This is a genomic window from Streptomyces sp. NPDC045678 (assembly GCF_056432085.1).
In genome coordinates this window covers 287,350-345,020 of record NZ_JBWKJS010000005.1, presented here as the reverse complement: position 1 = coordinate 345,020, position 57,671 = coordinate 287,350, and the positions used below count along the sequence as shown (strand labels likewise).

General features: G+C 71.5%; 48 protein-coding genes, 1 tRNA gene and 1 pseudogene (2 of these 50 only partly in view). 24 read left to right on the top strand and 26 right to left on the bottom strand.

The window, feature by feature from the left end; genetic code table 11:
- The 5 genes from AC07DO_RS19640 to AC07DO_RS19620 all read left to right on the top strand — a co-directional run.
- On the top strand, positions 1-622 hold the 3' portion of the coding sequence (locus AC07DO_RS19640; protein ID WP_479061153.1) for a TIGR03619 family F420-dependent LLM class oxidoreductase. The gene continues 284 nt to the left of window position 1, outside the view; the window shows 622 of its 906 coding nt (coding positions 285-906); its start codon lies off the left edge, out of view; its stop codon occupies positions 620-622.
- A 14-nt stretch (positions 623-636) separates the two neighbouring features.
- Positions 637-1,422: an SDR family NAD(P)-dependent oxidoreductase gene (locus AC07DO_RS19635; RefSeq protein WP_479061151.1), complete on the top strand. Its 786-nt coding sequence runs from the start codon at positions 637-639 to the stop codon at positions 1,420-1,422.
- A 152-nt stretch (positions 1,423-1,574) separates the two neighbouring features.
- Positions 1,575-2,705 (top strand): LLM class flavin-dependent oxidoreductase, encoded by a 1,131-nt coding sequence (locus tag AC07DO_RS19630; RefSeq protein ID WP_479061149.1) that lies wholly within the window; start codon positions 1,575-1,577, stop codon positions 2,703-2,705.
- A gap of 411 nt (positions 2,706-3,116) precedes the next feature.
- The gene (locus AC07DO_RS19625) at positions 3,117-4,856 is read left to right on the top strand and encodes an N-acyl-D-amino-acid deacylase family protein (RefSeq protein ID WP_479061147.1); all 1,740 of its coding nucleotides are present in this window, start codon (positions 3,117-3,119) and stop codon (positions 4,854-4,856) included.
- Positions 4,853-6,331 (top strand): aldehyde dehydrogenase family protein, encoded by a 1,479-nt coding sequence (locus AC07DO_RS19620; RefSeq protein ID WP_479061145.1) that lies wholly within the window; start codon positions 4,853-4,855, stop codon positions 6,329-6,331. The genes AC07DO_RS19625 and AC07DO_RS19620 overlap by 4 nt, the downstream gene beginning before the upstream one ends.
- Positions 6,332-6,409: 78 nt before the next feature.
- Here the strand turns inward: AC07DO_RS19620 and AC07DO_RS19615 are convergent, their stop codons facing one another.
- Positions 6,410-7,951 carry a CehA/McbA family metallohydrolase gene (locus tag AC07DO_RS19615; protein ID WP_479061143.1) on the bottom strand — a complete coding sequence of 514 codons (1,542 nt, stop codon included), beginning with the start codon at positions 7,949-7,951 and terminating at the stop codon, positions 6,410-6,412.
- A 134-nt stretch (positions 7,952-8,085) separates the two neighbouring features.
- Positions 8,086-8,538, bottom strand: coding sequence for an ankyrin repeat domain-containing protein (locus AC07DO_RS19610; RefSeq protein ID WP_479061142.1), 453 nt, complete (start codon positions 8,536-8,538; stop codon positions 8,086-8,088).
- 103 nt (positions 8,539-8,641) lie between these two features.
- Here AC07DO_RS19610 and AC07DO_RS19605 point away from each other — a divergent pair, with 103 nt between their 5' ends.
- Entirely contained in the window at positions 8,642-9,505 is an 864-nt protein-coding gene (locus AC07DO_RS19605; protein ID WP_479061140.1) for a TIGR03619 family F420-dependent LLM class oxidoreductase, read from the top strand.
- A gap of 112 nt (positions 9,506-9,617) precedes the next feature.
- Positions 9,618-12,212, top strand: a complete 2,595-nt coding sequence (locus AC07DO_RS19600; RefSeq protein WP_479061138.1) for a bifunctional FO biosynthesis protein CofGH — start codon at positions 9,618-9,620, stop codon at positions 12,210-12,212.
- A 93-nt stretch (positions 12,213-12,305) separates the two neighbouring features.
- Here AC07DO_RS19600 and AC07DO_RS19595 read toward each other — a convergent pair whose 3' ends face one another.
- Positions 12,306-13,715, bottom strand: coding sequence for an FG-GAP-like repeat-containing protein (locus AC07DO_RS19595; protein ID WP_479061136.1), 1,410 nt, complete (start codon positions 13,713-13,715; stop codon positions 12,306-12,308).
- A gap of 190 nt (positions 13,716-13,905) precedes the next feature.
- Here AC07DO_RS19595 and AC07DO_RS19590 point away from each other — a divergent pair, with 190 nt between their 5' ends.
- The 3 genes from AC07DO_RS19590 to AC07DO_RS19580 all read left to right on the top strand — a co-directional run bounded on the left by AC07DO_RS19590 (position 13,906) and on the right by AC07DO_RS19580 (position 18,245).
- Positions 13,906-16,311, top strand: a complete 2,406-nt coding sequence (locus AC07DO_RS19590; protein ID WP_479061134.1) for a tetratricopeptide repeat protein — start codon at positions 13,906-13,908, stop codon at positions 16,309-16,311.
- A gap of 222 nt (positions 16,312-16,533) precedes the next feature.
- Positions 16,534-16,983: a hypothetical protein gene (locus AC07DO_RS19585; protein ID WP_479061133.1), complete on the top strand. Its 450-nt coding sequence runs from the start codon at positions 16,534-16,536 to the stop codon at positions 16,981-16,983.
- A gap of 143 nt (positions 16,984-17,126) precedes the next feature.
- On the top strand, positions 17,127-18,245 hold the full coding sequence (locus AC07DO_RS19580; protein WP_479061131.1) for an ADP-ribosylglycohydrolase family protein: 1,119 nt from the start codon (positions 17,127-17,129) through the stop codon (positions 18,243-18,245).
- 10 nt (positions 18,246-18,255) lie between these two features.
- Here AC07DO_RS19580 and AC07DO_RS19575 read toward each other — a convergent pair whose 3' ends face one another.
- Positions 18,256-18,693, bottom strand: a complete 438-nt coding sequence (locus AC07DO_RS19575) for a MarR family winged helix-turn-helix transcriptional regulator (RefSeq protein WP_479061129.1) — start codon at positions 18,691-18,693, stop codon at positions 18,256-18,258.
- 139 nt (positions 18,694-18,832) lie between these two features.
- Between AC07DO_RS19575 and AC07DO_RS19570 the strand changes: the two genes are divergently transcribed.
- Complete coding sequence (locus AC07DO_RS19570; RefSeq protein WP_479061127.1) at positions 18,833-20,320, top strand: MFS transporter; 1,488 nt, start codon at positions 18,833-18,835, stop codon at positions 20,318-20,320.
- Positions 20,321-20,387: 67 nt separating this feature from the next.
- Here AC07DO_RS19570 and AC07DO_RS19565 read toward each other — a convergent pair whose 3' ends face one another.
- Positions 20,388-21,947, bottom strand: coding sequence for a sodium:solute symporter family protein (locus AC07DO_RS19565; protein WP_479061125.1), 1,560 nt, complete (start codon positions 21,945-21,947; stop codon positions 20,388-20,390).
- Between the two features lie 244 nt (positions 21,948-22,191).
- Positions 22,192-22,986: an SDR family oxidoreductase gene (locus tag AC07DO_RS19560; protein ID WP_479061123.1), complete on the bottom strand. Its 795-nt coding sequence runs from the start codon at positions 22,984-22,986 to the stop codon at positions 22,192-22,194.
- An 80-nt stretch (positions 22,987-23,066) separates the two neighbouring features.
- Here AC07DO_RS19560 and AC07DO_RS19555 point away from each other — a divergent pair, with 80 nt between their 5' ends.
- The gene (locus tag AC07DO_RS19555; protein ID WP_479061121.1) at positions 23,067-23,954 is read left to right on the top strand and encodes a hypothetical protein; all 888 of its coding nucleotides are present in this window, start codon (positions 23,067-23,069) and stop codon (positions 23,952-23,954) included.
- Positions 23,955-24,082: 128 nt separating this feature from the next.
- Here the strand turns inward: AC07DO_RS19555 and AC07DO_RS19550 are convergent, their stop codons facing one another.
- The 3 genes from AC07DO_RS19550 to AC07DO_RS19540 all read right to left on the bottom strand — a co-directional run bounded on the left by AC07DO_RS19550 (position 24,083) and on the right by AC07DO_RS19540 (position 26,506).
- Positions 24,083-24,292, bottom strand: coding sequence for a DUF397 domain-containing protein (locus AC07DO_RS19550; RefSeq protein ID WP_479061119.1), 210 nt, complete (start codon positions 24,290-24,292; stop codon positions 24,083-24,085).
- A gap of 230 nt (positions 24,293-24,522) precedes the next feature.
- Positions 24,523-25,380 (bottom strand): helix-turn-helix domain-containing protein, encoded by an 858-nt coding sequence (locus AC07DO_RS19545; RefSeq protein WP_479061117.1) that lies wholly within the window; start codon positions 25,378-25,380, stop codon positions 24,523-24,525.
- Between the two features lie 361 nt (positions 25,381-25,741).
- Entirely contained in the window at positions 25,742-26,506 is a 765-nt protein-coding gene (locus tag AC07DO_RS19540; RefSeq protein WP_479061115.1) for a GOLPH3/VPS74 family protein, read from the bottom strand.
- A 220-nt stretch (positions 26,507-26,726) separates the two neighbouring features.
- Between AC07DO_RS19540 and AC07DO_RS19535 the strand changes: the two genes are divergently transcribed.
- Both AC07DO_RS19535 and AC07DO_RS19530 read left to right on the top strand, forming a co-directional pair.
- Positions 26,727-29,120 carry a D-alanyl-D-alanine carboxypeptidase gene (locus AC07DO_RS19535; RefSeq protein WP_479061113.1) on the top strand — a complete coding sequence of 798 codons (2,394 nt, stop codon included), beginning with the start codon at positions 26,727-26,729 and terminating at the stop codon, positions 29,118-29,120.
- A 113-nt stretch (positions 29,121-29,233) separates the two neighbouring features.
- Positions 29,234-31,081, top strand: a complete 1,848-nt coding sequence (locus tag AC07DO_RS19530) for an MFS transporter (RefSeq protein WP_479061111.1) — start codon at positions 29,234-29,236, stop codon at positions 31,079-31,081.
- Between the two features lie 21 nt (positions 31,082-31,102).
- On the opposite strand, the gene AC07DO_RS19525 is transcribed toward AC07DO_RS19530, so the two are convergent.
- From AC07DO_RS19525 to AC07DO_RS19490, 8 genes are all read right to left on the bottom strand, one after another.
- Positions 31,103-32,365, bottom strand: coding sequence for an alpha-glucoside ABC transporter substrate-binding protein (locus AC07DO_RS19525; protein ID WP_479061109.1), 1,263 nt, complete (start codon positions 32,363-32,365; stop codon positions 31,103-31,105).
- Entirely contained in the window at positions 32,362-33,540 is a 1,179-nt protein-coding gene (locus tag AC07DO_RS19520) for a hypothetical protein (RefSeq protein ID WP_479061107.1), read from the bottom strand. Before AC07DO_RS19520 ends, AC07DO_RS19525 begins: the two co-directional genes overlap by 4 nt.
- A complete protein-coding gene (locus AC07DO_RS19515) occupies positions 33,537-35,018 on the bottom strand; it encodes a VWA domain-containing protein (RefSeq protein ID WP_479061105.1) in 1,482 nt (493 codons plus the stop codon). Before AC07DO_RS19515 ends, AC07DO_RS19520 begins: the two co-directional genes overlap by 4 nt.
- Positions 34,967-37,375: a tetratricopeptide repeat protein gene (locus AC07DO_RS19510; RefSeq protein WP_479061103.1), complete on the bottom strand. Its 2,409-nt coding sequence runs from the start codon at positions 37,373-37,375 to the stop codon at positions 34,967-34,969. The genes AC07DO_RS19515 and AC07DO_RS19510 overlap by 52 nt, the downstream gene beginning before the upstream one ends.
- Entirely contained in the window at positions 37,372-39,129 is a 1,758-nt protein-coding gene (locus AC07DO_RS19505; protein ID WP_479061102.1) for a trypsin-like peptidase domain-containing protein, read from the bottom strand. Before AC07DO_RS19505 ends, AC07DO_RS19510 begins: the two co-directional genes overlap by 4 nt.
- Positions 39,130-39,328: 199 nt before the next feature.
- Entirely contained in the window at positions 39,329-41,218 is a 1,890-nt protein-coding gene (locus AC07DO_RS19500; RefSeq protein WP_479061100.1) for a transglycosylase domain-containing protein, read from the bottom strand.
- Positions 41,219-41,380: 162 nt separating this feature from the next.
- Positions 41,381-42,061 (bottom strand): snapalysin, encoded by a 681-nt coding sequence (gene snpA, locus AC07DO_RS19495; protein ID WP_479061099.1) that lies wholly within the window; start codon positions 42,059-42,061, stop codon positions 41,381-41,383.
- A gap of 204 nt (positions 42,062-42,265) precedes the next feature.
- Positions 42,266-43,516: an MFS transporter gene (locus AC07DO_RS19490; protein WP_479061097.1), complete on the bottom strand. Its 1,251-nt coding sequence runs from the start codon at positions 43,514-43,516 to the stop codon at positions 42,266-42,268.
- 238 nt (positions 43,517-43,754) lie between these two features.
- Here AC07DO_RS19490 and AC07DO_RS19485 point away from each other — a divergent pair, with 238 nt between their 5' ends.
- Positions 43,755-44,189: a PPOX class F420-dependent oxidoreductase gene (locus AC07DO_RS19485; protein WP_479061096.1), complete on the top strand. Its 435-nt coding sequence runs from the start codon at positions 43,755-43,757 to the stop codon at positions 44,187-44,189.
- A 31-nt stretch (positions 44,190-44,220) separates the two neighbouring features.
- Here AC07DO_RS19485 and AC07DO_RS19480 read toward each other — a convergent pair whose 3' ends face one another.
- The gene (locus AC07DO_RS19480; protein ID WP_479061094.1) at positions 44,221-45,576 is read right to left on the bottom strand and encodes a cytochrome P450; all 1,356 of its coding nucleotides are present in this window, start codon (positions 45,574-45,576) and stop codon (positions 44,221-44,223) included.
- Between the two features lie 165 nt (positions 45,577-45,741).
- Here AC07DO_RS19480 and AC07DO_RS19475 point away from each other — a divergent pair, with 165 nt between their 5' ends.
- The 6 genes from AC07DO_RS19475 (at position 45,742) to AC07DO_RS19450 (ending at position 50,572) form a co-directional block, all read left to right on the top strand.
- Positions 45,742-46,617: a hypothetical protein gene (locus AC07DO_RS19475; RefSeq protein ID WP_479061092.1), complete on the top strand. Its 876-nt coding sequence runs from the start codon at positions 45,742-45,744 to the stop codon at positions 46,615-46,617.
- Between the two features lie 151 nt (positions 46,618-46,768).
- Positions 46,769-47,254: a response regulator gene (locus AC07DO_RS19470; protein WP_479061090.1), complete on the top strand. Its 486-nt coding sequence runs from the start codon at positions 46,769-46,771 to the stop codon at positions 47,252-47,254.
- Positions 47,255-47,366: 112 nt separating this feature from the next.
- Positions 47,367-48,581, top strand: a complete 1,215-nt coding sequence (locus AC07DO_RS19465) for a helix-turn-helix domain-containing protein (protein WP_479061088.1) — start codon at positions 47,367-47,369, stop codon at positions 48,579-48,581.
- A 125-nt stretch (positions 48,582-48,706) separates the two neighbouring features.
- Entirely contained in the window at positions 48,707-49,231 is a 525-nt protein-coding gene (locus tag AC07DO_RS19460; RefSeq protein WP_479061085.1) for a hypothetical protein, read from the top strand.
- The gene (locus AC07DO_RS19455) at positions 49,228-49,737 is read left to right on the top strand and encodes a hypothetical protein (protein ID WP_479061083.1); all 510 of its coding nucleotides are present in this window, start codon (positions 49,228-49,230) and stop codon (positions 49,735-49,737) included. The genes AC07DO_RS19460 and AC07DO_RS19455 overlap by 4 nt, the downstream gene beginning before the upstream one ends.
- Positions 49,738-49,954: 217 nt before the next feature.
- Complete coding sequence (locus AC07DO_RS19450; RefSeq protein WP_479061081.1) at positions 49,955-50,572, top strand: DUF4232 domain-containing protein; 618 nt, start codon at positions 49,955-49,957, stop codon at positions 50,570-50,572.
- A 24-nt stretch (positions 50,573-50,596) separates the two neighbouring features.
- Here AC07DO_RS19450 and AC07DO_RS19445 read toward each other — a convergent pair whose 3' ends face one another.
- From AC07DO_RS19445 to AC07DO_RS19425, 5 genes are read right to left on the bottom strand one after another with little or no spacing between them, the layout of a single operon-like run.
- Complete coding sequence (locus AC07DO_RS19445; protein WP_479061079.1) at positions 50,597-51,034, bottom strand: DUF488 domain-containing protein; 438 nt, start codon at positions 51,032-51,034, stop codon at positions 50,597-50,599.
- A complete protein-coding gene (locus tag AC07DO_RS19440) occupies positions 51,031-51,633 on the bottom strand; it encodes a DUF488 domain-containing protein (protein ID WP_479061077.1) in 603 nt (200 codons plus the stop codon). The genes AC07DO_RS19445 and AC07DO_RS19440 overlap by 4 nt, the downstream gene beginning before the upstream one ends.
- 8 nt (positions 51,634-51,641) lie before the next feature.
- On the bottom strand, positions 51,642-52,334 hold the full coding sequence (locus AC07DO_RS19435) for a dual OB domain-containing protein (RefSeq protein ID WP_479061075.1): 693 nt from the start codon (positions 52,332-52,334) through the stop codon (positions 51,642-51,644).
- Between the two features lie 7 nt (positions 52,335-52,341).
- The gene (locus AC07DO_RS19430) at positions 52,342-52,923 is read right to left on the bottom strand and encodes an HD domain-containing protein (protein WP_479061073.1); all 582 of its coding nucleotides are present in this window, start codon (positions 52,921-52,923) and stop codon (positions 52,342-52,344) included.
- Between the two features lie 11 nt (positions 52,924-52,934).
- On the bottom strand, positions 52,935-54,053 hold the full coding sequence (locus AC07DO_RS19425) for a helix-turn-helix domain-containing protein (RefSeq protein ID WP_479061071.1): 1,119 nt from the start codon (positions 54,051-54,053) through the stop codon (positions 52,935-52,937).
- A gap of 303 nt (positions 54,054-54,356) precedes the next feature.
- Here AC07DO_RS19425 and AC07DO_RS19420 point away from each other — a divergent pair, with 303 nt between their 5' ends.
- Positions 54,357-54,701, top strand: a complete 345-nt coding sequence (locus tag AC07DO_RS19420; RefSeq protein ID WP_479061069.1) for a hypothetical protein — start codon at positions 54,357-54,359, stop codon at positions 54,699-54,701.
- Between the two features lie 652 nt (positions 54,702-55,353).
- Here the strand turns inward: AC07DO_RS19420 and AC07DO_RS19415 are convergent.
- Entirely contained in the window at positions 55,354-55,692 is a 339-nt protein-coding gene (locus tag AC07DO_RS19415; RefSeq protein WP_479061628.1) for a hypothetical protein, read from the bottom strand.
- On the opposite strand from AC07DO_RS19415, the pseudogene AC07DO_RS19410 reads away from it, so the two are divergent.
- Both AC07DO_RS19410 and AC07DO_RS19405 read left to right on the top strand, forming a co-directional pair.
- A pseudogene (locus AC07DO_RS19410) lies at positions 55,588-56,033 on the top strand (hypothetical protein). The gene AC07DO_RS19415 and the pseudogene AC07DO_RS19410 sit on opposite strands and share 105 nt — an antisense overlap.
- Before the next feature lie 72 nt (positions 56,034-56,105).
- The gene (locus AC07DO_RS19405) at positions 56,106-56,762 is read left to right on the top strand and encodes a class I SAM-dependent methyltransferase (protein WP_479061068.1); all 657 of its coding nucleotides are present in this window, start codon (positions 56,106-56,108) and stop codon (positions 56,760-56,762) included.
- A gap of 220 nt (positions 56,763-56,982) precedes the next feature.
- On the opposite strand, the gene AC07DO_RS19400 is transcribed toward AC07DO_RS19405, so the two are convergent.
- Together AC07DO_RS19400 and AC07DO_RS19395 are read right to left on the bottom strand one after the other, a co-directional pair.
- Positions 56,983-57,055: transfer RNA gene (locus AC07DO_RS19400), tRNA-Arg, on the bottom strand.
- 174 nt (positions 57,056-57,229) lie between these two features.
- On the bottom strand, positions 57,230-57,671 hold the 3' portion of the coding sequence (locus AC07DO_RS19395) for a cupin domain-containing protein (RefSeq protein ID WP_479061067.1). The gene runs 95 nt beyond the window's last position; 442 of the gene's 537 nt are visible here — the last part of the coding sequence; its start codon lies beyond the right edge, outside the window — the gene reads right to left on this strand; it ends in the stop codon at positions 57,230-57,232.

Genomic DNA, 57,671 nt, shown 5'->3' with positions numbered 1-57,671 from the left:
CAAGCAGTACGCCACCCTCGACCGCCTCAGCGGAGGAAGGCTGATCCTCGGGGTCGGGGCAGGGCACGTGCAGGAGGAGTTCGAGGCGCTCGGCGTCGACTTCGCGCGGCGCGGGCCGATCCTCGACGAGGCGATCGACGCGCTGAAGGCGGCTCTGGGCCCGGAGGAGTATCCCGAGTACCGAGGGGACACCTTCGCCTTCAAGGACCTTGGGCAGTCGCCGCGCCCCGTCCAGGCCCGCGTACCCCTCTGGGTGGGCGGGTCGTCCCCCGCTGCCGTACGCCGCGCGGCGACACGCGCCGACGGGTGGCTCCCCCAGGGCGACCCGCGCGACAAGCTGCCCGCGCAGATCGCGAGGCTCAAGCGCCTGCGCGAGGAAGCGGGGGTCGCGGAGCCCGTCACCGTGGGCGCGATCACCGAGCCGCTGTATGTCGGGGAACCCGGCCGGCCCGTCGGTCGCCGCACACTCACGGGGAAGCCGGACGCCCTCGCGGAGTCCCTGCGCGCGTACGCCGCGATGGGCGTCGACCAGATCCAGGTCCGCTTCCGCAGCCGGAGCCGTACCGAACTCACCGACCAGATGGCGACCTTCGCCGCCGACGTAGCTCCGCACCTCAATTGACCTAGGAGTTCCCCATGGGCAAGCTGGACGGCCGCGTCGTCATCGTGACCGGCGCCGCGCGCGGACAGGGCGAGCAGGAGGCGCGCCTCTTCGTGGAGGAGGGGGCCCGCGTCGTCGTCGCCGACGTACTGGACGAGCAGGGGGAGTCCCTCGCGAAGGAGCTGGGGGAGGAGTCCGCGGCGTACGTCCATCTCGACGTCGGGGTCGAGGAGGACTGGCGCGCCGCGACGGCCGCCGCCAAGGACGCTTTCGGGAAGGTCGACGGGCTCGTCAACAACGCCGGGATCCTCCGCTTCAACGAACTGCTCAGCACCCCGCTGGAGGAGTTCGAGCAGATCATCCGCGTCAACCAGATCGGCTGCTTCCTCGGCATCCGCACCGTCGCGCCCGAGATAGGCGCGGCCGGCGGCGGCACGATCGTGAACACCGCTTCCTACACGGCCCTCACGGGCATGGCGTACGTGGGCGCGTACGCGGCGACCAAGCACGCCGTCCTCGGCCTCACCCGCGTCGCCGCCCTGGAGCTCGCGGGCCGCAACATCCGGGTGAACGCCGTGTGCCCGGGCGCGGTTGACACCCCCATGACCAACCCCGCGCAGCTCGACCCGGGCGCCGACCCCGAGGCGGCGAGGGAGGCGGTCGCGGGGCTGTACGAGAAGCTCGTGCCGCTCGGGCGGATCGGGCAGCCGCAGGAGGTGGCCGCGCTGGCGCTGTTCCTGACCGGGGACGACTCGGCGTACATCACGGGGCAGCCGTTCGTCATCGACGGGGGATGGCTGGCGGGTGTCAGCGTCGTGTGATCCCGTCGCCCCCGCCCCCGCCCCCGCCCCCGAGCCTCCGCTGACGCTGCGTCAGCTATTGACGCTCCGGCGGGGCGGTGGAACAGTCGACCCCATCGCAATCTGACGGGGCGTCAGAAACCGTCAGACCTCACGAGGACGGTGAACCTCCCTTGGAATTCGGTCTCTTTGTACAGGGATACGTGCCCGCCCAGCGGGCCAAGGTCGACCCCGAAGCGGAGCACAAGGCGCTCATCGAGGAGACCGAGTACGTCATCGAGGCGGACAAGTCCGGGTTCAAGTACGCCTGGGCGTCCGAGCACCACTTCCTGGAGGAGTACTCACACCTCTCCGCCAACGACGTCTACCTCGGATACCTCGCCCACGCCACCGACCGCATCCACCTCGGCTCGGGCATCTTCAACCCGCTCGCGCCCGTCAACCACCCCGTGAAGGTGGCGGAGAAGGTGACGATGCTGGACCATCTCTCCCGGGGGCGGTTCGAGTTCGGCACGGGCCGCGGTGCCGGTTCGCACGAGATCCTCGGGTTCATGCCGGGCATCACGGACATGAACCACACCAAGGAGATCTGGGAAGAGACCATCGCCGAGTTCCCCAAGATGTGGCTGCAGGACGAGTACGTGGGGTTCCAGGGCAAGCACTGGTCGCTGCCGCCCCGGAAGATCCTGCCGAAGCCGTACGGGGCGTCGCACCCGGCCATGTGGTACGCCGCCGGTTCCCCCTCCTCGTACGCCATGGCGGGGAAGAAGGGGCTCGGGGTCCTCGGCTTCAGCGTGCAGAAGGTCTCCGACATGGAGTGGGTCGTCGAGTCGTACAAGACGGCGGTCGAGGAGGCGCAGCCGATCGGGGACTTCGTCAACGACAACGTCATGGTGACGTCGACGGCGATCTGCGCGGAGACGCACAAGAAGGCGGTCGAGATCGCGGTCGGCGGCGGCCTCAACTACCTTCAGTCGCTGCTCTTCCGCTACCACGACACGTTCCCCCGGCCCGAGGGCATTCCCGAGTGGCCCGAGCTGCTCCCCGAGTACACCGAGGAGCTCATCGAGCTGCTCATCGCCGAGGAGCTGATGATCTGCGGCGACCCGGACGAGGTGCTCACGCAGTGCAAGCGGTGGGAGCAGGCCGGGGCGGACCAGCTCAGCTTCGGGCTGCCGATCGGGATCTCGCCCGAGGACACGAAGAACACGATCAGGCTGATCGGTGAGCATGTGATTCCGAAGATCGACACGGATCCCGTGCACCGGACCACGCGGTTCCGGCAGGCGGCCGGCGGAGCGTAGTCCCTCTGAGTCACCCCGGCTTCCCTCTCCCGGACGGGAAGCCGGGGTCCTGCCGGACGGGGGGCGGTGTCACGGGGTTGCTGTCACGGGGGCGCGCCCCCGGGCCCCCGTCGATCGCCCTCCGGGCTCGTCCTCAAGCGCCGGACGGGCTGAAATCGCCCTTCGGGCTCGTCCTCAAACGCCGGACGGGCTGAAATTGCCCCCCGGACGGGCTGAAATCGCCCCCGGACGGGCTGAGAACGCCTTCCCCGGGCGGGCTGAGAACGCCCCCCGGACGGGCTGAGAACGCCTTCCCCGGGCGGGCTGAAATCGCCCCCGGACGGGCTGAGAACGCCCACCCCGGACGGGCTGAAATCGCCCCCCGGGGCACTGACCGAACGCCACCGAACCCTCGAAAGGGGACGTCCCGTCATGCTCGACCACCTCATCAAGGGCGCGACCGTCGTCGACGGGACCGGTGTGCCCGGGCGCGTTGCCGACGTCGGGATACGGGGCGGGCGCATCGCCGTCGTCGCCGCGCCGGGCACCGTCACCGAGGAGGCACGGACCAGTGAGGACGCGCAGGGGCGCGTCCTCGCGCCGGGGTTCGTCGATCCGCACACGCACTACGACGCCCAGCTGTTCTGGGACCCGTACGCGACGCCCTCCCTCAACCACGGTGTGACCACCGTCGCGGGCGGAAACTGTGGGTTCACGCTCGCTCCGCTCCATCCCGAGCGGCCCGGCGACGCCGACTACACGCGGCGGATGATGTCCAAGGTCGAGGGGATGTCGCTCGTGGCCCTGGAGCAGGGTGCGCCCTGGTCGTGGAGTTCGTTCGGGGAGTATCTCGACGCCCTGGAGGGGCGCGTCGCCGTGAACGCCGGGTTCATGGTGGGGCACTGCGCGCTGCGGCGGTACGTCATGGGCGAGGACGCCGTCGGCGGGCAGCCGTCCAATGAGCAGTTGGACGCCATGGTGCGGCTCCTGCACGAAGCGATGGACGCCGGTGCCTGGGGGCTCTCCACCACCCAGTCGTCCACGCACTCGGACGGCGACGGGCAGCCCGTCGCCTCGCGGCACGCGAAGCCCGCGGAGCTGCTCGCGCTGAGCCGCGCCGTCGGCGAGCACGAGGGGACGCAGATCGAGGCCATCGTCGCCGGGTGCCTCGATCAGTTCAGCGACGACGAGGTCGAGTTGTTCGTGGAGATGAGCGCCGCTGCCGGGCGGCCGCTGAACTGGAACGTGCTCACCGTCGACGCAGCCGTGCCCGAGCGCGTGCCCCGTCAGCTCGTGCCCAGTGAGCGCGCCCGCAAGGCGGGCGGCCGCATCGTCGCGCTCACCATGCCGATCCTCACGCCCATGAACATGTCCCTCGGCACGTTCTGCGCGCTCAACCTCATCCCCGGCTGGGGCGACGTCCTCGGCCTTCCCGCGCCCGAGCGGATCGCGAAGCTGCGCGACCCCGCCGTGCGGGAGGAGATGCTGCTGCGGGCCGCGAGCAAGGAGGCCGGGGTGTTCCGGCGGCTCGCGCGGTTCGACCGGTACGTCATCGGCGACACGTACTCCGCCGCCAACGAGGGGCTCACCGGGCGCGTCGTCGGTGACATCGCCGCCGAGCGCGGGCAGGAGCCCTTCCACTGCATCGTCGAGATCTGCGCGAACGACGCCATGCGCACCGTGCTGTGGCCCATGCCCACCGACAACGACCCGGACTCCTGGGCGCTGCGCGCCGAGACCTGGCAGCACGAGGACGTCATGCTGGGCGGCTCGGACGCCGGCGCGCATCTGGACCGCATGTGCGGAGCCCCGTACACGACCCGTTTCATCGGGGACTGTCTGCGCGGGCGGAAGCTCGTCGGCCTCGAGCAGGCCGTGAAGATGCTGACCGACGATCCTGCCCGGCTGTTCGGGCTGCGCGAGCGGGGGCGGATCGCGGAGGGGTACCACGCCGACCTGGTCCTCTTCGATCCCGAGCGCATCGACGCGGGCAAGGCCACCCTCGTCCACGACCTGCCCGGCGACAGCCCGCGGCTCGACTCCAAGGCGATCGGGATCGACGCGGTCTGGGTCAATGGCGCCGAGGCCATTCGTGAGGACGTGGTGACCGGTGCCGTGCCCGGGAAGATCCTGCGGTCGGGGCGCGACACCAGGACGGTGAGCACCAAGTGAGCGGTGACGTCCGGCGGTTGTTCATCGGGGGTGAGTGGGTCGAGCCCGAGCTCGGTCACTACGAAGTCGTCAATCCGGCCACCGAGGACGTCGTCGGGCTCGCGCCCGAGGCGAGCGGCGGGCAGGTCCGCGCGGCGGCCTCGGCTGCCCGTGAGGCGTTGGAGGGCTGGTCGCGCACGACGCCGGAGGAGCGCGCCGGGATTCTGTCCCGTGCCGCCGCCGTCCTGCGGCGCGACTTCGCGGCGCACGCCGAGCTCGCGCAGGCGGAGAGCGGCGCCACGACAGCGACGGCGCGCGGCATGCAGGTGGCGGTGGCCGTGGCGCGCTTCGAGCGGTACGCGAAGGGTGCGCTGGAGCCGGTCGAGGCCGCGCTGCCGCCGCAGATCCACGAGGCGGGGCCCATGGGGAGAGCGGGCGTCGTGGGAGCGTTGGCGGTGCGCAGGCCGGTGGGCGTCGTCACCTGCATCACCTCGTACAACAACCCCTGGGCCAACCCGGCGGGCAAGGTCGCGCCCGCCCTCGCCATGGGCAACACCGTCGTCGTGAAGCCCGCGCCGCAGGACCCGCTGTCGGTGTACGGGATGGCGGCCGCCCTGGCGGAGGCGGGTGTTCCGCCGGGTGTCGTGAACGTGGTCTCCGGCACGGACTCCGGGGTGGGCGAGGCGGCCGTCGCCTCTCCCGACGTCGACATGGTGAGCTTCACCGGTTCCACGGCCGTCGGGCAGCGCATCGGCGAGGTGTGCGGCCGTGACATGAAGCGGCAGCTGATGGAGCTGGGCGGTAAGGGCGCGGCGATCGTCCTCGACGACGCCGACCTGGACGCCGCGGTGGCGGGCATCGGGACGACGTTCTCCTTCTACAGCGGGCAGATCTGCACGGCGCCGACCCGTGTCATCGTCCAGCGGGGTGTGTATGAGGAGCTTCTCCGTAGACTCATCGCCTATATCGGGCACTTGAAAGTCGGCGATCCGGTCGCTCCCGGCACCGTCGTCGGGCCCGTGATCTCCGCCGCCCACCGCGACCGCATCGAGGCGTACGTCGAGGACGGGCGGAAGGAAGGCGCGCGGGTCGTCGCGGGCGGTGAGCGGCCGGGGTCGGACAGGGGCTTCTACGTCGCGCCGACCCTCCTCGCCGACTGCACGCCCGGCATGCGGGTGGTCCGCGAGGAGATCTTCGGGCCGGTCGTCGTCGTGGTCCCCTTCGACGCGGAAGGACCCGAGGACGCCGAGGAGACGGCGATCTCCCTCGCCTGCGACAGCGACTACGGCCTCATCGACTACGTGTGGTCGGGCGACGTCGCCCGCGCCTTCCGGGTGGCCCGCCGGCTGCGGGCGGGCGGCGTCGGCGTCAACACGGTCGCGCGGAACATGGAGGCGCCGTTCGGGGGCTTCAAGAAGAGCGGGGTGGGGCGGGACGTCGGCTCGTATGCCCTGCACGCGTACAGCGAACTGCAGTCCCTCGTGTGGCCGGGGTGAGGAAGACGGGGACAAAGAAGGGGACAAAGAAGGGGACCTTCCCGCACCCCGGCCGGGGTGCGGGGGATCGGGAGACCGTTACCGGCCCAGGAAGACCGGGTTCGTGAACGCCGTCAGCGGGCCCGGCAGGCCGGGTGTCACGGGCGCGTGGCGCACCTCCGCCCGCACGTAGGCGGCGTACGACGCCGTCGTGCGCCACTCCACCGTCCCCGTGCCCGAATCCGGCAGCGCGGGGCTGGTGTGCAGGACGCCCTGGTCGGTGACGAAGCGGACCGTGCAGCCCGGGGCGCCCTTGACGTCGAGGCGGACCGTGACGGGGTCGTCGCGGTCGACGTCGAGGCGGCCGCCGATGCCCGCGTGCCTGCCCCTGCCGCCCGCCGCCGAGAAGGCGAGCTCCACGGCTTTGGACTCGGCGATGTAGGAGCGGCCGCGGCGGATGCCGTCCTGGATGGCCTCGCGGGTCAGGTCGTCGGCGAGGACGACGGTCTGCGGGCCGCCGATGCGGTCGGGGTCGCGGTGCGCGTCGCTGTTGCCCATGGCCGGGATCCACGGGCGGCCGCCGCGCACGGAGGCGACGAGCTGGCTGTCCCAGTCGGCGAGGGCGATCTCGTCGTCCGGCGTGTACGCGCCGTTCCACGCCTCGATGACGTCCGCGTCGCCGAAGCCGAACTTCCAGTTGCAGCCGACGCAGGTGGCGTGCGGGTGGGCGGGGACGACGAGGCCGCCCGCGTCCCTGACCTTCCGCGCGTACTTCCCGAAGCGGTTGTCGCGTGCGCGGTAGCGCCAGTCGATGAACGTGCCGGGGTCCACGCCGAGGGCGACGACGTGACCGTTGCGGGTCGTCACCTCCTCGCCGAGCATGATCAGGAGATCGTCGCCCGCGAGCTCGGCCCAGTGGGGGTGCGCGGAGTGCGTGTTGTGCTCCGAGCTGTTGATGAAGTCGAGGCCCGCCTCGCGGGCCAGTGCGGCGATCTCGGCGGGGGTGCGCCTGCCGTCGGAGTGGACGGAGTGCAGGTGGCAGTCGCCGCGGTACCAGGCGCGGCCGCGGCCCTTGGCGCGCTCGGGCGGGTAGGCCGGCTTCGGGGTCCTGCCGGGCGCCCCGTAGGTGAGGGTGATCGTCACCTCGTAGGGGAGGCCGTCGGGGGCGACCGTGTACGGGCCGAGGGCGATGTACCAGGTGCCCTCGCGGACGCGGCCCGGGATGTAGCCGGGGGTCGCCTCGTCGGCGCGGATGAAGAACTCGGTGCGGGCGCCGCCGGACCAGCCGCGGAAGCCCCTGCCGCCGAGCTCCGTGCCGCGCTCGTCGAAGACGCCGATGTCGAGTGCGTTGCCCTGGGTGCCGGGCGGCACGGTCGGCTTCTCGTAGGTGTAGGCGGCGCGGAACTCGCGTACCCCGTCGGGGACTTCTACGGGCAGGTACACGAAGTCGGGGGACCCGGTGGGCAGCGTCCCGCGCACCGTTCTCGTCTCCGTGCTCCCCGGCTTCCTGTCCCGCGCGGGGGCGCGCCGCTCGGCGCCGCTGGCGAAGCTCACGGTGCCCAACGTAATGGCGGCGGCGGCGCCCGTCACGAACAGTCCGCGCCGGTTCGGGCCGATCGGGTGGTGTACGTCCTCGCACATGCTGCGGCTCCCCAGGGTGTCGTGTCGACGGTGACGTGGGTGGTGCGTGCAACCCTGGTATTGAGCCGTGAACTGTGCGGCAAGGGAAGGCGGTTGGCAGTTTTACGCCCGGTTGCCGGGGTGGGTGGGCCCGGTCAGCCGGTCCGGGGGGCCCGTGCCGAGTCCTCGACCGCCCCCGCCGCGACCAGCGCCGCCTCCGTCTCCGGGTGCGGGCCCGACGCCCCGGTGCGCGCCCACCGCAGCGGTGTGGCGCCCGTGCCGTGGTCCTCGCGCAGGTTCGGGTCGGCGCCGTGGGCGAGGAGTTCGCGCACCGTGTCGACGTGGCCCCAGGCGGCGGCCGCGCACAGGGGGGTGCCCTCCGTGATGCCGTCGCTCTCGGTGTCGGGCAGGGCGCCCGCCCGCAGCAGCGCCCGGACCGTGGAGGCGGCGCCGTGCACCGATGCGGCGTACAGCGCCGTCGTGCCGTCGGCCTCCGGCAGTTCGGGGTCGATCCCGGTCCTGAGCACGGCGCGGACGGTGTGCGTGTCGCCGACCGCCGCGGCCCATACCAGGCGGTGGGTGAGCTTCTTCTGCTTCCGTCTGTTCACCGGCGCCAGGTTAATGAGCGCGCGGGCATGGACCAACCGGGTTTGCGGGGATAGGAAGAGGGCCCCGGACCGACCGACACTCCCGGACACGCTCGGAGGAATCGTGCGCATCTCCGCGACGCTCTACATGACCGACGGGACGATCACTCCGGTACGCCTGGCCCAGGAACTGGAGCGGCGCGGCTTCGCCGGCCTCTACCTCCCCGAGCACACCCACATCCCGGTGCCCCGCGAAACCCCGTACCCGGGCGGCGACCTGCCGCCCGAGTGCGCCCGCATGCTCAGCCCGTTCGTCGCCCTCGCCCAGGCCGCCGCCGTCACCGAACGCCTCACCCTCGGCACCAACATCGCCCTCGTCGCCCAGCACGACCCCATCGACCTCGCGAAGCAGATAGCGACCCTCGACCACCTCTCCGGCGGCCGCGTTACCCTAGGCATCGGCTTCGGCTGGAACCGTGAGGAGGCCGAGGACCACGGCGTGCCGTGGCCGCGGCGCCGGGCGGTCGTGCGGGAGCGGATGGCGGTCATGCGGGCGCTGTGGGCGGACCGGCCGATGGCGTACGAGGGGGAGTTCGGCGGCGTACGGACGAGCGAGGTCCATCCGAAACCGGCGCGGGCGCCCCGCGAACGGCTCGCCAAAGGGCCGCTGTTCGGGCCGCGCACGCTCATCGGCGGTGCGGCGGGGCCGGGTCTCTTCGCGCACGTCGCGGAGTACGCGGACGGCTGGATGCCCGTCGGGGGCAGCGGTCTGCGCGAGGCGCTGCCCGTGCTCAGGACGGCGTGGGCGGACGCCGGGCGCGGGGCACAGGACCTGTATGTGGCGGTGACGGCCGTCGCACCGGAGCCGGGCAAACTGGCGTGCTACGGGGATCTTGGCGTGGACGAGGTGATCGTGCAGCTGCCGCCCGCCGGGGAGGCGGAGGTGTGCGCGGCGCTCGACGGGCTCGGGCAGTACGTCACGCGGTGACGGGCGTGCCCCTTTGTCCAGGTGGGGACCCGGATGGAAAACGAAACCCGGGGGGAAGCCCCGACGGAAGTATCTGTAAGAGGCAGGTGTTCTCGCTCGTATGCTCGGAGACATGACCAACAGCGCGCAGCCCCCAGAGGCCGGACGACCCACCGCGAACGCCATGCGCCGCGCGCTCAGGAGGGCCAGGGACGGCGTCGCGCTCGACGTGGGCGAGGCCGCGGTCCTGCTGCAGGCGCGCGGCGAGGATCTCGACGACCTCACCGCGTCCGCGGCCCGCGTGCGCGACGCGGGCCTCGACGCGGCGGGCCGGCCGGGCGTCATCACGTACTCGAAGAGCGTGTTCATCCCGCTCACCCGGCTCTGCCGGGACAAGTGCCACTACTGCACCTTCGCGACCGTGCCCGGCAAGCTGCGCCGGGACGGCCACGGCATGTTCATGTCCCCGGACGAGGTCCTGGACATCGCGCGGCGCGGCGCGGCGATGGGCTGCAAGGAAGCCCTCATCACCCTCGGTGACAAGCCCGAGGACCGCTGGCCCGAGGCCCGCGAGTGGCTGGAGGCGGAGGGGTACGACGACACCATCGCGTACGTCCGCGCCATCTCGATCCGCATCCTGGAGGAGACGGGACTCCTCCCGCACCTCAACCCGGGCGTCATGACGTGGACGGACTTCCAGCGGCTGAAGCCCGTCGCGCCCAGCATGGGCATGATGCTGGAGACGACGTCGGAGCGGCTGTGGAGCGAGCCGGGCATGCCGCACTACGGCTCGCCCGACAAGGAGCCCGCCGTCCGGCTGCGGGTCCTGGAGGACGCGGGCCGCTCGTCGGTGCCGTTCACCAGCGGGCTGCTCATCGGGATCGGCGAGACGTACGAGGAGCGGGCCGACTCGCTGTTCGCGCTGCGCCGCGTGGCGCGTTCGTACCACGGCGTCCAGGAGCTGATCATCCAGAACTTCCGCGCCAAGCCGGACACGGCGATGCGCGGCATGCCCGACGCGGAGATCGACGACCTGGTCGCCACGATCGCCGTCGCCCGGCACATCATGGGCCCCTCGGGGAACATCCAGGCGCCGCCCAACCTCATCGCGGGCGAGTACGAGCGGCTCATCGGGGCGGGCATCGACGACTGGGGCGGCGTCTCGCCGGTCACGATCGACCACGTCAACCCCGAGAAGCCGTGGCCGCAGGTCGAGGAGCTGGCCGAGCGGTCGGCGGCCGCCGGGTTCCGGCTCGCCGAACGCCTCTGCGTCTATCCGGAGTTCGTGCGGCGCGGCGAGCCGTGGCTCGACCCCCGGCTCCTGCCGCACCTGCGGGCCCTCGCCGACCCGGAGACCGGCCTCGCCCTGCCGGACGCGGTGGTCGAGGGCCGCCCCTGGCAGGAGCCCGACGAGGGGTACGTGGCCTCCTCCGGCCGCACCGACCTGCACCGCACCATCGACACGACCGGCCGCACCGGCGACCGGCGCGACGACTTCGACGAGGTGTACGGCGACTGGGAGGCGCTGCGCGAGCAAGCCGCGCCCGGCATGGTGCCGTCCCGCATCGACGGCGACGTGCGCGCGGCCCTCAAGCAGGCCGCCGACGACCCGACGAAGCTCACCGACGACGAGGCGCTCGCGCTGCTGCACGCCGACGGGCCCGCACTCGACGCGCTCTGCGCGGTCGCGGACGACATCCGCAAGACGGTCAACGGCGACGACGTCACATACATCGTCACGCGCAACATCAACTTCACCAACGTCTGCTACACCGGCTGCCGTTTCTGCGCCTTCGCGCAGCGCAGGACCGACGCGGACGCCTACACCCTCTCCCTGGACCAGGTCGCCGACCGGGCCGCGCAGGCCTGGGACGTCGGCGCCGTCGAGGTGTGCATGCAGGGCGGCATCCATCCCGACCTGCCGGGCAGCGCCTACTTCGACATCGCGCGGGCGGTGAAGGAGCGCGTGCCGGGCATGCACGTGCACGCGTTCTCGCCGATGGAGGTCGTCAACGGAGCGACGCGGACCGGCCTCTCGATCCGCGAGTGGCTCACCGCCGCCAAGGAGGCGGGGCTCGGCTCCATCCCCGGCACGGCCGCCGAGATCCTCGACGACGAGGTGCGGTGGATCCTCACCAAGGGCAAGCTGCCGACGGCCACCTGGATCGAGGTCGTCAAGACCGCGCACGAGCTCGGTATCCGGTCGAGTTCGACGATGATGTACGGGCATGTGGACCAGCCCAGGCACTGGCTCGGCCACTTCCGCACGCTGGCCGCCATCCAGCGGGAGACCGGCGGGTTCACGGAGTTCGTGACGCTGCCGTTCATCCACACCAACGCGCCCGTCTACCTGGCCGGCATCGCCAGGCCGGGCCCGACCACCCGCGACAACCGCGCGGTCACCGCGATGGCGCGTGTGCTGCTCCACCCGCACATCCCCAACATCCAGACGAGCTGGGTGAAGCTGGGCCAGGAGGGCGCCGCGGAGATGCTCAGGTCCGGCGCGAACGACCTGGGCGGGACGCTCATGGAGGAGACCATCTCCCGTATGGCGGGGTCGAGTTACGGCTCGTACCGGTCCGTCGAGGACCTCGTCGCCATCGCGGAGGCCGCGGGCCGTCCCGCGAAGCCGCGCACGACGCTGTACGGCGAGGTGCCCGAGGAGCGGCAGCGTGCGGCCGCGGCCTCGGACGGGCACCTGCCGGAGCTGCTGCCGCTGGCGGACTGAGACGGAGGAACCGCGCGGGAACGACATCGGCACCCGGCCGCCGCCGGGTGCCGATGTCTCAGGAGCGCGTCAGTACGTCAGTACGTCTGTGCGTCAGCGCGCCAGGAACGCGCCGAAGTTCACGCCCGCCTTGTCCGGGGAGCCGACCGCGGCCGGGCCGAACGAGTCGATGCCGGTGGTGGTGAGGCCGCTCGCGGAGCCGCGCAGGTGCCAGACCGCACCGGTGTCGGCGTGCGTGCCGTCCTCGGACGGGGCGCCCACCGTCAGGTCGGCCTTGCCGTCCTTGTTGGTGTCCGAGAGCAGGACGGTGCCGCCGAACTTGTCGCCCTTCTCGGAGGCGCCGGGGATGCCCGGCTTCGACTGGTCGAAGGCCTGCGCGCCGGTGCCGGACAGGCCGGTGCGGGCGCCCTTGAGGATGACGACGCTGCCGGAGTCGGCGGTGGTCTCGATGTCCTCGCCCGGGACGCCGACCGCGATGTCGGCGAAGCCGTCGCCGTTCACGTCGCCCGCGCTGATGACGGAGCCGAACTCGTCGCCCTCCTCACCGGCGCCGGGGACGCCCGCGCTGTCCTGGGTGATCTTCGCGGAGCGGTCCGAGAGGCCGGACGCGGAGCCGTAGCGGACGAGGACGGTGCCCTTCTGGTACGGCATGTCCTCGAAGCTGGTGCCGATGTCGCGGGTGACGAAGTCGCCGTAGCCGTCGCCGTCGACGTCCGCGACGGCGCCGCCGACGGAGGGCGCGAGCTTCTGCGAGGTGGTGGCCACCCCGTCCTTGCCGCCCTTCCACAGCTGGCTCTTGTGAGCCATCTCCTCGAAGCCGTGGCTGGTGACGATGTCGTCGATGCCGTCGCCGGTCACGTCACCCGCGACGAAGTCACCGGGGCCGAAGGTCTGGCTGGTCACGACCTGCTGGGTGCTCGCGGCCTTGCCGTCCCGCTGGAACGGGCCGTACGCGATGGTCATGCCCGCGTCGTCGTTGTCCATCGGGTCCTCGGGCTCCGGGTACTCGGCCGTGACCAGGTCCCGCTTGCCGTCGCCGTTGAAGTCGCCCGCGGTGACGCGCGCGCCGTTCGAGTCCAGCTCGACGCTGCCCTGGCCGCTGAGGCCCTGGGCGGAGCCCCACAGGACGACGGCCTTCTTGCCGCCGTTGACGACGAGGTCGGTGTAGCCGTCGCCGTCGAGGTCGGAGGCGGCCGTCGTGTTGCCGAAGTGCCCGCCGTCCGCGGCGGAGCCGGGTACGCCCGCCGTGTCGCGGCTGATGGTGACGGCGTGGGCCTTGTCGGGGCCGTTCGCCGAGCCGTACACGACGGAGACGCTGCCGGGGGCGTCGTTGTCGTAGCTGCCGGGGGCCGATATGGCGAGGTCGGCGTACCCGTCGTGGTTGAAGTCGGTGACCGGGGCCTTCGGCGGGGTGGGTGCGGCCGCCGCCGAACCCGCGGTGGCCAGGGCGATCGGTGCCGCGAGCGAGGCGACTGCGACGGCGGTGATGAGACTGCGGCGCACTGTTCCTCCTGTGGGAATTTGTGTGGTCATGTAGGGAGACGATCGTTCCGCGGGGAAGGTTGTACACCGCAGAGACTTCTGTGGTGCACACGCACTTATGTCCGAACTCGGTTCCCGTTCACCGGATATCGGCCTCGTGATGTCTCATTCGGTACGCCAGACTGGAGGCCCACGGGACGGGGAGGGACCGATGGCACGGCCGAAAGTGTCGATGCAGGAGCTCATCCGGCGCAGACGCCGCGCGGCCTTCGTGGGACGCCGCGACGAACTGCGCGTCTTCAGGGCGAACTTCGAGCTTCCACCCGAGGACGACCGGCACCGCTTCCTCTTCCACGTCCACGGCCCGGCCGGGGTCGGCAAGACCTCACTCGTGCGCGAGATGGGACAACTCGCCACGGAACGCGGCGCACTTGTCGCCTACGTCGACGACGCCGTACCGGACCTCCCCGAAGCGCTCGGTGAGATCGCGGCGCAGTACGCGCAGCAGGGCCGCGCCATGAAGGCGCTGGACGGCGCCCTCGCCGCGCACCGCCGGCGCATCCACGAGGCCGTCGCCGCCGCGGCCCGCGCACCGGAACCCGACGTGCCGTCGGCGGGCAGCGTGGCGCTGGCCCGCGCGGGCGTCGTCGGGCTCGGCATGGTGCCGGTCGTCGGCGCCCTCGCCGGAGTCGTCGACACGGACCGGGTCGCCCTGCGCGCCGAACGGCTCCGGGCCCGCTTCCGCACCCCCGAGGACGCCCGCCTCGCCCTGGAACCCGAGCGCGCGCTGACACCCGTGCTCCTGGACGAGCTGACCGCGGCCGCCGACACCGCGCCCTGGCTCGTCCTGCTCCTCGACGCGTACGAACGGACCGCGCCGTTCCTGGACCGCTGGCTGCACGACGTGATGACGACCGACCGGTACGGAGAGATCCCGGCCAACACCGTCGTGGTGACCGCGGGGCAGCGGCCCCTCGACCCCGACCGCTGGGAGGGCGCCGCGGACTTCGCCGCCGAACTGCCGCTGCGCCCCTTCACCGAGAGCGAGGCGCGCGGCCTGCTCGCGGCCAAGGGCGTCACCGAGGAGCCGGTGGTCGCGGAGGTCCTGCGGCTCTCGGGCCGGCTGCCCGTCCTCGTCTCCACCCTCGCCGAGACGGGCCCCTCGGCACCGGACGACGTCGGCGACCCGAGCGCCACCGCCGTCGAGAGGTTCCTGAAGGGCGAGCAGGACCCGGCCAGGCGCGCGGCCGCCCTGGACTGCGCACTGCCCAGACGCCTCGACGAGGAGGTCGTGCGGGCCGCCGTGGACCATGGCGGCGACGGCACGGGCGACGGCCCCGCGGAGCTGTACGCGTGGCTGCGCACCATGCCGTTCGTCCGGCCGGACCGCAGGGGCACCGCCCGCTACCACGACGTCGTGCGCGCCCCGATGCTGCGCCTGCGCCGCAACACCGCGCCCGCCCTGTGGAGCGCGGGCCACACCCGCCTCGCCGAGCTGTACGCGCGGCGGCGCGAGGCGCTGGACGAGGAGCTGCGGGGCGCGCCGGGCCGCCCCTGGATGCGCGCGGAGTGGCGTGGCCCGCGCGTCGACGAGCTGTACCACTCCCTGTGCGCGGGCCCGCGTGCCGCGCTCCCCGGCGTGCTGCGCGAGGGCGTCGAGGCCTGCCGCTTCGACACGGTGGTGGCCCGCGAGTGGGCGCGGGCGGTGACCGACGCCGCCGAGGACACGGGCGCGGACCATCTGCGGGTCTGGTCCGACGACCTCCGCGAGGCACTCGCCGACGAGACGCTCGGCGCCCTGCGGGTCCTCGAACTGCTCCTCGCCCGGGCCGGGTTCGACGACGCGGGCCGGGTGGCCGCCCACAACGAACACGGCCTGCGGCTCTTCCACCTCGGCCGGCTGCGCGAGGCCCTCGACGACCACCGGCGTGCCCTCGCCATCGACCCCGGCGACCCGTGGGGCCACCACGGCCTCGCCGTCACCCACCGGGCCCTCGGCGACTTCGACGCGGCGCTGCGCCACCTGGCCGCCGCCGAGGAGGCGGCGCCCGGCGCGGAGTGGGTGGCCCGGCAGCGCGGCGAGACGTACCGGCGCATGGGCCGCCCCGACGAGGCGCTGCCCTGGCTCGACCGCGCGCACGCCATCGATCCGCGGGAACCGCTGACGCTGGGCAGCCGCGGCCAGGCCAAGTTCGTGCTCGGCCGCACCCGCGAGGCCCTGGACGACCTGGACCGCGCGATCGACCTGTGGCCCGACTACCCGTGGGCGCTCCTTCGCAGGGCACGCGTCCGGCAGGCGCTCGGCGACCTGCCGGGCGCCCTCGCCGATCTCGACCGCGCCCACGGACTGGCCCCGGACGCGCCGGGTGCGCACAGCGACCGCGGCGACATCCTGCGCTACGCGTGCCGCCACGAGGAAGCGGTCGCCGCGTACGACACGGCACTGACCATGGACCCCGGCCACACCTGGGCGTGGGGCAGCAGGGCCCTGTCGCTGGAGGCCCTGGGGCGCGTGGAGGAGGCCGTGGCATCCCTGGACGAGGCGCTGCGGATCGACCGGGAGTACGGGTGGGCGCGGGAGCAGCGGCAGCGGATGACGGGGGCGGACGTGGTCTGAGAGCCGGTGTCATCACCCCGGCCGAGTGGCCGCCTCCTGGCACGCGCGCTCGCCGCCGCACGCACCGGACGGCGGCCACTGATCCGACCGGGGCGATGACGCGGGCTCCGAGAGCCTCACCGGGACGGGACGAGTGGCCATGGCGTCGGCCGACGCGGAAGAGCCGTCGACGCAGGAGCTGATTCGCCGCAGGGGGGCGGGCCGGGTTCATCGGCCGCCGCGGTGAACTGGCGGCGTTCAGGGAGAACTTCGACGTGGCGCCCGCGGACCCGCGCCACCGCTTCCTCTTCCACGTCCACGTCCACGGCAACGCGGGCGTCGGAGGAGTTCCCGGTCTGGAGCGACTACGGACTGGCGCTCGGCGCGGCCGCGCTGGGCGACCGGGCCGCCGCGGACGCCCGCCTCGACCGTCTTCCCGGACCGGCCCTCGTGGATCTGGAGTGGGACGACCTCGCCGAGATGGTGGTGTTCATGACCGCGCTCCTGAGGGCCCCGAGCGTGGACCGTACGCGCCTCGCCCCGCGCCTCGCCCGTCTCACCGCGGCCCGGGACGCCTTCCGGGACCGTTGCACCGGAACCACCGGAACCACCGGAACCACCGGAAACCCCGGAATCGGCCATTCCGTAACAACTGCCCCAGCAGCCTCCGTAGCGACTGCGAAGCTCCCGTGAACGTCGTTCAAATGCGACCTCAGGGGCCACTCTTCACATTCCACTTCGGGCCTGAACCGATCGTTCCCGGTCGATTACAGTGCTGCGAAGTCGCAACCGGTCGAGGCGCGTCGAGGCACGTCACCGCACGGAGGGAGGCCCGCGTGGGTACCGCAGCAGCCACCGGTGTCTGGGGCCGCGCCGAGCAGCAGGACTTCCGGAGCCGGGTGCGCGGCACGCTCCTCGGGGCCGCCGTGGGCGACGCGCTGGGCGCTCCCCTCGACGGGCTCTCGCTCGACGCGATCCGCGAGGCCCACGGAGCGGAGGGCCTGACCGAGCCCGCCCCGGCCCACGGCCGCCGCGGCGCCGTCACCGCGGGCACCCAGCTCACCCTCTTCACCGTCGACGGACTCATACGCGCCCAGGTGCGCCGCGACACCGGCGCCTGGCACCCGCCGACCGACCTGCACCGCGCCTACCGCCGCTGGGCCGCGACGCAGAGCGACTGGGGCCCGGACGAGCGGCGCAAGGAGGACGGCTGGCTGGCCCGCGAGGAGTGGCTGTACTCGCGGCGGAGTCCGTCCCGCGCCTGCCTGACGGGGCTCGGTGACGATGTCATGGGCACCCTCGACGCCCCCAAGAACCCGGACGAGCGCGGCGCCGAGGCCGCCGTCAGGTCCGCGCCGTTCGGTCTCCTCGTCGGCTGGGAGCCGCAGCTCGTCCTGCAGCTCGCCGTCGAGTGCGCCGTCCAGACGCACGGCCACCCCACCGCCCACCTCGCGGCGGCCGCCCACACGGTCATCGTGCACGGCCTGGCCCGCGGGGAGTCCCTGGACGGCGCGATCCAGCGGTGCCTGGCCCTGCTCGCGACGCGACCGGGGCACAAGACCGTCACGGACGCGCTCCGGCACGCGCTGGGGGCCGTGCGGCAGGGCATGCCCACGCCGACGCGCGTGGAGGAGCTCATCGGCGACGGTACGGCGGAGGGGGTCCTGGCCGGGGCCGTGTACTGCGCCCTCGTCTGCGAGGACATCCGGCACGGGCTGCGGCTCGCCGTGAACCACGGCGGGGCGTCGGCGGCCTGCGGCGCGCTGTGCGGGGCGCTGCTCGGCGCGCTGCACGGGGAGACCGTGCTGCCGCCGGGGTGGGTGACCGGGCTGGAGGGGCGCCCCACGATCCTGGAGCTGGCGGACGACTTCGCCATGGAGATGACGCAGGGGCCCGCGCTGCACGGCCCCGCGCTCTCGTCGCCGGGATGGCTGGCCCGCTACCCGCGGGCGTGACCGGCGGCGCCTATGCCGTGGGGGACGCCACCGCGAACGTGCGGCTCAGGAGGTCGTGGAGGGTGGCGCGCTCGGCGTCGTCCAACGCGTCCAGGCCGGCCATCGTGGCGTGCATGTTGGCGCGGATCGCGTCGACGGCCCGCTCGCCCTCGGGGGTGAGCACGACGTTCTTGACGCGGCGGTCGGTGGGGCTCGGCTCCCGGTGGACCAGGCCGCGCTTCTCCAGGCGGTCGATGATCCCGGTGATGTTGGAGGCGTCGCAGGACAGCGTCCGGGCGAGGACCCGCATCGCGGCGGGCCCCTGGCGCAGCACGCTCAGCGTCTTGCCCTGGCTCGCGGTGAGGTTCTCGGCCGCCGCGGCCTCCGTGAAGTCCGCGTAGTAGGCACGGAGCGACACCGCGAGAAGCTCCATGAGCCCGGCCTTGTCGCCGCTCGGTGTTCCAGACATGTGAGCCACCTTACGCCATAAAACTTGACGATCTCAAATATTGAGGCTTACCTTCTATCAAGTTACTTGAAGTACTCAAGTATCGAGGTCTTCAAGTATCGGGGCCTCACACAGTTGAGCAGCTGGAGAAGAAACCACCGTGTCCCACGCACAGCCGCACGCGGCCCCGCCGAAACCCACCGGACAGACCGCCGTCGTCCTGGTGCTCGGGCTCGCCGCCATGGTCGTCTCGATGATGCAGACCCTGGTCGTGCCGATCCTGTCGATCATCCAGAACGAGCTGGACGCCACCACCGCGGGCGTCAGCTGGGTGACCACCGCCACCCTGCTCTCGGCCGCCGTCTTCACCCCGCTGCTCGGCCGCTTCGGCGACCAGCACGGCAAGAAGCCCACCCTCGTCGGCGTGCTGCTCGTGATGATCGCGGGCTCCGTGCTCGCCGCCACCACGACCTCACTGACCTGGCTGATCGTCGGCCGGATCATGCAGGGCGCGGCCACCGCGATCTTCCCGCTCGCGCTCTCCGTGCTCCGCGAGGAGATCAGGCCCGCCAAGCTCCACGGCGCCATGGCGCTGGTCAGCGGCACCCTCGCGTTCGGCAGCGGCCTCGCCCTGGTGGGCGCGGGCCTGCTCACCCAGGGCTCCGACCCCGACTACCACCGGGTGTTCTGGCTCGCGGTCGTGCTCGCCGTGGTCGCCCTCGTCGGCGTGATCCTCGTCGTCCCCGCCTCGCGCTCCAAGACCGGCGGCCGCACCGACTGGCTCGGCGCCGGCACGCTCGCGCTGCTCCTCGTCCTGCTGCTCCTGCCGATCTCGCAGGGCCACGAGTGGGGCTGGACCTCGGGCCGCACCCTCGGCTCCTTCGCGGGCGCCGTCGTCATGGCGGGCGTGTGGGTCCTGACCGAACTGCGGGTCAAGGAGCCGATGGTGGACATGAAGATGTTCGCCCACCGCCCGGTCCTCTTCACCAACCTGGCCGGACTGCTGCTCGGTTTCGCGATGTTCGCCCAGTTCATCGGCGTCTCGTACCTCGTGCAGATGCCCGAGGACGTCGCCGGGTACGGCTTCGGCGCCTCGGTGCTCGGCGCCTCCGTCGTCTACCTGCTGCCCACCACGGTCGTCTCGCTCCTCGGCGCCCAGTTCGGCGGCATCCTGGTCCGCCGGATCGGCGCACGCGTCACGCTCGCGGCCGGTGCCGCCTTCGGCGTGGTCGGTTTCGCCTGGCTGACCCTGGCGCACGACACCAGCGCCTCGGTCATCGGCGCGGGCATGGTCATCGGCCTCGCCATCAGCTTCGGATACGCGTCGATGCCCGCGCTCATCGTCGCCAGCGTCCCCGCCCACCAGACGGGCATCGCCAACGGCATCAACTCGATCTCCCGCTCGGTGGGCAGCGCCGTCGCGAGCGCGATGATCACCTCGCTGCTCGCGTCGAAGACGATTCCGTTGCCGGCGGGCATGCCGGCGCTGCCGCAGGAGAGCCAGTTCACCCTGAGCTTCGCCATCGCGGGCGGCGCGTTCGTCCTCGTCGTCGCCGTGGCCCTGGTAGGCCTCACGGCCCGGCACGCCCCGCGCACGCACCAGCCCTCGGTGACCCCGCCCGTCCCGGAGCGGGTGGGAGCCCCGTAACGGGCGCGGCGTCCGAGCCCCGTAGGGGCGCAGCCCCCGCGCCCCTGAAGGGGTACCCCCCACACCCCTACGGGGTCACCGCGTCGTCCTGCGGCCGCGAAGGAGTGGGCACAACGGCTCCGACGGAGCCGTCGTCGTCCGTGTTGATCCGCTCGATGAGCGCGTCCCGCTCCGGGGTGTCCTCCGGCTTCACGCGGCCGATGAGGATGTAGAGGACGAGGGAGACGGCCAGCGGGATCGACACCTGGTACTGCAGCGCGACACCGCCCTCGATCGCGTCGTCGATCGGGTAGTTGACCAGGTAGAAGGCGAAGAGCCCGGCCGCCCAGCTGGTCAGCGCCGCGGTCGGCCCGGACTTCCGGAACGTACGCAGCAGGCCCAGCATCATCGGGATCGCGATCGGCCCCATCAGACCGGCGACCCATTTGATGACGACCGTGATGATGTCCTTGAAGGTGGGGGAGTTGACCTGCGTCGCCACCGCCATGGACAGACCGAGGAAGACCACCGTGGTGAGGCGGGCCGCGATCAGGCCCTTGCGCTCGGTCCAGGCCCGCGCCCTCGCGGAGAACGCGGGCGCCACGTCCCGGGTGAAGACCGCCGCGATCGCGTTGGCGTCGGAGGAGCACATGGCCATGGTGTGCGAGAAGAAGCCGACGATGACCAGGCCCAACAGGCCGTGCGGCAGCAGCTGTTCGGTCATCAGGGCGTACGCGTCCGAACCGTCGGGCTTCTTCGCGTCGACGAGGAGCGGCGACATCCACATGGGGAAGAAGAGGACGACGGGCCAGACCAGCCACAGGGCCGCGGAGAGCTTCGCGGAGCGCGCGGCCTCCTTGGCGTTGGCGGTCGCCATGTAGCGCTGCGCCTGGTTGAGCATGCCGCCGTTGTACTCGAAGAGCTTGATGAACAGGAAAGCGAGCAGGAAGACCGTGCCGTAAGGACCGACCAGCGGCTTGCCGTGGCCCGCGAGCTCGGGTTCGTCCCAGACGCCGAAGAACCCGCCGTGCGGCCCGAGTTCGGCGACGACCGCCACGAACATGGCGATGCCCGCGAGCAGCTGGATGATGAACTGCCCCAGCTCGGTCAGCGCGTCGGCCCAGAGGCCGCCGATGGTGCAGTAGATCGCCGTGATGACGCCGGTGACGAGGATGCCCTGGTTGAGGGAGACGCCGGTGAAGACGGACAGGAGGGTGGCGATCGCCGCCCACTTGGCGCCCACGTCCACGATCTTCAGGAGCATGCCCGACCACGCGAGGGCCTGCTGGGTGGGCAGGTTGTAGCGGTTCTTCAGGTACTCGAGCGGCGAGGCCACGTGCAGGCGTGAGCGCAGCCGGTTGATGCGGGGGGCGAAGAGCCGGGCGCCGATGGCGATGCCGAGCGCGATGGGGAAGGACCAGGTGACGAAGGACGTCACGCCGTAGGTGTACGCGATGCCCGCGTACCCGGTGAACATCACCGCGCTGTAGCCCGACATGTGGTGCGAGATGCCGGACAGCCACCACGGCATCTTCCCGCCGGCCGTGAAGAAGTCGCTGACGTTGTCGACCCGCTTGTGGGACCACACGCCGATCGCGATCATCACGCCGAAGTAGCCGATGAGCACCGCCCAGTCGAGACTGTTCATATGGCCCTCCAGGGGTCCGCCTGGTGAACGGGCCGATGGGGACGAGAGCGGCCCAGAAGTGCCCGCTCATCGTGGGTTCGGGCGCACGTCGGAGACAACCTGTCGCTAGGTCAAGAGCACGTAAAATCGTTCTGTTTGCTGACCTTCGTTCACATACTTGACTACTAGGGGAAGGCGCCCGAACGCACGAAAGCCGTACGGGAGTTGTCTCCCGTACGGCCTTCCCGCACCCGCGCGGTGGCGGCTACCGCATGATCTCCCCGGCGTTGACCAGCAGCGACTGGCCCGTGATCGACCGCGCCCGGTCCGAGGCGAGGAACACCACCGCGTCCGCCACGTCCCCGTCCGTGGCCAGCTCCGGCAGCGCCATGCGCGCCGCGAGGCGGTCCCGCACCTCGTCCTCCGGTACGCCCTCGGTGTGCGCGGTGAACTGGACGTACGCCTCGACCGGCGGACCCCACATCCAGCCCGGCAGCACGGTGTTGACGCGGATCCGGTCCGGGCCGAGCTCGTGCGCCAGCGAGTACATCGCCGAGGTCAGCGCCCCCTTCGACGCCCCGTACGCCGCCTGGCGCACCTGTGAGGGCGCCGCGATCGCCGACTGCGTGCCGATGAACACCACCGAACCGCCGGCCCGCTCCCTGAGCGCGGGCAGGCAGGCACGCGTCATGCGCAGGGTGCCGAGGAGATTGACGTTGACGACCTGCTCCCAGGTGGCGAAGTCCGCGTCCTCCAGGCCGCCGAAGTAGCTGTCCCAGGCGGCGACATGGACGACCGCGTCGATCCCGCCGAAGCGTTCCCGTGCCAGCTCCGCGAGGGCCTCGCACTGTCGCTCGTCGGTGATGTCGGTGGTCCTGTAGGCGGCGCGGGCGCCCCCGGGGTCGATCTCGGCGGCCGTCTTCGCGAGGTTCGCCTCCGTGCGCGCCCCGAGCACGGCGTTGCCGCCGTCGCGCACGACGGCCGCCGCGACCTGATGTCCGAGCCCGGCGCCGACGCCCGAGACGACGACGGTCTTTCCCTCGAGGAGCGACGACGGCATGGGGCGCCTCCCGGCTCTGGCAGTTTTGCTGACGGGGCGTCAGGGTATGGGCGTGCATCGGAGGAAGGAAGGGGAGAGACGTGAGTGATGACCCCGGCGCGGGCGCCCGCGAGGACACCCGGCAGAGCGCTCCTCAGGACACCCGGAGCGACGTCTACGCCGAGCTGGCCGCCGTCGGCCCCTACGGCGTCCACCCGGGCCACGCCCTGATCACCATGGTCGAGCCGCACCCGGGCCACGAGTTCGCGTACAACCGCTGGTACGAGGACGACCACTACTACGCGGGCGCGATGGCCATGCCCTGGATGTACGCGGGGCGCCGCTGGGTGGCCACCCGCGACCTCCAGCTCCTGCGCTACCCCGACAAGTCCGCCGTCGCCGAACCGGTCACGGCGGGGTGCTACCTCTCCACGTACTGGGTGACGGAGGGCCGCTACGACGACCACATGAAGTGGACCGTCGGCATCAACAAGCGCCTCAACCGCGACGGCCGCGTCCACCAGGCCCGCACCCACGTCTTCACCGCCTTCCAGGACCACGAGGCGACCGTCTACCGGGACGGCGCCGCGGGCCCCCGCGACTTCCACGCGCTCGACCACCCGTACAAGGGCCTGGTCCTGGAGGTCGTCGACGCCGAGGGCCCGCGACAACGCGGCGAACTCCTCGCATGGCTGCGGGCCCGGCACCTGCCGCGGGTGCTCACCGGCTCGCCCGCCGCCATGGTCACGCTGTTCCGGCCGACACCGCTGCCGGGGGACCGGATGACGTACGTGAAACAGGTCGAGGGCGTGGACACCCGCCTGACGCTGCTGTGGTTCCTCCAGGAGGACCCGCGGGACTGCTGGGAGGCGTACTTCACCGGGCGCGGCGAGGCGGTCGCGCGATCGGGGCTCGGGCGGGTGGAGCTGGTGGCGCCGTTCATCCCCACGGTGCCGGGGACGGACCGGTACGTCGACGCCCTGCGGTGACGCGGGCGGCGCCGGGCACGGCCGAGCCCCCTCGGCCGGGACGGCGGGCCAGTCGAGAGGGCTGCGAACGGTGGTGCCTATGCGGTTGTTCTGCTGCGGTGGTGCCTCTGCTGATGTGCGCTGCGGTCTCACGCGAGGTCGGCAGCCCCCCTGCCCACCTCGCTGATGAACGCGTTCCACGACGCGGCGGGGAAGGCGAGGACCGGACCCTCCACCACCTTCGAGTCGCGCACGGAGATGCCGTGCCGCTCCGGTGACTTCACCTCGACACACGCGCCGTTTCCGGTGGAATAGGAAGACTTGACCCACGTGTGCGAAGTACCCTGCTGAATCGCCATGTCCGCTCCGGTCTTTCCAGTCGTTGAGTTGCTGTCGCCGCATCCCTGCGGTGTGCGCCAACGGTGCTGCTCGATGGCGTGAATGACGCTACTCGCCAACATCGTGGCGTGAAGGGACCGTTCACTCGACCGGATGGCATATTCCAGTGGGGGGTTACGCGGCGGCGCGACGAGGGTGTACCGTGCGGCGCTTCGTTCGGCGGACGTCGTCTTTCAGCGGACACAGCCCTTCAGCGGGCGTAGTCCTTGGCGATGTCCGCGATCAGCTGCCTGGACTGCTCGACGTTCAGCGCCTGCGCCCGCAGGTGTTCGTACATGACGCTGTACTGCTGCACGTCGTTCGCCTTCTCCAGGTACAGGTCGCTGGTGACGCCCTCGATGTAGACCACGCTGGAATCGGCCGCGTCGGGGAACTCCAGGATCGCGTACTGACCGTTGAGCCCCGGGTGAGCGCCCATCTCGAAGGGGATCACCTGGACCGTCACGTGCGGCAGCTGGGACTGCTCGACGAGGTGCTCCAGCTGGTCGCGCATCAGATGCCGGGAGCCGACGACGCGGCGCAGCGCGGACTCGTCGAGGACGGTCCACAGCCGCAGCGGCAGATCCGGCGCCGAGATGCGGTCCTGCCGGCGCATGCGCACCTGGACGCGCTTCTCGATGTCCGTCGGCGTGGTCTCCGGGAGCGCGCCGGTGATCAGCGCCTCCGCGTACGCCCGGGTCTGCAGGAGACCGGGGACGACCTGCGGGTCGTACACGCGCAGGGACGCGGCGTCCGTCTCCAGGCCGATGTAGACGCTGTAGGGGATGTCGCCGAAGGAGTGCCACCAGCCCTGCTGGCGCGAGTCCTTGGCCATTTGCATGAGCGAGTCGACGACGCGGTGGTCCTCGACCTCGTAGACGCCGCACAGATCGCGCACGTCGCGCTGGCTGATCGAACGGCGGCCGTTCTCCAGGCGGCTGATCTTCGACTGCGAGACGAGCAGTCGCTCGGCGACCTCCTCGGCCGTCATGCCCTTGAGTTCACGGAGCCGGCGGAGCTCCTGGCCCAACCGGCGTCGCCTGACGGTGGGATTGACATTGGACGCCACGGGACGTGCACCTCCGGCTTGCATTCCTCTACTTTGCGTATCTACTGCTCAGCAGAGTGCCACCAACGTGGTCGGCACCGCTGGGAAACAGCGGATGTGCGAACGTGAGGCGGCCGCGCGGGGCGGTGGAACCGGGTGCCGTCGTCCGGACGGTCCGGTCCCACGCCCCACGCGGCCCAGCGGCTCCCGTACCGGGTCTGGGGACTGCGGCGCGGCGCTGGTGCGGTGGTGCTGAGCGGTGGTGCTGAGTGGTTGCGCGGTGGTGCTGAGCGGTCGCGCGACGGTGGTGCGCGGTCGCGCGGTGATGGTGCGCGTTGACGATGTGGTGCTGAGCCGTGCCGGGTGTGAGCGGTGTGCGTGCTCAGTGGGCGACGGCGCGTGCCATGGATCCTCGGCGTGGCTGCATCGGCACCCCGCCGGGGTCCGCTGTCGCCCTCGCCGGCTGCCTGCCACCGCCCGGTCCCGCGGGACCCGCCGGTGCGGCGCTGCGTCGCGGCTGGGCCGCCACGCCGTTCTGGACGTCCATCACGGCGTGCGCCACGAGGCCGCCCATGGGGTCGTGCCTGATCAGGTCCCGGAGCCGGGAGCGCGATGAACGCCCCTCGTTCCCGGGGTACAGATGCTTGCCGAGACCGACCGCGTGGGCCAGGGCGGCGAGCGCCGCGGTCCGCGGATCCGGCGGTACACCGGTGCGGATCGCCGAATCGAGCCGGGACCTGATCTCCCGGCTGATGGCCGTCTCCGTCGCTTGGTAGCGAGTCGTCGGCAGCACCCCGCACATCTGTCCCGCCACGGCATGAACCATGCCGCACCGCTCCAGGTGCGAGAGGTACGTCTGGCGGAGCCCCAGTCGGGGCCCGCCGATCCAGTGGACCGCCCGGACCGGACTGCCGCGCCTGCGCAGCAGTTCCAGTGCGGAGTCCAGAGTCGGATCTCCGGTCGGCCGTGGCATCACCACGGCGATACGATCCCCGTCTGGGGCTATCCGTCCGGCCAGCGCCAGCTCCACTAGCTGTGCTCCGGCCAGACCGAGGTCGAGCGACTGCGGCTGCGCTGTGGTACCCGTGGCCGGGTCCAAAGCGAGCAGCAGAAGCTCCTCCGGAATTGTTCTGCGGCTCCTGCCCATCCATGCCTCCCCGCGTGGATGAATGACAGGGTGACCCCTCTCACATTGGTCTGTCGAGAGCGCGTGGTCGGGATGTACGGGAACCAGCAGGTATGTCGTTCTCGTCTACCACGGGGGTTAAGCCCTCACACAGGACACTGGTACACGGTTCGGACAGAGGCTGTCCGACCGGATTTGGCGCACGGTCAGCACACGGCAAGCATCAGTATCGGCAAACGGCATGGCGTACGAGGAGGCATCGGTGGCGGGCGAGACCCCCGACAGATCGAAGCAGCGGAAGTCGTCGGGGAATCCGACCCCGGAGGAGACCTCCGGGCCGGCGCCGGAGGAACGCGACCCGCGTCTCGCGATCACACGCGAGACGCCGCAGGTGCGGGACGAGGTCCCGGAGGACCGGGCGACCGCCGTCTTCTCGACGAAGGACGTCGCCGAGGCGGCGGACGGTTCCGACGGCACCGACGGTTCCGACGAGGCGGATTCCGACACGGAGGACGCGCCCGGAACGGACACACCGGAGGCGGACGCACCGGAGGCGGGCGCGCCCAAGGCCGAGGCCAATGGGGACGCGCGGCTGCGGAACGCGGTGGCGGCGTGGGTCGCGACGTCGGACGACCCGGGGTCGGAGTCGGAGCCGGAGCCGGAGTCGGAGCCGGAGACCGACTCCGAGGCGAAGTCCGCGTCGAAGTCCGAGCCGAAGTCGGAAGCGGCGGACAAGCCCGTTGCTTCGGACAAGCCCGACGCGTCGGACAAGGCCGAAGCTGCCGACGAGGCCGAGCCCGAGCCCGAGGCCGCCGACGACGAGCCCGCGGCTCCCGCGGAGCCGAAGCCCAAGGCGGAGTCCGAAGCCGGCCCCGAGCCGGAGACCGAGCCCGAGCCCGAGGCCTCCGCCGAGGACGACCCGGCCCAGGCCGACGCGGATGACGCCGACACCGACGCCGACGTCAAGACCACCGGTGTCGATCAGGCCACCGCCGTCTTCAAGGCGCCGAAGGTGCCGAAGGCCGCGGGCAAGGACGTCGACCAGCCCACCACCATGCTCAAGCTGGGCGAAGGCGCAAAGGGAACTGCAAAGCCCGAGGCCGACGCCGAGCGGACGAGTAAGTTCGTCGCGCTGAAGCCGCTCGACGAGCCGAAGGCCAAGCCCGGGCCGAAGTCCGAGCCGAAGCCCGCGTCGAAGCCGGGCCCGAAGGCCGAGCCCGCGGCGCAGCCCAAGAGCCCCGCACCCAAGGCCCCGCAGGCCAAGGCGTTCCCCGCGGCCCCCGCGGGCCCCGCCGTCCCGCCGCCGGTGGAGCGCACCACGCAGCAGCCGCTGCCGCCGAAGCCGCCGATCGACCTGCTCGCCGAGCTGACCAACACCCCGCCGCCGCCCGAGACCCCGGTCCGCACTGCCGTGCGCCGGGTCAAGATCTGGACGCCGCTGGTCCTGCTCCTGCTGGTCGTCTTTGCAGTCGTACAGGTCGTACGGCCGCTCCCGACGCCCACCCTGCAGCTCACCGCGCAGGAGACCGTGAAGTTCGAGGGCGGCAAGCCGGACGTGCCGTGGCCTGCCGACGGCCAGGCCGCGATGGACGTCAACGGCATCGGCACGTTCGGTACGTCGGGTGAGCAGAAGCCCGTGCCGATCGCGAGCATCGCCAAGGTCATGACGGTCTACCTGATCCTGCGGGACCACCCGCTGGAGAAGGGCAAGGACGGCCCGAAGATCCCCGTCGACGCCGCGGCCCAGAAGCACTACGAGACCGGCAAGCCGGCCAACGAGTCCGTCGTCAAGGTCACCGAGGGCCAGAAGATCACCGAGTACGAGGCGCTGCAGGCGGTCATGCTTCCGTCGGCGAACAACATCGCCAAGCTGCTCGCACGCTGGGACACCAAGAGCGGCTCCGAGGACGCGTTCGTCGAGAAGATGAACAAGACCGCCAAGGAGCTGGGGATGAAGAACACCCACTACACGGACCCCAGCGGCCTGGACAAGACGACCGTGTCGACCGCCGAGGACCTGGTGAAGCTCGGCCGCGCGGCCATGGAGAACCCCGTCTTCAACGAGATCTCCCGCCAGCCGAGCTACACGGACCTCAACGGCGACAAGCAGACGAACTTCTTCAAGCTCGTCCCGACCGTCGCCATCGGCATCAAGACCGGCACCACCACCGCGGCCGGCGGCAACATCCTCTTCGCCGCGGAGAAGAAGGTCGGCGGCGAGACGCAGACGATCATCGGCGCCGCCCTCGGCCAGTACGGCAGCAACGGCGTCGCCAACATCGACAAGGTCACCGACGTCACCAAGAAGCTGATCGCGTCCGGGCAGGATGCCCTCACGGCCAAGACGATCGTGAAGAAGGGCGACGTCGTCGGCCAGGTGGACGACGGTCTCGGCGGCACGACTCCGGTCGTCGCCACGAAGGACGTCTCCGCGGTCGGCTGGTCGGGTCTGACGGTGAAGCTGGAGCTCGACGACATCAAGGGCAAGACCATCCCGAACACGGCGAAGGCGGGCACCGAGGTCGGTGTGCTGCACGTCGGCGACGGCAAGGGTGATGCCGTCGAGGTGCCGGTGGCGCTGCAGAAGGACCTCAGTGAACCGGGCTTCGGCGCCAAGCTGACCCGGGTCGGCTGAGCCCCGCGATGGGGAGGCCCGCCGCGGGCCTCCCCTCGCGCGTGCGTGCTAGCGTCACCATCTCGGGGACCCGGGGTACTCCGGAAACATGGACGACACGGGGAGAGCCTCCAGTGGCAACAGCGGAGCCGACGCGCGCCGACGACGCCGCCGCATCCGACACGGGCGACGGCCCCCGCACCGGTGGGCGGGTCAAGCTGCCGGCCCAGCGCCGCACACCCGAGAGCGGGCCCGCGGATCCGTGGCAGAAGCGCTTCCTGCGCCATCCGGTGACGATCACGACGGCGGTCGCCGCCGTGCTGCACGTCGTCTGGTTCCTCGTCTTCGCCAACAGCGGCGGCGACCTCGCGGCGCAGGACGCCTGGGCCGAGTTCGTCGGGCGGCACCCGGCGTCGGCGTACAACCTCGGCTGGTACGGCGGCATGCACCCGGTGTCGTACAGCGTGATCTCGCCGTACCTCATGTCGGTGCTCGGCGTGCGGACCACGATGATGATCGCGGGCACCGTCTCCGCGGCGCTGCTCACGATGATCCTCATGCGCAGCCGCGCGGTGAAGGGCCTGCTGTGGCCGACCGTGGCGGGCGTGTTCGCGCTGCTCGCCAACGCGGTGTCGGGGCGCGTGACCTACGGCCTCGGCCAGATGTTCGCGCTCATGGCCGTCGCCGCCGTCTTCTGCTGGCCGCACCGCTGGCGCTACAAGCGGTGGGCGAAGGCGCTGGTCGCCGCCCCGTTCGCGGCGCTCGCGACGATGGGCAGCCCGGTGGCGGGTCTCTTCGTCGGGCTCGTCGCCGTCGCGCTGTTCCTCAGCAAGCGGTACCCGGGCGCGTACGCGCTGGGTGTCGCGCCCGCCATCGTCGTGGGTCTCTCCGCGTGGCTCTTCCCGTTCTCCGGCACGCAGCCGATGTCGTTCGGCTCGGCGTCGCTGCCGCTGATCGCCGCGGTGATCGTCTACTTCGTCGTGCCGAAGCAGTGGAAGACCGTCCGGATCACCACCGCCGTGTACGCGGCGTTCGTGCTCGGCGTCTGGCTGATCAGCTCGCAGATCGGCTCCAACATCTCGCGTCTCGCGATGTCCTTCGCGGGCGTCGCGCTGATCGCCGCGCTGCCGTACGCGGTGCCGAAGTCCCGTACCTGGTACGTGATCATCGTGGCGTTCGTCGGCTTCACCGGGTGGATCGGCTTCAAGGCCGTCGACGACATCGTGCACACCCGCTCGGACGCCTCCTGGACGCGTGAGGTCGCGCCGCTCGTCAACGAGCTGAAGGAGAAGGGCGCCGCGAAGGGCCGCCTGGAAGTGGTGCCGGCCCGCAGCCACCGCGAGGCGTCCGCGCTCCCCGCGTACGTACAGCTCGCGCGGGGCTGGAACCGGCAGGCCGACATGGAGCGCAACCCGCTCTTCTACGACGACACCCTGAACTCGGCGAACTACCACGAGTGGCTCCAGCGCTGGTCCGTGCATTACGTGGCGCTCCCCAAGGGCGAGCCCGACGGTGACGGCGGCAAGCGTGAGGCGCAGCTCATCACGGACGGCCTGCCGTACCTGAAGAAGGTGTGGGTCGACGACAACTGGCAGCTGTACGAGGTCACCGACCCGCGGCCGCTCGCCGAGCCGAACGCCGTCGTGACGCGTGCCGAGCAGGGCGAGATGACGCTGCGCGTCGACAAGCCGGGCCGCGTCCTGATCCGCATCCCGTACTCGCCGTGGCTGAGCATCGTCGACGAGCACGGCAAGGGCGTGAAGGCGCCGCAGGAGACCGAGGCGTCGAAGCGGCAGCGCGAGCTCAACGAGAGGCGGCCCAAGGTGTACGAGAACCTCAATGGCTGCCTGACCGAGGCGCGGGAGGACCGGGCGGGCGACAAGTGGGTCGAGCTGCTCGCCCCCAAGGCCGGCGTCTACCGCCTCGGCTCGCCCTACCAGCTGCCCCGCGGCACACCTTGCCCGGAGGAGCTCAGCCGCTGACGCGGGTGCGAGGGCCGGTCCTCAGCCCCCGGGCGGGGCACAGACCTCCGACTCCGGCAGGTGTCCGGGGGCCGCGTCCTTCGCGGCTTCGGTGCGCACGGTGTCCAGCTGTCCGAGCAGCTCGCCGAGGCGCTTCTCCGTCGGGTCGCCGAAGTACTGCAGGACGGCCCGGTGGAACGCGTCGCGCACGCCCGGCGGCATCACGTCCGACGCGTCGAAGCAGAGCGTGCGCGCCTTCGCGGTGAGGATGTCCGCGATGCGCCGGCCCGTCGGGTCGGTCGGCTGGGGGTCGGTCGCGTCGGGGAAGAACGGCTGCAGCCCGTCCGAGGCCCGGGCCCGCCAGAGCGTGCGGGCCCGCTTGCCCGAGAGACGGTCGACGAGGGCGCGCGCCGCCGGGTCGTCGCTGAACACGGCGGCCATGTCGCCCGCCACCTCGTACGCGCCGTCGTTCCCGGGGCGCCCGCCCAGGTAGCCCGCGGCGGGGTCGACGCGGACCCGGTCGTGCGCGTACACGTAGCGGATGAAGGCGCCCTGGTGCTCGTGCGTGCAGCGCGGTTCGAGGGAGTCGAGGAGGCCGCGCGGACCGACGTACGGCGTCGTCAGGGACCGGTCGATCGACGCCTTCGTGCGCTTGCCGAGGAGCTCGGCCCAGGTCGTCCACGCCTTGCGGACCCGCGGGTCGCGCCAGCGGACCTCCCCGGTGGCCCACCGCGTGTACGTGGCGGGGCCCGCCTGGTGGAGGAGTATGTCCTCGATCCAGTCGGTGCCGGGCCACCCGGACGTGGCCTGCGAGGCCAGTCCCACGCACCACTCGGGACGGTCGGCGGTGCGGGCCTGCCTGCTCCACACCAGGCTCTTCAGGTCGACCTTCAGCGGCACCCAGTAGGTGCGGCGCCCGCCGTCCACGTCGAGGCGGGGCGCCCAGGGCGGATAGGCGCGGGCGGTGGCGGCGCGGTCGAGCGGGGTGAGGTGGCCGGCGCGGGCGTGCTCCACGAGTTCGCCGATGCTGTTGAGGATCGCCACGTCCGGCGGGTCGCCCGCCTCCAACTGCGCGCCGAGCGTCTCCCGCAGCGAACGCGTCCCCTGGTAGGTGTACGCCTTCCCGGTGCCGTCGTCGAGGCGGTGCAGCATCGACTCGAAGGCCTTGCCCTCCGGGCCCGTCCAGGGGCCGAGCACGACGACGGTCTCGGGCCGCTCGCTCCCGCAGGCCCCCGCGGTGACGGCCAGCAGACAGGCCGCCAGGAAGGCGCGGAACACGGTGCGTCGCGTCGTGCGGCGGTTCATGGGGTGGCTCCTGGGCGGGAGATGAGGACGTACTCGCGGCGGTAGGCGTGGAGGGTGACCGCGGTCAGGCCCGCGCTGAAGAGTCCGGCGGGCGCCACCCACGGAGCGACGCCGTCCAGCGAGGAGAGGCGGCCCGCGGACAGGTCGTGGGCCGCGCGTTCGTCCAGGGACCGGATCAGGAGGGGGTTGCGGTCGCCGAACGGCGGCTCGTCGACGGTCGACTCGATCGCCGGGGTCGTCCGCTCGGCGATCCGCGTCGCCGTCGACACCACGCGCTGCTGCGCCAGGTGGGCGAGGACGGCGTCGGTCGTCAGGAACGGCACGGCGAGCAGCGGCAGGGCGGCCACGAGCAGCGGGACGCTGACGTGGAGGTGCAGGCGGTGGTGGAGGAACACCTGGGTGCGCCACTGGCCGAACGCGAGCAGCACCAGGGCGAGGACGGACAGGGATCCCGCGGCGAGCACGCGGCCGCCCGGCGCCGCACGGTCCGCGAGCCTGGCGCGCAGCCGGTCCTCCAGGGAGGAGATGCGGTCGACGACGGCGGTCGCGTCGGAGCGCGACCCTGTGGCGGGACGGCAGGCCGGATAGCCGTCCGCGTCGGCCTTCCCGGCGGGCGTGGGCCCGGGTGTCGAGCAGAGCATGCTGCGCGCGTACGAGAGTCCGGCGTCGCGCAGCGCGGGGTCGGCGACGTTGTTCTGCGCGTACGTGATCCAGGTGCCGTAGTCGACGACGAGCCCGGAGACCACGTCGAGCTCCTGGCGTTCGACGGTCGTCAGGGCGCCGCTGCGGGCCACCTGGTTGAGGCGCTGCACGGCCCGTGTGGTGCGCGTGGTGTACCGCTTGCTCAACCCGCTGAGCTGTACGGCCTTCCCGGCCGCCAGACTCTCCGCCGCCTCGCGGTCGGCGATGCGCAGGGACGTCTCGGCCTCGGCGAGCCCGACGAGCGCGGGCACGAAGTTGTCCCGCAGGGTCGCCGAGTCCTCGCGCACGTCCGCGAACGCCCAGCCGAACGCGACGGCCGCGACGACGGTGAGCAGCGGCAGGGCGACGAGCCGGTCCCGCAGGTACCCGCTGTTGCGCGGGCGTGCGGCGAGCGGCACCGGCCACGCGTACCGGCGCAGGGTGCGCAGCGCGTCGCCTGCGAGCGGCGGGACGGCGCGCCACGGAGCCGTCACCGGGCGGCCCCGGGCGGACGGGCTCCGGGCGGCCGGGGTCCTGGCAGGTGGACGCCGGGCAGGACGGTCGTGCTGGTCTGGATGCGGGCGGCCTCCACGTCGAACTTCGCGATCCGGTCGCGGAGTTCGACCGTGCCGCTCGCCGGGTCGCGGACGCGGACGAGGCGGCGCAGATGCTCCTGCATGGCGGTGTCGCCCGTCTCGACGGCGAGCCGCCACGCGGTGCCGAGCAGGGTCTGTGCCGCCGCCCGCCTGCCGAGCTTCAGCTCCGCGCAGGCCTCCTCGAAGGTGCGGTGCAGCTCCTCCTCCTGCCGGTAGTGGGCGACCTGCGGGTCGAGGCGGCTGTAGAGGTCGGGGTCGTCGGTCCAGCGCATCAGCACGGGCTGGGGCGCGGGCAGCCGCAGCGGCGCCGGGCTCTCCGCGTCCAGTTCGACCTCCGTGAGGAGAAGCTCCTTGCCGAGCTGGGCGGGGTCGTAGGGCGCGCCGACGCAGAGCAGGTAGGCGCGGGTCTCCTCGCCGCACGGGCCGAGGTCGTACTCCTCGACGGGGCCGCCCGCGCCCGTCCCGACGCCCGACAGGTCGACGCGGTCGGGGTGGAGCGTGACCCGCGTGGGGTGGACCTGCTCGAAGGAGTGCGGGCGCACCCCGGCACGGTGGTAGAGGCGCAGCCGCAGGCCCGTGACGTCGCGCCCGGCGGCCCGCCCGGTGAGCGAGGCCAGCTCGTCCGGGAGCCGCGTCAGATCCGCGACGGCACGGGTGCGGCCGCCCAGCGCCCGGGCGATGAGCAGGAGTTCCTCGGTCTCCCAGGCGTCGCCGATGCCCACGACGTCGCAGGCGAAGGCCCGCGCGCACCGCTCGACCCGTTCGTGCAGCTCGGCGCGTGTCTCGTACCCGGGCTCGTTCTTGCCGTCGGTGAGCAGCAGCGCGTGCCGCACCCAGCCGCCGTCGCCCGTGGCCGGCAGTTCCCGGAAGAGCTGCCTGGCCCGCTCAAGCCAGGTGCCCATCGCGGTGCCGCCGCCCGGGGTGCAGTCGTGCAGGGCGGCCTCCGCGGCGGCCCGCGACTCGGCGTGCGCGACGGCGAGGCCGGGCCGCCGGGGATAGATCATGGCGGTCCTGTCGCCCCCGGCGACCAGGGCGAACAGCGAGCCGTCGGGGATGCGGGCCAGCGCGCTGACGGCGGCGGCGCGGGCGGCGGCGAGGCGGCTCGGCGGCATCACCATCGAGGAGGAGTGGTCGATGAGCAGCACCTCCGCGAGCCGCGCCCCGGCCGTCCCCGCCTCGTCCCCGGCCGCGGGGTCGCGCACGGTGGCGGCGGGCGGCGCGTGCGCGGCACCCGCTCTGCGGACCGTCACCGTGAGGACGGCGTACATGCGTGCCGTGTCCTGTCCGCCCGGGGTGCGCGGGCGGGGCAGCTCGACGACCTGGCTCACTTCCAGGCCGACCGAGGCGGCCGGTTCCTGATCTTCATGCCCAGCCATGGGGAGTCCTTGCCGAATCGTGCGTGCAGGAAGCCGAAGGGGCGTACCGCGTAGGCGCGGTCGAGGAGGATCTCGGCGAGCGGTATGCCGTCGTCCGGCGTCGGCGCGTCCCGGGCGGCCTGGTGGGCCAGGATCCGGTAGAAGCGGGCGAGGTCGGTGCGCAGCGCCCGTACGTCGGAGGGGAATTCGAGCAGCGGATCGGCGTGCGCGGCGACGGCGCGCAACTGGGCGGCGGTGAGCACGCCGCGCCCGCCGTCCTCCTCGCCGAGGAGCCGGTGCGCCGCACCCCACACCTCCGCCTTCATCCGTACGCGCGACGGTTCGTCGGTCAGACCGTGCGCGGAGAAGAGCTGGGCCAGCGCGCGCACCGCCGCGCCGAGACCCTCGGCGTCCCGCGCGTGGTCGACGCGGATGCGCACGGCGGCCGTGCGGGCGGCGGTGCGGTGCCGGGAGTGCTGCGGCACCGCGTCGAGCGCGGCGATGGCGTCGGTGAGGGCGTCGGGGCCGCCGAGGGCGAGCCGCGCCCGGACGGCGCCGAACGCCGCGCTGCCCAGTGAGGGGTTCCGCAGCCGCACGGCTTCGTAGAAGGTGAGGGCCTCGTGCGGCCGCCCGAGCTGTTCCGCGCAGTGGCCGAGGGCCAGCTTCGGCGCGTACTCGCCGGGGATCGCGGCGTACACGCGGTCGAAGTGGCCGCGGGCCTCCGGCACCCGGGAGCGGGCCAGCGCGAGCAGTCCCCGGTGCCAGTCGAGCCGCCAGTCGTGCGGTCCGTTCGCGGGCCCTATGGCGTCCTCCGCCAGGGCGAGCGCGGTCTCGGCGCCGGTGAGGTCCCCGCCCTCCGCGCGCAGCGCCACCCGCAGCCGCAGCCTGCACCGCAGCAGGTGCACCTCGGGGGAGTCCCGCCAGTCGCCGGTGTGCTGGAGCAGCGCCTCGGGGTCGTCGTCGCTGAGCCTGCTGAGCTCGCCGTGGTGGTCGTCGTCCGGGTCGGGCCGCGGCACGGGGAGCCGCCGGGCCACTTCGGAGGGGCCGGGGGCGGGGTGGTGCGGCGCGGACGGCGGGGCGGCCCAGTGCCGGACCTCGGGGGCGGCGCCGAGCCCGCCGTCCAGGGCGTACGCGGACTGGAGGAAGAGCGGCGACGGCTCGAACGTCTCGGCGCCCGTGCGCAGGGACCGCAGCTCGCGGAAGACGCCGCGGAGTTGCTCGTCCATCTCGCGGGCCGTGGCGAAGCGTCCGGCGCGCGCGGTGCGGGTGGCGCGGCGCAGCGCCCTGGCGAGGGAGACGAGGCCGAGTCCGCGGTGGTCCCCGGTGGCGTCGTCGAGCGGGGCGAGCGCCGCGAGGTCCGCCAGGTCGTGGCGGGTCGCCCCGAGCCCGCACAGGGTGCGCAGCGTCTCGCCGAGGCTGAACAGGTCGTCCTGCGGCGCGGATTCGCCGTGCGGGCCGACGCTGGGCGCCCGGTAGAGGGCGGTGGTGAGGCCGGGCGCGCCCGCGCGGCGCACGCTGCCGACGTCGACGAGCTTGGTGGTGGAGCCGTCGTGCATGACGTTGGGCGGCTTCAGGTCGCCGTACACCTTGCCGCGCTCGGGGGCGTGCAGGTGCGCGAGTGCCGCTAGGATCCGCACGCCGTACGCGAGGACGAACTCCAGGAAGCGGTCGCCGCCGAACTCCTCGGGGTGCTCGTGGGCGCGGGCCCGCACCTCTTCGAGGTTGAGCCCGTCGACGTACTGGAGGACGAGGAAGTCCCCGACCCCGGCGTGGTGCCCGTAGTTGAACACCCGGATGAACCCGTCGTGGTTGAGCTCGACCAGCTCCCTGCGCTCGCCTTCCAGGAGGCTGTACGACTCCGTGGCGAGTTCGGCGTGCAGCATCTTCACGGCGACCGCGCGGTCGTCGACCTTGGTGTCGTGGGCGAGGCAGACCTCGCCCATCCCGCCGTACCCGAGCGGCCGCACCAGGCGGTACTGGCCGGCGAGGAGGGTCCCGGGCGGCAGCGGAAGACCGCTGGGGGCGACGGGGTGGCCGCCCGCGTTGTCCGCCCGGTCCAGGAGCGTGATCTCGGGCAGGACCGTGGGGTCGGGGTGCTCCGGGGGGAGGGCGACGCGGGCCGGGCGTGGCGGGTCGGCGGCGACGCCCAGGTCGACGATCCAGTGCTGGGAGGACTCCTCACCGGACGCCGTTTCGGCGGGCCGCGGTTCCGGCTCCGGCTCCGGCTCCGAAGCGGACCGCGGTGGAGCGTGCGCCGTGTCCACGGCGGAGTGCAGCCCGGTGTCGGGGTCGACGTGCTCGCCGCTGGCCAGGCAGTACCCGGTCGGCGTCACGGTGCCCGAACAGCCGGGGTGCGGACAGGCCTTGGCCTTCGTCACGCGTCACCGCCCGGGTCCGCGTCGGCGAGCCGCCGCACCACGCGAGCGAACGCCGTCACCGCGCGCTCGGCGTCGGCCAGCGGGCAGGGCCCGGCCAGCAGGAGCCGCTGCGCCGCGCGGTAGGGCCCGACCGCGTCGGGGTGCTCGGCGAGGCCGCGCCGGGCGAGCCGCGCCAGGTGGTCGCGGAGCAGCCCGCGCAGCCGCAGGTGCTCGTCGAGGACCGCGCGCAGTTCGCTCTCGGCCCGTTCGGCCCGCAACAGGTAGGTGTCCACGGCCTGTTCGGCGTACGAGAGCTTCTCCAGGAGGCGCGGTCCGCCGCGGCCCGTCAGCGGGCGCAGCTCGTTGCTGAGCTGGACGGTCCACAGGGCGGCCCGCGCCGCGTACCCGGTGGCGACCGGCGGGTCGACGACGTGCGGTTCGACGCGGTGGAAGAGGCGCCGCGCGCCGCGTTCGGTGTCGGCGAGGACGTCGACGCGGGAGCCGATCCGTTGCAGCCACTGGGCGGCACGCTCGGCGGGCAGCAGCTTCTCCGCGAGGGCGTAGGTGAAGCCGTGCGTGCTGGAGCGCACGACGAGCAGCAGGCGGGCGCCGGACTCGGCCAGTTCACCGAGTGCCTTGGCCGCGGCGGCCGGTTCGGTGGCGGACCGGTCGGCGTAGAGCACGGCGACGGCGGGGCGGCGCAGTGGGGCCGTGCGCCGCCCGGCGGCGTGCCGCAGCTCGTGCCGCAGGACGGCGAGGGCCTCGCGGAGCTCCGGCTGGTCGGGGTCCTCCAGGGTGGCGCCCTCCAGGTCGAGGACGAGGCCGATGCTGCCGACGCGGGGCGCGATGCCGGCGCGCGACAGGAGGGAGTCCCCGCCGTGCGGCGGTGCGGCGGTGCCGGGTCCGACGGGCCGCACCGCCAGTTGCGGGGACTGCTCGCGGTCGGCCATGTTCAGGACGACGTACAGGGCCTGGCGCGCCCGGTCGTCGTCCTCGGCGATGAAGAGGACCTCGGTGTCCCAGGCGTCCGCGTCCCCGTTCAGCCAGCGCGTGACGGTGCGCTGCAGTCCGTGCGGGCGGGCGGTGCGGGCGGCGTCCGCCGAGACGACGCGGTGGCCGGGGATGGCGTGCGGCCCGGTCACGTGCCGCTCGGCGAAGCGGCGGAAGTACTTGGCGACGGTGGCCGCGGGGATCATGTACCCGTGCTCGCCCCGCTCGTCGGCCTGCGCCAGGATCCCGAGCAGCCGGTCGCTGCCCTCTTCCCGTACGCCGGCCCCGCTGAACCCGCCCCGCAGCCGCTGCCCGGAGTCCGCCCCCGCCCCGGTGAGGTCGATCTGCACCCGCTCGTCGCCCTCCCCGCCGGGCCCCCGGCAGACCCCGGTGAGCCACTGCCCGCCCGACTGGTGCTCGGGGAACCCGTCGACGAGGACCGTGGCGCCCCGGTAGTCGAGCGTGCGGTGCAGGGTGACGGGGGAGGGGAGGGGCGCGGGGTCGTCGAGGACGAGGACCGCGAGGTCGCCCTGTGCCTTGCCGAAGGGCGGCACCCAGTGGCCCGCCGCGACGGTCGCGGTGCGGTGCGGGGTGCGGGTGAGGCCCTGGAGCAGCGGGAACTCGACCTGCACGCGGTCGGGGCGCTGCCCCGTCGCGGGGTCGCGGATCACATGGGCGCAGGTCAGCACCCGGTCGGTGCCGAACAGCACCCCGGCGCCCAGCACGTCACCGCTGCCCGAGGCCGCCCAGTGCCGCAGACGCACGCGCCAACTCGCATGATCCATGGGTGGGTTGGCTCCCCCGTCCGCGTGTGCCGCGTCCCCCTCCATGTTTCCTCAGGATAGGTGCGGGGGCGGCCAAAGGCTCCTGCGCTGCACGGTGCGGCAGGGGGGAGCACCGCGCACGCAGGGAGCGCGGGGGAGCGCGCACGGCGCACCGGCCCCACGGCCACCTCCCGCCCCCGGCGCCGACCGTCCGGGGGCCCTACCCCTCGTACTCCTTCCAGATTCGCGGCGGCAGCACGTTGCCGCGCTCCGACTTCTTCCCGGCCACCCCCGACAGGGGCAGCAGCTGCGGCTCGCCGGGCCGCAGCCGGAACAGCGTCACCGCCGTCGACAGGTCCTTCGAGAAGCCCGTGAACCAGGCCGACCTGAGCCGGTCCTGGTCGCCCGTGCGCCCTGCCGCGACGTCCCACCCGAGGCGCTTTCCCCCCGTGCGCAGGGCATCGGTGACCTCCTGGGCCACCTGCGGGTCCAGGGCGCGCCGCGACGACGGCGGGGCGAGGCCGGGCAGGGGCTCGCCGTTCTTGACGACCTTCGTGACCGAGTACGGATCGCGCTGCACGCCGTCGTTGGCGAACGTCCCGTACGCGGCGGCCATGCGGATCGCGCTCGGCGTCGACGTGCCGACGGAGAACGCCGGCTCCGGGCGGGCCATGCTCTGCCGCAGCAGCCCGGCCGCGACCGCGGTCCTGCGCACCATGTCCTGCCCGACGTCCTTGCCGAGGCGTACGTACGTGGCGTTGCCGCCGGACACCAACGCCTCGCGCAGCGTCGGCCGGTCCGGGTCGGGGGCGCCGAAGGACCGGCGCAGGACCCCGTCCGCCGCGTAATGGCTGTCGGCCAGGACGCTCTGCCGCACCCGCTCCGCGCGGCCCTGGACGGTGGCCACCTCGGCGGCCTGCGGCTCGTGCGCCGACACCCCGTGCTGCAACGCCGCCGCCAGCACGAACGGCTTGAACGCCGAGCCCACGGGGACGCCCGACGTGTCGGCGTTGTTGGTGAAGTGCTCGGTGGCGTCGGGCCCGCCGTACAGCGCGACGAGCGCTCCGTCGGACGGCCGCACGGACGCCGCGCCGACCTGCACGTGCCGGTCGGCGGGCCGCTTCTTCGGGTCGAGGTCGCGCGCGACGACGTGCCGCACCGCCCGCTCGAGGCGGCGCACCTTGGTCCTGTCGAACGTGGTGTGGATCTCGTAGCCGCCGCGCGCGAGCTCCTCGTCGGTGAGGCCGGTCTGCTGCTTGAGGTAGCGGTTCGCGACGTCGACGAGGTAGCCGGTCTGGCCGCCGAGGCTCGTGGAGCGCGACCGGCTGCGGGGCTCGGGGAAGGTCCGGTACTTCGCCCGCTCCTTCTTCGTCATCAGGCCGACCGCGACCTGCCGGTCCAGGATCCACGCCCAGCGCTGCCGCGCCCGTTCGTGGTTGGCGGCGCTGACGGCCGGGTCGTACAGGTCGGCGCCCTTCAGCATGGCGGCGAGCATCGCCCCCTGGCTGGGGTCCAGCTGCTTCGCGGGGATGCCGTAGTAGGCGCGGGCGGCGGCCTCGATCCCGTTGGCGCCGCGCCCGAACCAGCTGGTGTTCAGGTAGCCCTTGAGGATCTCGCCCTTGCTCTTCTTGCGGTCCACCTTCAGGGCGATGACGAACTCCTTGACCTTCCGCGTGACCGTCTGGTCCTGCGAGAGGTAGGTGTTCTTCACGTACTGCTGGGTGATGGTGGAGCCGCCCTGCGTCTCGCGGCCGCGTGCCATGTTCACGGTGGCGCGGGCCAGACCCTTGAAGGAGACGCCGGAGTCGTCGTAGAAGGTCTCGTTCTCGGCGGCGATCACCGCGTCGACGGCGGACGGCGCGATCTGGTTCAGCTCGACGTTCTGCCGGTTGACCGCGCCGGTGCTGACCATCTGCGAGCCGTCGGACCAGTAGTAGACGTTGGCCTCGCGGCGGGCCGCCTGGTTCTCGTCGGGGATGTCCACGCTGACGTACACGCAGACGAAGAGCGTGGCGAGAGAGGTGGCGAAGAGTCCCGTCGCGCCGAGGAGCTGGCGCCACGACGGGAGCCAGCGCCGGACGCCGCTCCTTCCGGTGCGCGGGTAGTCCACGATCCGTCGCCGGCCGCGGCGACGCGGTTTCTTCCCCTGAGCATGTGTACCCATGCCGGAGGAGAGCGCGCCGCACGCGGCCGGGTTGGCCCGGAGGCCGTTAGCGGTACGTAACAGACCGCTCCTGCACGCGGCGGGGAGGCCGCGCGTGGCCGACGGGGGTCAGCGGACCTTGGTCAGCGCACCCTTGTCCTTGAAGGGGGACAGGCCGTTGGCCCAGAGCTGGTTGACCCTCGACCGCTCCTGCGAGTTCGGGTACGCGTTGGTGCAGGACGTGCCGGGTCCGCCGCCGGACATCAGCTCGCTGCACGGACCCGAGTAGTGGTCGGGCAGACCGAGCACGTGGCCGGTCTCGTGCGCCGTCACACGCGTGGAGTTGTACTGCTGGTTCTGCCGGTAGTCCAGGAAGATGTACCCGCGGCCGTGCCCGTCGGTGGAGGCGTACGAGCCACGCGAGTCATTGCCCTCGCGGTACTGGAAGTTACCGGTCGAGCTGGTCTCCTGCAGCTTCACGTTGCTGACCGAGGAGTTCCAGATCTGCGTGCTCTGGGCTATCTGGCTGCGGAAGCTGGGCGCCCGGCTGGTGTTGTAGGTGACGGTGACGACCTGGATGCCGGGCTTCGCCGCCTGCTTCTTCAGCGCCGACTTCATGACGGCGTCGAAGAACTTCTTGTTGGCGGCCTGCTCCTCGGCCGAGCCGACGTACGACGACGTGGCGTACGTCGACGAGGGCTTGACCGTCTCGGGGGCCGGGGCCGCGAGCGCGGAGGGCGCGGCGGCCAGCGAGGCCACGAGGGCGGCCGAGCCGAGCGTGGCGAGGAGGCTGATGCGGGATCTGTTCATGGGGGTGTCCCTTCCGGGGAAAGGCCGGTAGCCGGTGCACCCGGGATGTCCGGGCCGCCGGGACCGGAAGCCTGCGGGTGCGGCTTCCGGTCGGGGACGAGTATTCGGGGGAAGGGGCGCGTTCGTACCGATGCCATTCGGCGATAACGTCAAAGCATCAACTGTTCGACGTACGCACGTCGTTGCCCGTTATGCGGGCACGTGCTATCGCACGCGTCTGATCCGGTGGACGTCCCGCACACACAGGTTGAGGACGGTGGCGGCGACGATGATCCCCGTACAGACGGCGAGGACGGACCGGTCGGCGAACGCGGACGAGACGAGCGCGACGACGAGGTACCCGAGCGGGATCGCGAGCCGCTCACCGACCTGGTTGAACGAACTCATCCGCCCCAACTCGCCCTCGGGCACGTTCTGCTGGAAGGCGGTCACCCAGGTGACGCCCGCGACGTCCAGTGTGACGCCGGCCAGCACGGCGGACAGCAGCAGCCAGGGCAGCGGCAGTCCGAGAGCGAGCGCCGCGAGGGGCAGCGCGAGCCCGGAACTCGCGGCGACGGCCACGACGAGCAGCCGCTCCGGCTTCCACCGCAGACACACCACGGTCCCCGCGAGGAGCCCCAGCGAGAACGCGCCCTGGATCAGCCCCCACGTGCGGGCCCCCTCGTACTCCTGCTCGGTGACGACGGGCCCGAGCAGCTGGTAGCCCGCGAGCCAGGCGGCGACGAGCACGGTTCCCGCGGCCGTGTACGTCCACAGCCACGTCCGCGACCGGAAGCCGGACCAGCCCGCCCGCAGATCGGCGAGTGCACTGCCCTCGGCGACCGGGGCGCCGAGCCGCAGACCGAGCAGGAGCAGGGCCGCGACGCCGAACGTCAGCGCGTCGAAGCCGAGCGCCCAGGCGGGCCCGCTCACCGCCACGACGAGACCGCCGGCCACGGGCCCGACGACCTTGACGGCGTTGGTGGGCAGCCGCAGCAGGGCGTTGGCCTGTTGCAGCTGGTGCGACGGGACGAGCCGGGTGACGACGCCCTGCGCGGCGGGCGTGGTGAAGGCGATCGCCACGCCGGACACGAAGCCGCAGGCCGCGATGGCCCCGGTGCTCGCGTGCCCGGTGGCGACCACCAGGGCGAGGGCGCCCTGCCCGGCGGCGGCGAGCAGATTGCCGAGGAACAGCAGCCGGCTCCGCGACACCCGGTCGGCGAGGACACCGCCGACGAGCAGGAAGGCGACGGTCGGCACGGTGCTGGTGGCCAGCACCAGCCCGAGCGCACCGGCGCCGCCGCCCGCGCCGATCACCGCGTAGGCGAGGGCGAGGGGGGCCATCGCGGAGCCGGTCGCGGAGACGAGCTGGGCGAGGACGAAGCGGCGGAAGGCGGGGAGGCGGAGGGGGGAGGGGGCAGGGAGCGGGGCGGTGTGTTCGGCTGCGGACCCGGTGCCGGTCTCGGTCGCGGTCATGGTGCCCCCCGGGTCGCTGGTGGTGCTGTGATCGTCCCGGTGGGCAGCATAGGTGGGGGAGAGGAGGCGGGGCCGCGTGGGTGGACGTGGCTCAAAACAGCGGCCCGGGCGGGCCATTACTCGGGGCCAGACAGAAAACACCAGGACCGCCCGGGAATTCCTCGGCCCTCCGACGAATTGCTGATGCGTGTCAGCCTGTTCCGTCTGTTCCCTCTGTTCCGTTCTCTGAGAGGTCCCCGTGTCCGAAGCCTCCGCTTACGACCCCCGCACGCTGCTCGCGGCATCCCGTCTCGGCGTACTCGCCACGATCAAGAAGGACGGCCGCCCCCAGCTCTCACCTGTCATGCCCTTCTACGACGCCGAGGCGGACGTCGTCCACGTATCGATGACCGAGGGCCGCGCCAAGACGGCGAACCTGCGCAGGGACCCGCGCGCCACGCTGGAGGTCACGAGCCCCGACGGCCGCTCGTGGGCCACCGTCGAGGGCACGGCGACCCTGACGGGCCCGGGCACCGACCCCGAAGGCCCCGAGGTGGAGGCGCTGGTGCGCTACTACCGCCTGGCGTCGGGGGAACACCCGGACTGGGACGAGTACCGCGCGGTGATGGTGGCCGACCGCAGGGTGCTGATGACGATGACGGTGGACCGCGTGTACGGCGAAGACCTCGGCTGAGAGCCCGTGTCATCACCCGGGCTCTGAGAGCTCAACCGCTCGCGCGCGGGGTGACGACCATCGGAATGTCGTCGGCGGCCCACAGTACGAACCGCTCGACGGGCGTCACCTCGTGCCCCGCCCCGCCCCGGAACCGGAACCGTTTGAGCAGCACGGCCAGCGTCAACTGGGCCTCGACCATGGCGAGCCCGGCGCCCTCGCAGCTGCGGGGCCCGAGCCCGAAGGGAACGTAGGCGAACCGCGACCGCTCGGCCACCGCCTCCGGGGCGAACCGCTCGGGCACGAACTTCTCGGGCTCGGGCCAGTGGTCGGGGTTCATGTGCACGGCCCAGAAGGGGTAGAAGACGGTGGTGCCGGCGGGAATCTCGTACGTCCCGTCGGCGCCGTCGAGCACCATGTCCTGGGTCGCCTCGCGCGCCCCGTAGGGGCCGGGCGGATAGAGCCGCATGGACTCCTTGAGCACCATGTCGAGATAGGTGAGTTCGCGCAGGTCGCCGTAGTCGGGCGCGGACCGGTCGCCGAGGACGCGGTCGAGTTCGGCGGCGACGCGCTCGGCGACCTCGGGGTGGCGCCCCAGCAGGTGCAGGGTCCAGGAGACGGCGACGCCCGTGGTGTGGTGCGCGGCCAGCATGGTCATCATGACGGTGTCGCGGATGCGGGCGGGGGAGGTCCCGGCGGCGAGGAGGGCGCCGATGAGATCGCTCCGGTCACTCTGTTCGTTCTCCTCGCCCTCCCCGTGGGCGGAGACGACACGGTCGACGGTGTCGCGCAGGTAGGCGAGAGCGGTACGGGCCCGCCGCATGCCCTCGTCCTCACGGCCGTCGTCCGCCCCTCGGACCCGCCCCAAGTACTCGCCGAGGACGACTTCGAAGGCGTCGACGACGTCCTCGGCCCGGACGACATCACCACCGGTACCGCCCAACGCGTAGGCGCAGATCATGCGCATGGAGAGCGCGGTCAGATCCTTCTGAAGAAGGACGGCACCCCCGCCCGCAGGCCCACCGCCACTCCACCGCTCGGCGAGCCCCTCCACCAGCGAGACGAACTCCCCGAAGTGCCTTTCGTGGGACGGCCGCCCGGCGAGCACCTCCAGCAGAACGCGCCGCCAGGGCCCGTGCTCCTCCGCCCCGATGACCTGGAGGTTCCCGGCTTCGCAGAGGGGTTCCAGAAACGCGAAGAGCGAGTCGGGCCGCTCGTCGATACGGGCGGTCTGCTCCAGCAGCAGCGGATCGGAGACGGACACGGCGACCCCTGCTCCCGGCAACTGGAACCGCACGACGCCGCCGTACTCGGCGTGCAGCCGCAGCTGGTAGAGATGCAGCCCACCCGCCTCCGAGATGGCCCCGACCCCACCGTCATCACACATCTCCGGCCCTGGAATCCGCATGGCGCCACCTCCGCAATCCGCCGCACTTCGCTGTCGCCGACCGCCGGCGCTCACTGCTGCCCTCAGGCCAACGAACGCCGCGGGTGGGGCGACAGGACGTTTTCGGCCAGTAAACTGCGCGCGCTCAGAAGGATCAGGGCGGTCGCGGAAAGGTGAGGAAGACACGTGGCACACGGGGGATACCAGGGCTGGAGCCCGACGAACGGCCAACCACAGGGAGGCGGCGCGCCGCCCCCGCCGCCACCCCCGTATCCACTGCCGCACCCGCCGCGAGGGCGCCGCCGCACGCTCTGGGGCTTCCTGTTCGTCTCCCCCCTGATCCCGGTGATCCGTTCCGCGCGCCGCCGGGCGGAGGCGATCTTCAACCGGCCGGGCGCGGGCCGCGTGGAGGACCGGGTGGTGACGCGGGTCCAGCTGTGGCGGGCGATCGCGGGCGCGGCGGCGAGCCTGTACCTCGTCTACACGTACGGCGCGGACGGCGGCTGGAGCGGAGTCGCCAACGACGGTGTGACGAAGCTGATCCTGGCCCCGCTGCTCCTGATCTTCACCGGCCCGCTGGTGGTGCTGGCCTTCATCCGCTACGCACCCGCCGACCAGCGGCACGTGCTGCGCTCCCGCCTTGGCGCGCCGCTGAAGGCGGTGGGCTGGTACGTAGGGATCCTGGCCGGTGTCGCCCTGGTCCTGGCGGGCAGCGCCCTGCTCCTCAAGCAGAACTACGGCACGCTCCTGAACGGCTTGGTGGCCCTGGCCCTCCTCATCGGCCTGGTCTGGCTGCTCCCGTTCCTGGCCTTCGCCTCCGCGTACGCCGCGCGCTACGCCTTCAACACGGCCAACGTGCACGCGGCGCTACCGGCCGCGCTGACCGTCGTACTGGTGTGGGAGCTGATGCTCTGCAGCCTCGCGCTGGAGGGCGGGCTGCCGCACGGCCCGCCGGCGGCGCAGTGGGGCGCGGTTCTGGGCGGCCCGGTGTCCGTGACGGCGGTCGCCCTGTGGGAGCTCCATCGCATGCGCACGCGCCACGGGGTCCGCATCCGCACCTGAGTACGGGAGTTCAGGGGCGGAAGGGGGCGCTTTTTTCTCTGTTGCTGTTGATACTGCGGTCATGAACATAGTTATGGCCTGTGTGGTGACACAGGGATTACGCAACCCGGCGTCGGTTTAGCGTGGATACTGACAGAGGGGGCCTCAGTCCATGCTGACCAACTCCGTGATCCTCGTCGTCGACGACCACAAGGACACCCTTTTCGCGCTGGAGAGCGCGCTGGCCCCGCTCGGCTACCCCTTGGTCAGCGCCTCCAACGGCGACGACGCCCTGCGCGTGATCCTCCGGGGGAACGTGGGCCTGATCCTCCTGGACGTCCGCATGCCCGGCGTGAGCGGCCTGGACGTCGTCCGCTACGTCCGCCGCCTGGAACAGACCCGCGCCATACCGATCGTCCTCCTGACGGGCTTCGACGTCAGCAGGGAAATCTCAGCGGCGGCGTTCCGCCTGGGAGTGGCGGACGTGGCCCTGAAACCCATAGACCCCCTGACCCTCCGCACGAAGGCCCGCTACCTCTTCGAGACGTACGGGCAGCTCAAGTCGATGCAGCGGGAGATCGAGGACCTCAGGGCCCAGTTGAAGTCGGGGATCATCACGTCCACGTCACTGAAGGACGGGGCGCGGGACGAATCCTGAAGGGTTCGCTTCTCACCCTCCGCCAAGGAATCCTCACGCTTGCAGACGGCGCTCAAAGTACAGAGAGTGACGGCCACTCCCGGGCGCCGAGGCCGCGGCGTACCGTGACGGCGTGGCGAATGAAGACCTCGGGCGGACCCTGCGCCGTTTGCGCCGGCTGGCCGTCCTGACGCAAGAGGAACTGGCCGGGCGCTCGCACGTGTCCGTAGATGTGATCCGGCAGTTGGAGCAGGGGCGGAAACACTCCGCACGGTTGCCGACGCTGCACGCGCTGGCGAACGGACTCGGCGTAGAGCTGACGACGCTCCTGGGCGACCCCCCTGCCGTCGCTGCGACCGGTGAGGACGACGGGCCGAGGTTCGTGGCGGTACGGCGGGCCATCATGCCGGTGCTGTGGGCGCCGGAACCCCAGCAACCGACATCGGATTTCTCGCCGGACGGCCTGCGTGAGCAGATCGCGGACGGCTGGACGCAGTATCACGCCGCCGAGTTCGACACGGTGATGAAGACGCTGCCCGACCTGATCGCCGCCGCGCGCTCGGCCACGTACTCGGACGACGCCGCCATCTGTGACGCCGGATACGCCGCACTCGCCAAGTCCCTCCAGCTGGCCGGACACGTAGCCGTGCGGATGGGGAAGACCGATCTCGCGTTGATCAGCCTGGAGCGAGCCATAGACGCAGCGGGCCGCTCGCGCGATCCTCTCCTGCGTCCGATGATCGTCAACTCCGTCGCGTGGACGTACCAGCGACAGGGACGCCTCGCTGACGCCCTCAGCATCGCCCTGCACGCGGCGGACGACACCAAGGACGGCGGACATACGGTCACCGCCGACGGTCTGAAGGTCTGGGGCGCCCTGACCATGTCGGCCGCGACGTCCGCCGCGCGCAGCAACGACTATGAGCGCGCAGCGGGGTTGATGGCGACGGCCGAGATGGAGGCCGCCCGCGTGGCCAAGCTGCCGCAGAGCGGCGACAGCCGTATGGTCAGCGTCTTCAGCCCGTCCTCGGTACGCATCGAGCGGGTCCGGCTCGCCGTCCAGTACGGACACCCCGAGGAAGCGTTGCAGCTGGCCAAGGGCATGCGGCTGAGCGCGGACACTCCGCCGTCGTGGCGGACGTGGCTGCTGCTGGACGTGGCGCGGGCCCACACGGACCTCGGGAACGCGGCAGAGGCCGTGAAGGCCCTGGAGTCACTCCGCCGTGCGGCGCCGACGTGGATGCGGCACCACACACTGGCCGTGGCCATCGTGCGCGACCTCTGGTCACTCCCCAACCACCCCGTCGGACTTCGCCCATTGGCGGAGTTCCTGGGCGTCGACGCCTAACGTCGCGAAACTAGGACGCCACGTCCCTGTCACGCTGCGTAGCGTGCCGATTCCATAGGTCGCAACAGAGCCCCGGGGCTGTGCGAACGCCCCCGAGGCATTGGCCGACCGCTCAAGGAGTCGACATGGCCAAAACCACGGGCGCCGCGCTCAACGCGCAAAGCGGCGAACTCGAACCCCCACCGCCACTGAACGCGGCCTTCGACTGGCTGGCACGCGCTCAGGCGGAACCGCGCCAGGCACGGAGGGAGTGGGCGGAACAGGGCATCGCCCTATTGCCTCTCGGCACGAGGTTCAACTCCGTGTGCCTGCCGGCCGGGTTCGTGCACAGGGGTGTCGGCGCGGCCGACCTCGACACCGTGACCGCAGCGCTGGCGGAGCTGCTCGACGGCACTGTGATCCACAACAGCGTCCTCCACACGTACCACGCGCTCGTCGAGCCTTACCCACCTGGTCGATGGGCCTACGCAGAGACCGCGCCCATGCTCGGCACCGGTCAGTTCCTCAGCATCCCCGCCGCCGACCTCATCGGCCCGACCGGTCTGTACTGGGCAGTACGACCTCACGCCGTCGGCTACCTGTGCTCCGTACCGACTGTGGCCGCGCTCGTGGCCCTCGGCCTGCGGTCGCGACCGAGGGGCACCCGGTGACCTCCATCGACCACCTCTCGACGCCCCTGCTGCCCTCGCCGGGGAACCTGTCCGACGGGCAACTGGGCGGCCAGGACTGCGTTTTCTGCGGCTCGACGGCCACCGTCGACCTGGGCCGCCAAGACGTGGAGCGTCTCGGTGCGGTCGTGAGCTGGTTCCCCCGCGCATGCCGTGGCTGTGTCGACGGTGGATACGTCGACAGCCTCCTTGGGGCGGCATTCTCCGCCTGCCGGGACCTACCGCCCCCGGAGCGGCTGCTCGACCTCTACCTCCGCCTGCGGCACGAGGTACGCCGACGCTTGCCCACTGCCGAGCACGCCGCCGTCATCGCCGGCCGAGGCACCCTCAGCGGGCACGCCCACCAACGGATCGTGGACGCCACCATCGACGCACTCAACGACATGACCGGCGACGAACCCAGCCCCCTGGCCCTGGCCATGCGCTGCTCCGAACTCGGCCGACGCCTACGTGACCTGACCCCCTACCGGCCCAGCGGCGAGCCGTAACCGGGCAGCCACCCCCGTTCTCGTCCCTCCTTCAGAGTCCCTCGGCCCGTACGGGCGGCCGAAGATGATGCCGCGAGGGGCGGAAAGGGCAGCGCGAGGGCAGTGAGGGCATCGCCTGTGACGGAACGGAGACGTCGTGGGCGACCGCCTGTAACTCGGTGAGGGATACAAATAGTTCAGACCGCACAGCCCACCCGCCACTCCCCCGGGGGACACCATGAAGAAGACCCGCCTCACCGCTCTCGCCGCCGTCACCGTCGCCGCCGCCCTCTCGCTCACCGCCTGCGGTGGCGAGGACTCCGGCACGAACTCGTCCTCCAAGGGCTCCTCGGCCTCGAACTCGTCCTCCTCTTCCTCCGCCTCGAAGGGCGGTTCCGGTGAGGACATCAAGGCCGAGGCGGCGGGCAGCGCGACGAAGGCCGGTGCCAGGGTGACGTTCTGCAAGACCGCGGACCTGGCGATCGACGCGAAGGACGCCGCGCCGGACGAGAACACCGGCCGGATCGACATCACCATGATCAACCGGGGCTCGAAGACCTGCTCGGCGACGGGCTTCGCGGGCGTCGACATCAAGGACGCCGACGGCACCTCCAACCCCATCGAGCGCGGTCAGGCCCAGCCCCGCGTCACCACCCTGAAGCCCGGCGCCGCCGCCGTCTTCAACCTGGCCTACGAGATCGACAACAGCGGCGAGAGCCTCTCGAAGCCGACCCACATCCTGGTGACGCCCCCCAACGAGACCCACACCGTGACCCTGAAGTGGCCGGCGGGCGCCGGTGCGATCAAGGGCGCCTACACCGACGTCCAGGTCTACCCGACGCACAACACCAACTAGGCCTGCGGCGCGCGGGTGCTCACGTCAGAGCAGGTGCTCGACGGTCGCGCCGCCCCACCGCTCCGCCAGATACTCCGCGACCAGTCGGCGATGGCACTCATGCGGTTCGTTCTCGCTGCAGAGCAGAACCGCATTGGTGACCAGTTCCTGAGGGACCGTTTCCGACACTCTCCGTTGCGCCATGAGGTCCAGGAACTTCTCCTCGTAGGTGGCCCAACCGGAGCCGTGCTTCTTGAAGGCATCCAGAATGGGCTGGGTCGGAGCCAGGTCGGGGCGATGGACGTACGCCATTCCGCACAGCTCGCGGAGGAAGTACTTGAGGTCGTCGCGCTTCGCGAAACCCGACAGTTGCGACACGTTGTTGAGCCGGACATCGACGAGGGTCGAGGCGCCCGATGTCCGCAGGAGACCGAAGAACTTCTCCGCGGGCTTCTTGGTGAAGCCGATCGTGTAAATCTTCATACGTCCGCCGTCCGGTCGGCAGGTGAGTCCTGTTTGACGTAAGCGATGCGCTCTTCCTGACGACTCAGCGCCTCGTCCAGGCGATCGGCCGGTGAACGGAACAGCTCAGGTTCCGAGAGTCCGAACTTGGCCATGAGGCGTTCCATCGCCGAGTCGTGGCTCTCCACCCGCCCGTCGCCGTGAATGTGATGGATGGTGGCGCCGCCCTCCGCGAGCACTCGGGAAACGAGTACCGTGCGGTGGCAATTCAAGGGTTCGCCCTCGGTGCACATGATGGCAATCCGCTCGGTCACCGCGCCCTTCGTCAGGCGTTCGATGCCTTGTCGGAACTTGCGAGTCTGTGCGAGGCGCCCGTACTGCACCCGTCCGTCGACGTAACAGGTCGTGTCGTCCGTGCGTGCTCCGAGTTCCTCGCCGAGGAAGACGTACTTCAAGCCGACCTCGCGCAGACCGGGCTCGAGGGACTTCCGGTTGAAGTGCGGCGCGAACTGGCTGGCGGGGATCGATCGGACGTCCGCGACGGCCGTGACGCCGTGCTGGCGCAGCAACTCGATCAACGTGGGGAGATCGTGATTGGAATGACCGATCGTCATCAACATGTCGGAGCTCATCTGCTACTGCCCGGTTCTATCGCGCGACGTTCGACTACGGCCGCCACCATCTTATAGAGGTAGCCCTTGAATTCCTCGCCCAAGCTCACGGTCAGGAAGGATTCGGATAAACTGTAACTCCCTACGCCCAGCGCCCTGAATCTCTCCTCGTACAAGGCGTCTGTCACCTTGAGTATGTATGTGGATCCGGCGTGCCGAAACTTGGCCCGCACCTCAAGGTCTTTGTTCGCATCGTAGGGCCGGTCCACTTCTATGATGACAGTGCTGACTCGAATCAACTTGAGCGAGTTCATCAATGCGAATTCCTGCTCCACCGGAACTCGATCGTTGAGCCCCTTCCTGGTGCTGTCGTCGCTGTTCAACCACAGACGCTTGGGCTTCTGTTCCAGGCGGCATAAATCGGCCCATCCGATTCGCCCTAGCTTTACCCACTGACTGTTGGGGTCGAGGATCCAGTTCTCGGTCTGGAACCCGAACCTCTTGGGCCTGAGGAGCCGCATGGACACGACGTCGAGTATGCGAGGCTCCGCACCGTCTCGATACTGTCTTTCCGATGCCGAGACTTCGTGGGTCTGCCGGCTGCTGACTGGGCGCACCCAGGCATCCGACTCGATGTCGATTCCGGCGATGCATCGCCCGAGGTGTTTCCGGGAATTCGCCAAGCAGACTATCGCTTTGGTAACCGCCACGTGCAGGTCAGCCCTTCTCGCCCATGGCCGTACGAAGCCAGTCGAGCGGCGCTTGGGCCAGGAGGCGGTCGGCAAGTCGCTGCCCTGACTCCGTCACGATCCGAGCCCGGCTGTTGTCCACCCACCGCTGCGCGGCCTCGTACCCCTGCGCCTTGTACTCCAGCCCTTGCAGCATGCATTCCAGTTTGTCGGCATCCCGCGCGCAGATGGCCTCGGGGGTCTCTTTCGCCTCGTACTCGGCAACCACGGCGCGTACGGCGGTGCGCAGCACCTCGGGCATGCCGGCCGTCTGGTCCGCGGTGACCGCCTGGGCATCACCCGGCGACGCGTACTTCTTGCCCAAGTGGTTGACGTCGCCCGTGCGGGTCTCCTGGGAGTCGTGCCAGACCGCCATGTGAACCGTACGAGCCGCGTCGGCGCCCTCCAACGTGGCGATGACCGAAGCGATCACGGACGTGCGCCATGCGTGCTCGGCCACGCTCTCCGGGTCCCGGACGCCCGCCATCCACCAGCCGGTGCGGCGAGCCGCCTTGAGGGTGCCCGCCTCCCACAGGAAGTGGGCTACTTCTGTGAGGTCCTGGTCAGCCACGAGGTCCCCTTTCACGCCTCGGCGAGGCGGATTGCGTACCGAACGCCCTCCAGCTTCCGCCTTGCCTGAGCGGAGAGCTGCAAGTCATCCAACATCACGGGAAGGCGCGTGCGTAGAGCCGTCCCGGCCGACGACGGGGCGCGGAGCAGGTTGGGGCGTGCGGCCAACAGAGCCCACAGGGTGTGGACATTGAGGTCGAAGAAGCCGTGCCTGGGAGTGAGCCCGCGAACGAGATGGTCGAGCATGAGGTGACCGTTCCAGGGCCCTGGGGCGGACGAAGCGATGAAGTCGTCCGACATCTGGATGTGCGGCGTCTCGCCGAGCCAGTACGCCCAGTAGTTGAGGTTCGCTGCCTCCGCCGCGTCGTCGCCCCCGAGGGTGCGCGTGATGAAGTGTGCCATCCGGTCGCGGTCTCCCTGGCGGGCCTGGACGGCGGCTACCGAGCGGGAGTTGAGCCAGCCTGACAGCCAGTCGTCGGGGCGAACGAGCTTCTGCTGGCGGGCCAGCCAATCGGAGGTGTCCGGGTCGTCGTCGAACCCTGCCAGGTACAGAGCCTGGCGCCGCAACAGGAAGTTGTCGCCTCCGCGTGCCTGTTCGGCTGTCTCCCGCATCCGGATGAAGAAGCGCGTACGGTCCTCTGCCGGGAGATCGGGTGCCGTGGGCACAGGGCCCCGGCGCGGGCGCTTCGGCGGGTGCAGCTTTCGAACCGGCGCAGGCGCTACCCCATTGAGCGGCCACGTCAGCACTTCGACGAGGTCACGCCGCATGACCCAGGCCCCGAGTGGGTTGGCTTCGGTGGGCCCACGGTCGTCGAGCGCGCCGGCAAGCAAGACATCCGCTTCCATGGCCCGCTCCAGGGCGGCCAGAAGGCCGGGACCGGTTCCCAGGCGCATCAGGCGGTGGCGGTGAACGAGCATCTGCCCGACGGGCACCGAGGTGAGCGGTCGCCGACCCGACTCCCACCCGGCGATGGTGTCCGGAGAGACACCGAAGGTCTCGGCGAAGGTGTCCTGCGTGCGCCCCAGCTGCTCACGAATCACACGCAAGACGTATCCGGAGATGATCCCCGCCCGGCCGCGTTCGGCCTTCCCCTGACCAGCGGTCAGGGTTTGACGCCTGTGGCGCTCCATGATCGGCCCCTTGCCTCTGCTCGGCGAGCCCTTACCTGTACTCACGGTCACTTCTGGCGCCGATCATCGCTACCTACTGTCAAGGGGTGACGATCGACAACTCAGCGTAGTGGGAGTGGTGCCGCGGTGGATGCCGAAGAGGGAACCTCGTTCGCCTTGCAGGGACCGGAGGAACAGAGTTCAGGTGAAGCCGCTTTTGACTGGCTCGCGCGCGCTCAGGCATCGCCGCGTGAGGCTCAGCGGGAGTGGAGGGAGCGGGGCATCGCCCTATTGCCGCTGGGCAGGCGGTTCAACTCCGTGTATTTGTCCGCCCCACTCGTGCACGTCGCCGCCGGGACCAGCGACATGCAGGTCGTGACCCGGATGTTCGCGGAGCTGCTCAACGGCCCGGTCATCCACAACCGCCCGCAGAACCAGTACTACGCGCTCGTGGAGTGCACCCCGTGGCTTAGCTGGTCAGAGCAGTACCCCGAGGCCCCCATGCTGGGCGCCGGCCACTTCCTGTCCGTCCCGGCCTTCGACCTCACGGGTCCGACCGGCCTGTACTGGGCCGTGCGTCCCCGCCTCGTCGGCGACCTGTGCGCTGTTCCGTCGGTAGCGGCGCTCATCCACATGGCCCGTGACCCTCGACGGGCGGGCGCACGATGAGCGCCGCCGACGAACCGGTGTGCTCGATGAGCAACCCGAAGGCGGCCGCGCATCTGTTGAACAGCCGCCTACGCGGGCACACGCCGGGTTGCCCCGATTGCCGCGACGACGAGTGCGAGGAGGGCGCGCGGATGCGCCGCGCCCTGCGGGCGGTGCGAACCATCCTGAGGGAGCCCGAGCCGCCCGCCCCGCCCCTCCCCGCCCGCGGTGGGACGCGACGCTGATCCGAACGTGTGGCCAGAGTGCACACAACGAAGGCCCAGGGCCGGAGGATTGCAGCCAGAGCAGCGTGAGGCTGACGATTCCCTTCGCGCCCCCGATGTAGAGGTGCGATTCATCGTCGGCGAAGGTGCCCAAGTACCGGGCGAAGAGATCGGCGTACCAGGTGAGATGGTGATGATCGGCTGATCGTGCCGGTAAGCGTCAAGGTCAGAGGCGTGATCAACTCCGTGTCATAGGTCGTCATATCCCGCACCGCAGGATGCTGCGGGGCGCTGCTCCTCGCGCGTTTGCCCCTACCGGCCCGCGGGCCCTCGCCGTCCCCAGCGCCGGCGGTCAGGCCCCGGCCATATGCAGGCCGGGGTCGGCACAGGAGTCCCCGCGGTCGCCTCGACCACTCCGGGGTGCCCCGATGAACCGGAACCTGTGCCCGTCAGATCACGGGCTCGCCGCCTAACTGGCCGTCGCTGTTCCCCCGCTCCCGCAGGAGTGCGCAGTCTCCCGCTCCGTCCGGCCCGCCAAAGTCCCGGCCGGGGTGGGTATCACGCCCTTCCGCAAGTCGGACGGGCGTGCAGCGAAGTGCCGTACCGGCAAGCGAAGAGAAGAGGAAGAGATGACGCTGACCCTCGAAAACCCTGTGGCCGCGCGCACGCGTGACCCGAAGGAACTGCTCAACGCCGTACAGCCGCACATCAAGCACCTGACCATCAACGTCCTCGACAGCGGCATGACCCTGTGGGAGCGCGAGATCGCGCTGCTGCTCCGCGATCACACTATGGTCCGCGACATGGCCGAGCGCATCCTCGGCAACGCGGTCATGTACACCATGGCCTCGCTCGAGCACCCCGAGGTGCACTCGGCGTCGGCAAGCTCGTCGACATCGGCGTGCATCAGCTCATCCTCGACACGCCGGTGTGGTGGGCGCTCTGCGACATCTACAACGGGGGCGCGTACAAGCACCACGCGCCGTTCATCGAGCGCCGCGGCGACGGCCTGTGCCTGCGCACGGCCGACTTCCTCAAGACGATCGGATTCGCGATCGACGAAGAGCTGTGGGAGATCGACGGCGCCGAGTGCTCGCCGTGTGACAACAAGGTGCCCGACAGCCACTGATGCCCGATACGGTGCCCTCGCCCTCGCGCCGAGGGCCGGGGCACCACCGCCCGCATCACCGAAGAGGACTCCATGCCCGTACCTCACGACCTCGCCGCAGAGACCGAACTGTGGGACGCCTACGCCGAGTCGGCGTTCAAGGACGACGCCGAGCCTGTCTTCAACTGGACGCAGTACACCGGACACGGCCCCGGCCCCGAAATCCTCGGCGCCCCCTCGACCGTGCTGGAGACCGGCTGCGGCACGGGTCGGGCCCTGGCCTACCTCGCCACCCGGGGGGTCGAGGCTCACGGGGTCGACCTGTCGCCGGTCATGGTCAAGAAGGCAACGGAGCGATGGGCCGAGACCGGAGCGACGTTCCATCACGGCGACGTCTTGGAGTACCTCGCCGTGCACGATGGCACCTACGACGCGGTGTACTCGGTTTTCGGGGCCGCCTGGTTCGCCGACCCCAGCCGGCTCTTTCCGCAGGTGCGGGCCCGCCTCAAGCCGGGCGGAGTGTTCGTGTTCTCCCAACCGCCGGCCATTCCGGGCGCCTACGGGCCACAGGGCATGTACAAGGGTGGTTTCGCAGGCAAGGCGATGTTCACCTACCGCTACAGCTACCGGCCCGCGGTGTGGGAACGACTGCTGACCCGAGCGGGGTTTACCACCGCGTCCGCGAGCGTGCTGGATGCCCCGAAAGAGGGCCACATCGGAACCCTCATCGTGCGAGCGCAGGTGCCCTGACCTGTCACAGCCGCGAGCCCTCGTCCCGGTAGTGGGCTAGTGCGGTATCCGGTGGGAGGCGATCGCCGTCAAGGTTGGCCGCGCGCAGCTCGACCAGCGGCGCATACGGATCGCGCAGAGGCCGCGCGATCGAAACCGTGTGCACAAAATGCGTACTGCCCGCCCGGGCATCCCCGAACGGGCAGTGATCAGCTGGTCTATGACCAGCGCTAACAGGTTGTGCCCCCGGCAGGATTCGAACCTGCGACACCCGCTTTAGGAGAGCGGTGCTCTATCCCCTGAGCTACGAAGGCGGGGTTCTGCGTGGACCGCCGAGGCGGGTCCCTGGACAGGGTAGCGGATGAGGGTGCGGCCGTCGGCCCCCCGGGGCTCGTGAGGGGCGACGGCCTTCGTGTGGCGTCAGGCGGCGGGCGTGGCGGGCGGCAGGTGTGACGGGCGGCGTCAGGCGGCGGGTGTGACGGGCGGCGTCAGGCGGCGGGTGTCGTCGTCGGTGGGGCGAAGCGCATGGGGGTGATCTGCTTGACGTCGTAGCGGCTCCGCATGCGGCGTACCGCCTCCGGGTCCACCGAGTCGCCGCCCGCCGCCCAGATCTCCGCGATCTCCTCGAAGTACGCCTCGTGCTCCGGCGACGGGTTGCTCTGGAACAGCATCCGGACCGGTCTTTCCGTGGCGTTGCGGAACGCGTGCGGCGTGTTCGGCGGTACGAACATGCTGCTGCCCGCCGGGGCGCGGACCACCCTGTCGCCGTCGACGGACTCCCAGTCCAGCCAGTCGTCCGTGCGTTCCGTCGGCTCGAAGGCGAGGAGTTCCAGCTCGCCCTCCAGGATGTAGAAGAACTCCTCCGCCTCCTCGTGGTAGTGGCCGCCCGTGTCGAAACCGGGCGGGACCACCACCTCGAAGATCGACGCC

Coding starts and splice junctions, on each gene's coding strand:
- AC07DO_RS19635 (WP_479061151.1), top strand. CDS start 637: ATGGGCAAGCTGGACGGCCGCGTCGTCATCGTGACCGGCGCCGCGCGC.
- AC07DO_RS19625 (WP_479061147.1), top strand. CDS start 3,117: ATGCTCGACCACCTCATCAAGGGCGCGACCGTCGTCGACGGGACCGGT.
- AC07DO_RS19615 (WP_479061143.1), bottom strand. CDS start 7,951: ATGTGCGAGGACGTACACCACCCGATCGGCCCGAACCGGCGCGGACTG.
- AC07DO_RS19600 (WP_479061138.1), top strand. CDS start 9,618: ATGACCAACAGCGCGCAGCCCCCAGAGGCCGGACGACCCACCGCGAAC.
- AC07DO_RS19590 (WP_479061134.1), top strand. CDS start 13,906: ATGGCACGGCCGAAAGTGTCGATGCAGGAGCTCATCCGGCGCAGACGC.
- AC07DO_RS19575 (WP_479061129.1), bottom strand. CDS start 18,693: ATGTCTGGAACACCGAGCGGCGACAAGGCCGGGCTCATGGAGCTTCTC.
- AC07DO_RS19565 (WP_479061125.1), bottom strand. CDS start 21,947: ATGAACAGTCTCGACTGGGCGGTGCTCATCGGCTACTTCGGCGTGATG.
- AC07DO_RS19560 (WP_479061123.1), bottom strand. CDS start 22,986: ATGCCGTCGTCGCTCCTCGAGGGAAAGACCGTCGTCGTCTCGGGCGTC.
- AC07DO_RS19550 (WP_479061119.1), bottom strand. CDS start 24,292: ATGGCGATTCAGCAGGGTACTTCGCACACGTGGGTCAAGTCTTCCTAT.
- AC07DO_RS19540 (WP_479061115.1), bottom strand. CDS start 26,506: ATGGGCAGGAGCCGCAGAACAATTCCGGAGGAGCTTCTGCTGCTCGCT.
- AC07DO_RS19535 (WP_479061113.1), top strand. CDS start 26,727: ATGGCGTACGAGGAGGCATCGGTGGCGGGCGAGACCCCCGACAGATCG.
- AC07DO_RS19525 (WP_479061109.1), bottom strand. CDS start 32,365: ATGAACCGCCGCACGACGCGACGCACCGTGTTCCGCGCCTTCCTGGCG.
- AC07DO_RS19515 (WP_479061105.1), bottom strand. CDS start 35,018: ATGGCTGGGCATGAAGATCAGGAACCGGCCGCCTCGGTCGGCCTGGAA.
- AC07DO_RS19505 (WP_479061102.1), bottom strand. CDS start 39,129: ATGGATCATGCGAGTTGGCGCGTGCGTCTGCGGCACTGGGCGGCCTCG.
- snpA (WP_479061099.1), bottom strand. CDS start 42,061: ATGAACAGATCCCGCATCAGCCTCCTCGCCACGCTCGGCTCGGCCGCC.
- AC07DO_RS19490 (WP_479061097.1), bottom strand. CDS start 43,516: ATGACCGCGACCGAGACCGGCACCGGGTCCGCAGCCGAACACACCGCC.
- AC07DO_RS19480 (WP_479061094.1), bottom strand. CDS start 45,576: ATGCGGATTCCAGGGCCGGAGATGTGTGATGACGGTGGGGTCGGGGCC.
- AC07DO_RS19470 (WP_479061090.1), top strand. CDS start 46,769: ATGCTGACCAACTCCGTGATCCTCGTCGTCGACGACCACAAGGACACC.
- AC07DO_RS19460 (WP_479061085.1), top strand. CDS start 48,707: ATGGCCAAAACCACGGGCGCCGCGCTCAACGCGCAAAGCGGCGAACTC.
- AC07DO_RS19450 (WP_479061081.1), top strand. CDS start 49,955: ATGAAGAAGACCCGCCTCACCGCTCTCGCCGCCGTCACCGTCGCCGCC.
- AC07DO_RS19445 (WP_479061079.1), bottom strand. CDS start 51,034: ATGAAGATTTACACGATCGGCTTCACCAAGAAGCCCGCGGAGAAGTTC.
- AC07DO_RS19440 (WP_479061077.1), bottom strand. CDS start 51,633: ATGTTGATGACGATCGGTCATTCCAATCACGATCTCCCCACGTTGATC.
- AC07DO_RS19425 (WP_479061071.1), bottom strand. CDS start 54,053: ATGGAGCGCCACAGGCGTCAAACCCTGACCGCTGGTCAGGGGAAGGCC.
- AC07DO_RS19405 (WP_479061068.1), top strand. CDS start 56,106: ATGCCCGTACCTCACGACCTCGCCGCAGAGACCGAACTGTGGGACGCC.